General features: G+C 34.2%; 58 protein-coding genes, 1 tRNA gene and 3 pseudogenes. 28 read left to right on the forward strand and 34 right to left on the reverse strand.

Annotated elements, in window-relative coordinates; all coding sequences use genetic code 11:
• Together A9G44_RS13595 and A9G44_RS11265 are read left to right on the forward strand one after the other, a co-directional pair.
• Positions 1-635: hypothetical protein (locus A9G44_RS13595; protein WP_065611086.1), on the forward strand; the 635-nt coding region annotated here is incomplete at its 5' end.
• Between the two features lie 13 nt (positions 636-648).
• Positions 649-1,683: a glycosyltransferase family 2 protein gene (locus A9G44_RS11265; RefSeq protein WP_179854846.1), complete on the forward strand. Its 1,035-nt coding sequence runs from the start codon at positions 649-651 to the stop codon at positions 1,681-1,683.
• A 65-nt stretch (positions 1,684-1,748) separates the two neighbouring features.
• Here A9G44_RS11265 and A9G44_RS11270 read toward each other — a convergent pair whose 3' ends face one another.
• Genes A9G44_RS11270 through A9G44_RS11285 form a run of 4 tightly spaced genes read right to left on the reverse strand, consistent with a single transcriptional unit; the run spans position 1,749 to position 5,004 of the window.
• Complete coding sequence (locus A9G44_RS11270; protein WP_065611090.1) at positions 1,749-2,990, reverse strand: sigma 54-interacting transcriptional regulator; 1,242 nt, start codon at positions 2,988-2,990, stop codon at positions 1,749-1,751.
• Entirely contained in the window at positions 2,971-4,014 is a 1,044-nt protein-coding gene (gene nagZ / locus A9G44_RS11275) for a beta-N-acetylhexosaminidase (protein ID WP_065611092.1), read from the reverse strand. The genes A9G44_RS11270 and nagZ overlap by 20 nt, the downstream gene beginning before the upstream one ends.
• Positions 4,014-4,649 (reverse strand): hypothetical protein, encoded by a 636-nt coding sequence (locus tag A9G44_RS11280; protein ID WP_065611094.1) that lies wholly within the window; start codon positions 4,647-4,649, stop codon positions 4,014-4,016. Before A9G44_RS11280 ends, nagZ begins: the two co-directional genes overlap by 1 nt.
• 7 nt (positions 4,650-4,656) lie before the next feature.
• Entirely contained in the window at positions 4,657-5,004 is a 348-nt protein-coding gene (locus A9G44_RS11285; protein ID WP_065611096.1) for an HIT domain-containing protein, read from the reverse strand.
• Between the two features lie 483 nt (positions 5,005-5,487).
• On the opposite strand from A9G44_RS11285, the gene rpsF reads away from it, so the two are divergent.
• Genes rpsF through rplI form a run of 4 tightly spaced genes read left to right on the forward strand, consistent with a single transcriptional unit; the run spans position 5,488 to position 6,867 of the window.
• On the forward strand, positions 5,488-5,871 hold the full coding sequence (rpsF, locus tag A9G44_RS11290; protein ID WP_065611098.1) for a 30S ribosomal protein S6: 384 nt from the start codon (positions 5,488-5,490) through the stop codon (positions 5,869-5,871).
• A complete protein-coding gene (gene priB, locus A9G44_RS11295) occupies positions 5,855-6,163 on the forward strand; it encodes a primosomal replication protein N (protein ID WP_065607588.1) in 309 nt (102 codons plus the stop codon). Before rpsF ends, priB begins: the two co-directional genes overlap by 17 nt.
• Positions 6,164-6,167: 4 nt before the next feature.
• Positions 6,168-6,395 carry a 30S ribosomal protein S18 gene (rpsR, locus tag A9G44_RS11300; protein ID WP_065611100.1) on the forward strand — a complete coding sequence of 76 codons (228 nt, stop codon included), beginning with the start codon at positions 6,168-6,170 and terminating at the stop codon, positions 6,393-6,395.
• A gap of 22 nt (positions 6,396-6,417) precedes the next feature.
• Positions 6,418-6,867 (forward strand): 50S ribosomal protein L9, encoded by a 450-nt coding sequence (gene rplI / locus A9G44_RS11305; protein WP_065590871.1) that lies wholly within the window; start codon positions 6,418-6,420, stop codon positions 6,865-6,867.
• 53 nt (positions 6,868-6,920) lie between these two features.
• On the opposite strand, the gene ggt is transcribed toward rplI, so the two are convergent.
• The 16 genes from ggt to A9G44_RS11385 form a co-directional block, all read right to left on the reverse strand.
• Complete coding sequence (gene ggt / locus A9G44_RS11310; protein ID WP_442902939.1) at positions 6,921-8,582, reverse strand: gamma-glutamyltransferase; 1,662 nt, start codon at positions 8,580-8,582, stop codon at positions 6,921-6,923.
• Positions 8,583-9,224: 642 nt separating this feature from the next.
• Positions 9,225-10,574: a PTS cellobiose transporter subunit IIC gene (celB, locus tag A9G44_RS11315; RefSeq protein WP_065611102.1), complete on the reverse strand. Its 1,350-nt coding sequence runs from the start codon at positions 10,572-10,574 to the stop codon at positions 9,225-9,227.
• 14 nt (positions 10,575-10,588) lie between these two features.
• Positions 10,589-11,074, reverse strand: coding sequence for a hypothetical protein (locus A9G44_RS11320; protein WP_065611103.1), 486 nt, complete (start codon positions 11,072-11,074; stop codon positions 10,589-10,591).
• 15 nt (positions 11,075-11,089) lie between these two features.
• Positions 11,090-11,428 (reverse strand): PTS cellobiose transporter subunit IIA, encoded by a 339-nt coding sequence (locus A9G44_RS11325; protein ID WP_065611164.1) that lies wholly within the window; start codon positions 11,426-11,428, stop codon positions 11,090-11,092.
• A 14-nt stretch (positions 11,429-11,442) separates the two neighbouring features.
• Positions 11,443-13,452 carry a BglG family transcription antiterminator gene (locus tag A9G44_RS11330; RefSeq protein ID WP_065611166.1) on the reverse strand — a complete coding sequence of 670 codons (2,010 nt, stop codon included), beginning with the start codon at positions 13,450-13,452 and terminating at the stop codon, positions 11,443-11,445.
• Positions 13,453-13,616: 164 nt separating this feature from the next.
• Positions 13,617-13,934 (reverse strand): PTS cellobiose transporter subunit IIB, encoded by a 318-nt coding sequence (locus A9G44_RS11335; protein ID WP_065575474.1) that lies wholly within the window; start codon positions 13,932-13,934, stop codon positions 13,617-13,619.
• A 25-nt stretch (positions 13,935-13,959) separates the two neighbouring features.
• Entirely contained in the window at positions 13,960-15,396 is a 1,437-nt protein-coding gene (locus A9G44_RS11340; RefSeq protein ID WP_065611105.1) for a 6-phospho-beta-glucosidase, read from the reverse strand.
• A gap of 463 nt (positions 15,397-15,859) precedes the next feature.
• Positions 15,860-16,087 (reverse strand): ChaB family protein, encoded by a 228-nt coding sequence (locus A9G44_RS11345; protein WP_065611107.1) that lies wholly within the window; start codon positions 16,085-16,087, stop codon positions 15,860-15,862.
• A 736-nt stretch (positions 16,088-16,823) separates the two neighbouring features.
• Positions 16,824-17,729, reverse strand: a complete 906-nt coding sequence (gene era, locus A9G44_RS11350) for a GTPase Era (RefSeq protein ID WP_065611109.1) — start codon at positions 17,727-17,729, stop codon at positions 16,824-16,826.
• Positions 17,726-18,403 (reverse strand): ribonuclease III, encoded by a 678-nt coding sequence (gene rnc, locus A9G44_RS11355; protein WP_442902940.1) that lies wholly within the window; start codon positions 18,401-18,403, stop codon positions 17,726-17,728. The genes era and rnc overlap by 4 nt, the downstream gene beginning before the upstream one ends.
• Positions 18,404-18,411: 8 nt before the next feature.
• Positions 18,412-19,413, reverse strand: coding sequence for a signal peptidase I (gene lepB, locus A9G44_RS11360; protein WP_065611113.1), 1,002 nt, complete (start codon positions 19,411-19,413; stop codon positions 18,412-18,414).
• 48 nt (positions 19,414-19,461) lie between these two features.
• Positions 19,462-21,258, reverse strand: coding sequence for a translation elongation factor 4 (gene lepA, locus A9G44_RS11365; protein WP_034909972.1), 1,797 nt, complete (start codon positions 21,256-21,258; stop codon positions 19,462-19,464).
• Between the two features lie 155 nt (positions 21,259-21,413).
• On the reverse strand, positions 21,414-22,397 hold the full coding sequence (locus tag A9G44_RS11370; protein WP_081298330.1) for a MucB/RseB C-terminal domain-containing protein: 984 nt from the start codon (positions 22,395-22,397) through the stop codon (positions 21,414-21,416).
• 6 nt (positions 22,398-22,403) lie between these two features.
• Entirely contained in the window at positions 22,404-22,982 is a 579-nt protein-coding gene (locus tag A9G44_RS11375) for an RseA family anti-sigma factor (protein WP_065611117.1), read from the reverse strand.
• A 49-nt stretch (positions 22,983-23,031) separates the two neighbouring features.
• Positions 23,032-23,604 (reverse strand): RNA polymerase sigma factor RpoE, encoded by a 573-nt coding sequence (rpoE, locus tag A9G44_RS11380; protein ID WP_034909980.1) that lies wholly within the window; start codon positions 23,602-23,604, stop codon positions 23,032-23,034.
• Positions 23,605-23,823: 219 nt separating this feature from the next.
• Entirely contained in the window at positions 23,824-26,328 is a 2,505-nt protein-coding gene (locus A9G44_RS11385) for a class I adenylate cyclase (protein ID WP_143426402.1), read from the reverse strand.
• A gap of 92 nt (positions 26,329-26,420) precedes the next feature.
• Here A9G44_RS11385 and A9G44_RS11390 point away from each other — a divergent pair, with 92 nt between their 5' ends.
• The 12 genes from A9G44_RS11390 (at position 26,421) to A9G44_RS11445 (ending at position 36,181) form a co-directional block, all read left to right on the forward strand.
• A complete protein-coding gene (locus tag A9G44_RS11390) occupies positions 26,421-27,032 on the forward strand; it encodes an NUDIX hydrolase (protein ID WP_065611121.1) in 612 nt (203 codons plus the stop codon).
• Between the two features lie 357 nt (positions 27,033-27,389).
• Positions 27,390-28,190, forward strand: coding sequence for a YdgH/BhsA/McbA-like domain containing protein (locus A9G44_RS11395; RefSeq protein WP_065611123.1), 801 nt, complete (start codon positions 27,390-27,392; stop codon positions 28,188-28,190).
• A gap of 353 nt (positions 28,191-28,543) precedes the next feature.
• Entirely contained in the window at positions 28,544-28,918 is a 375-nt protein-coding gene (locus A9G44_RS11400) for a hypothetical protein (protein WP_065611125.1), read from the forward strand.
• Positions 28,919-29,005: 87 nt separating this feature from the next.
• Positions 29,006-29,323 carry a ribosome silencing factor gene (gene rsfS, locus A9G44_RS11405; protein ID WP_065611128.1) on the forward strand — a complete coding sequence of 106 codons (318 nt, stop codon included), beginning with the start codon at positions 29,006-29,008 and terminating at the stop codon, positions 29,321-29,323.
• A 4-nt stretch (positions 29,324-29,327) separates the two neighbouring features.
• Positions 29,328-29,798: a 23S rRNA (pseudouridine(1915)-N(3))-methyltransferase RlmH gene (gene rlmH / locus A9G44_RS11410; RefSeq protein ID WP_065611130.1), complete on the forward strand. Its 471-nt coding sequence runs from the start codon at positions 29,328-29,330 to the stop codon at positions 29,796-29,798.
• An 18-nt stretch (positions 29,799-29,816) separates the two neighbouring features.
• Positions 29,817-30,284, forward strand: a complete 468-nt coding sequence (gene ybeY / locus A9G44_RS11415) for an rRNA maturation RNase YbeY (protein ID WP_065611132.1) — start codon at positions 29,817-29,819, stop codon at positions 30,282-30,284.
• Positions 30,285-30,400: 116 nt separating this feature from the next.
• On the forward strand, positions 30,401-31,273 hold the full coding sequence (gene corC / locus A9G44_RS11420) for a CNNM family magnesium/cobalt transport protein CorC (RefSeq protein WP_065611134.1): 873 nt from the start codon (positions 30,401-30,403) through the stop codon (positions 31,271-31,273).
• Positions 31,266-32,807, forward strand: a complete 1,542-nt coding sequence (lnt, locus tag A9G44_RS11425; RefSeq protein ID WP_065611136.1) for an apolipoprotein N-acyltransferase — start codon at positions 31,266-31,268, stop codon at positions 32,805-32,807. The genes corC and lnt overlap by 8 nt, the downstream gene beginning before the upstream one ends.
• Before the next feature lie 226 nt (positions 32,808-33,033).
• Positions 33,034-33,942 (forward strand): glutamate/aspartate ABC transporter substrate-binding protein, encoded by a 909-nt coding sequence (locus A9G44_RS11430; RefSeq protein WP_065611138.1) that lies wholly within the window; start codon positions 33,034-33,036, stop codon positions 33,940-33,942.
• Positions 33,943-34,021: 79 nt separating this feature from the next.
• Positions 34,022-34,756, forward strand: a complete 735-nt coding sequence (locus tag A9G44_RS11435) for an amino acid ABC transporter permease (RefSeq protein WP_065611140.1) — start codon at positions 34,022-34,024, stop codon at positions 34,754-34,756.
• A gap of 1 nt (position 34,757) precedes the next feature.
• The gene (locus tag A9G44_RS11440; RefSeq protein WP_065608015.1) at positions 34,758-35,459 is read left to right on the forward strand and encodes an ABC transporter permease subunit; all 702 of its coding nucleotides are present in this window, start codon (positions 34,758-34,760) and stop codon (positions 35,457-35,459) included.
• Complete coding sequence (locus tag A9G44_RS11445; RefSeq protein ID WP_034910011.1) at positions 35,456-36,181, forward strand: amino acid ABC transporter ATP-binding protein; 726 nt, start codon at positions 35,456-35,458, stop codon at positions 36,179-36,181. Before A9G44_RS11440 ends, A9G44_RS11445 begins: the two co-directional genes overlap by 4 nt.
• A gap of 100 nt (positions 36,182-36,281) precedes the next feature.
• Here A9G44_RS11445 and recD read toward each other — a convergent pair whose 3' ends face one another.
• Together recD and A9G44_RS11455 are read right to left on the reverse strand one after the other, a co-directional pair.
• Positions 36,282-38,132, reverse strand: a complete 1,851-nt coding sequence (gene recD, locus A9G44_RS11450; RefSeq protein WP_065611142.1) for an exodeoxyribonuclease V subunit alpha — start codon at positions 38,130-38,132, stop codon at positions 36,282-36,284.
• A gap of 20 nt (positions 38,133-38,152) precedes the next feature.
• On the reverse strand, positions 38,153-39,739 hold the full coding sequence (locus A9G44_RS11455; RefSeq protein ID WP_065611144.1) for a DUF4139 domain-containing protein: 1,587 nt from the start codon (positions 39,737-39,739) through the stop codon (positions 38,153-38,155).
• A 236-nt stretch (positions 39,740-39,975) separates the two neighbouring features.
• Between A9G44_RS11455 and nadR the strand changes: the two genes are divergently transcribed.
• Together nadR and pnuC are read left to right on the forward strand one after the other, a co-directional pair.
• A complete protein-coding gene (gene nadR / locus A9G44_RS11460; protein ID WP_034910013.1) occupies positions 39,976-41,208 on the forward strand; it encodes a multifunctional transcriptional regulator/nicotinamide-nucleotide adenylyltransferase/ribosylnicotinamide kinase NadR in 1,233 nt (410 codons plus the stop codon).
• Between the two features lie 6 nt (positions 41,209-41,214).
• Positions 41,215-41,904: a nicotinamide riboside transporter PnuC gene (gene pnuC, locus A9G44_RS11465; RefSeq protein WP_034910015.1), complete on the forward strand. Its 690-nt coding sequence runs from the start codon at positions 41,215-41,217 to the stop codon at positions 41,902-41,904.
• Between the two features lie 102 nt (positions 41,905-42,006).
• Here pnuC and A9G44_RS11470 read toward each other — a convergent pair whose 3' ends face one another.
• From A9G44_RS11470 to A9G44_RS11495, 6 genes are read right to left on the reverse strand one after another with little or no spacing between them, the layout of a single operon-like run.
• Positions 42,007-42,633: a protein-L-isoaspartate(D-aspartate) O-methyltransferase gene (locus A9G44_RS11470; RefSeq protein ID WP_034910017.1), complete on the reverse strand. Its 627-nt coding sequence runs from the start codon at positions 42,631-42,633 to the stop codon at positions 42,007-42,009.
• A gap of 5 nt (positions 42,634-42,638) precedes the next feature.
• On the reverse strand, positions 42,639-43,664 hold the full coding sequence (truD, locus tag A9G44_RS11475; protein WP_065611146.1) for a tRNA pseudouridine(13) synthase TruD: 1,026 nt from the start codon (positions 43,662-43,664) through the stop codon (positions 42,639-42,641).
• A gap of 18 nt (positions 43,665-43,682) precedes the next feature.
• Positions 43,683-44,168, reverse strand: a complete 486-nt coding sequence (gene ispF / locus A9G44_RS11480; protein WP_065611148.1) for a 2-C-methyl-D-erythritol 2,4-cyclodiphosphate synthase — start codon at positions 44,166-44,168, stop codon at positions 43,683-43,685.
• Positions 44,169-44,172: 4 nt separating this feature from the next.
• Positions 44,173-44,886: a 2-C-methyl-D-erythritol 4-phosphate cytidylyltransferase gene (ispD, locus tag A9G44_RS11485; protein ID WP_065590840.1), complete on the reverse strand. Its 714-nt coding sequence runs from the start codon at positions 44,884-44,886 to the stop codon at positions 44,173-44,175.
• The gene (gene ftsB, locus A9G44_RS11490) at positions 44,886-45,182 is read right to left on the reverse strand and encodes a cell division protein FtsB (RefSeq protein ID WP_034910028.1); all 297 of its coding nucleotides are present in this window, start codon (positions 45,180-45,182) and stop codon (positions 44,886-44,888) included. The genes ispD and ftsB overlap by 1 nt, the downstream gene beginning before the upstream one ends.
• 21 nt (positions 45,183-45,203) lie before the next feature.
• Positions 45,204-45,521 (reverse strand): TusE/DsrC/DsvC family sulfur relay protein, encoded by a 318-nt coding sequence (locus A9G44_RS11495; RefSeq protein WP_065560941.1) that lies wholly within the window; start codon positions 45,519-45,521, stop codon positions 45,204-45,206.
• A 194-nt stretch (positions 45,522-45,715) separates the two neighbouring features.
• Here A9G44_RS11495 and A9G44_RS11500 point away from each other — a divergent pair.
• Together A9G44_RS11500 and A9G44_RS13175 are read left to right on the forward strand one after the other, a co-directional pair.
• A tRNA-Ser gene (locus tag A9G44_RS11500) sits at positions 45,716-45,803 on the forward strand.
• Between the two features lie 205 nt (positions 45,804-46,008).
• Positions 46,009-46,194: pseudogene (locus A9G44_RS13175) on the forward strand (transposase); the annotation flags it as partial.
• 42 nt (positions 46,195-46,236) lie between these two features.
• On the opposite strand, the pseudogene A9G44_RS11505 reads toward A9G44_RS13175, so the two are convergent.
• The 3 genes and pseudogenes from A9G44_RS11505 to A9G44_RS13360 all read right to left on the reverse strand — a co-directional run.
• Positions 46,237-46,896 (reverse strand): annotated as a pseudogene (locus tag A9G44_RS11505) (IS3 family transposase); the annotation flags it as partial.
• A gap of 60 nt (positions 46,897-46,956) precedes the next feature.
• The gene (locus A9G44_RS11510) at positions 46,957-47,997 is read right to left on the reverse strand and encodes a hypothetical protein (protein ID WP_065611152.1); all 1,041 of its coding nucleotides are present in this window, start codon (positions 47,995-47,997) and stop codon (positions 46,957-46,959) included.
• Positions 47,998-48,228: 231 nt separating this feature from the next.
• Positions 48,229-48,561 carry a hypothetical protein gene (locus A9G44_RS13360; RefSeq protein ID WP_143426405.1) on the reverse strand — a complete coding sequence of 111 codons (333 nt, stop codon included), beginning with the start codon at positions 48,559-48,561 and terminating at the stop codon, positions 48,229-48,231.
• 118 nt (positions 48,562-48,679) lie between these two features.
• On the opposite strand from A9G44_RS13360, the pseudogene A9G44_RS14140 reads away from it, so the two are divergent.
• The 4 genes and pseudogenes from A9G44_RS14140 to A9G44_RS13880 all read left to right on the forward strand — a co-directional run.
• Positions 48,680-48,844, forward strand: a pseudogene (locus A9G44_RS14140) (alpha/beta fold hydrolase); the annotation flags it as partial.
• A gap of 133 nt (positions 48,845-48,977) precedes the next feature.
• Positions 48,978-49,304, forward strand: a complete 327-nt coding sequence (locus tag A9G44_RS11515) for a hypothetical protein (RefSeq protein ID WP_034915218.1) — start codon at positions 48,978-48,980, stop codon at positions 49,302-49,304.
• 11 nt (positions 49,305-49,315) lie between these two features.
• The gene (locus A9G44_RS11520; RefSeq protein ID WP_065611154.1) at positions 49,316-50,152 is read left to right on the forward strand and encodes an MBL fold metallo-hydrolase; all 837 of its coding nucleotides are present in this window, start codon (positions 49,316-49,318) and stop codon (positions 50,150-50,152) included.
• A gap of 113 nt (positions 50,153-50,265) precedes the next feature.
• The gene (locus A9G44_RS13880; RefSeq protein ID WP_141671687.1) at positions 50,266-50,385 is read left to right on the forward strand and encodes a transposase; all 120 of its coding nucleotides are present in this window, start codon (positions 50,266-50,268) and stop codon (positions 50,383-50,385) included.
• 302 nt (positions 50,386-50,687) lie between these two features.
• Here the strand turns inward: A9G44_RS13880 and A9G44_RS11525 are convergent, their stop codons facing one another.
• Entirely contained in the window at positions 50,688-51,575 is an 888-nt protein-coding gene (locus A9G44_RS11525) for a LysR family transcriptional regulator (protein WP_034915225.1), read from the reverse strand.
• 379 nt (positions 51,576-51,954) lie between these two features.
• Here A9G44_RS11525 and A9G44_RS11530 point away from each other — a divergent pair, with 379 nt between their 5' ends.
• On the forward strand, positions 51,955-52,191 hold the full coding sequence (locus tag A9G44_RS11530; protein WP_065611156.1) for a hypothetical protein: 237 nt from the start codon (positions 51,955-51,957) through the stop codon (positions 52,189-52,191).
• 251 nt (positions 52,192-52,442) lie between these two features.
• A complete protein-coding gene (locus A9G44_RS11540) occupies positions 52,443-53,828 on the forward strand; it encodes an MFS transporter (protein WP_065611158.1) in 1,386 nt (461 codons plus the stop codon).
• A gap of 317 nt (positions 53,829-54,145) precedes the next feature.
• On the opposite strand, the gene A9G44_RS11545 is transcribed toward A9G44_RS11540, so the two are convergent.
• Positions 54,146-55,411, reverse strand: coding sequence for a Y-family DNA polymerase (locus A9G44_RS11545; RefSeq protein ID WP_065611160.1), 1,266 nt, complete (start codon positions 55,409-55,411; stop codon positions 54,146-54,148).
• A complete protein-coding gene (locus tag A9G44_RS11550) occupies positions 55,408-55,857 on the reverse strand; it encodes a LexA family protein (RefSeq protein WP_218837596.1) in 450 nt (149 codons plus the stop codon). The genes A9G44_RS11545 and A9G44_RS11550 overlap by 4 nt, the downstream gene beginning before the upstream one ends.
• Between the last annotated feature and the right edge of the window lie 827 nt (positions 55,858-56,684).

A 56,684-nucleotide genomic window follows, 5' to 3' on the forward strand; every position in this document is an offset into this window, starting at 1 on the left:
ATCAAGATTCTAATATTGATTTTTCTTTCTTCCAAAATATCTATCATAATAGTCAATATGCAATTATTTGCCCAGCAATTTTCCCTAAGCAAAAAATTGACAAGCAATGTTTTCCTTCTGATTTTGAACAAAGAGAGCAAGTTGTACCTTTGGGAGAATTCAGCCTAAGCAATACCAGAACCATCAATTCTGGTACAGCATTATCAAAAGATTTAATTGATAAATTACTAGATAATCATCATTATGTTTTTGATGAAAAATTTGCTTTCTATCATACAGATCATCGATTATTTGATTTAATTCATGCAACACCACAAACTGCATTGTTAAAAGGCTTATGTATAGGCAAAATGTATCATGATATGACTTGCGAGGTTTCCTATGATGTACTTAGCGAACGTGCAAGACTTGAAATCGCTTATGCAAAAATGTTAATGCGAATGTATCGAGCTCATAACCCTAAAATTGAACTACGCCGAAATTTATTTTATGCTTATAAAATGAAGAAAAAAGACAATTTAAGTTTTAGAAGCTTTTTAAAATTGTTGAAATGTGTAATAACAAAAAAGCATCCTCGTTCATACGCGTCCATAGATAAAGATGTCAAACCAACTAACAGCAATATTTTTTCTTAAAAGATATTTTACTATGGAAAATGAAAAATTAATACTTAACCTTTCTATCATTATTCCTTGCTATAATGTTGAAAATTACATTGAACAGTGTCTCAATTCTATTGTTCAACAAACTGTTCAACCTAAGGAAATTATATGTATAGACGATGGTGCTACTGACAACACTGCTAATGTTATTCAAGCCTTTGCTCAAAAATTTTCTTGTGTAAAATATATATATCAGACTAATCAAGGGGTTAGTCAAGCTCGAAATGTCGGAATTAATCAAGCAACAGGACAATATATTCAATTCGTCGATCCTGATGACATTTTACATCCTAATTTATTTGCAATATTTTTAAAAGTTTTAAACATTAGTAATGCTATTGAGTTGTTTTATTTTGAAAATCAAAACTTTGAAAAATTAGAGGATCTAGAATTTAATAATAATGACAATAGTTTAACCAGATTTGATACTGGTAATGAGTTATTTACACATATAATTAAAAATAAAAAATACCCAGGTGCATGTTGGAAATATATTTTTAAAAAGGAAACGCTCTATTTTCGATTTGAAGGAAGAAATCACGAAGATCACTTAATAACATTGGATGTACTATTATCTGCAAATTTAACTTATTACTCAAAAGCACCTTTATATTATTATAGAAAAAGAGCTAACTCATTAACTAACAATAAAAAGATAAGTAAACAATATGTTGAACTATATGCTCAAATCATCAATAAGTGCACAAAGTACGTACAAAAAACCAATCTATTACCAAAAACAAAAACACAATACATAAATTTTCTACGTTCTGATTACCTTTTTAATATCAATATCTATTATTTATATAAAGAAAAACCACCAATAATAGAAATTTACATGCATATATATACACGATTATTCATAAAAAATAATGCAAAAAAACTAAGCAATATATTTTATATGATACGTTATGGGATTAGAAAAAAAATACCTTTAAAACACATTATCATATTTATAAGAGCTTCATTGAATAAAGACATTAATTTTATAACTAACAAAATAAATGCCTTGCTAAATTAACATTAATAACAAACTCTTATCATAAAGTATAAAGCAAGCAAATATTCCTTGCTTGTTTTATAAACTCACCGCCCTATCCCATAATCCCGCAACTTATTTGCAATCGCTGTATGCGACACACCTAATCTTTTGGCCAGCTTTCTTGAGCTTGGGTATTGATCATATAATTTTAATAAGATCTCTTTTTCAAACTGTTTGGTTATTTCATCAAGAGTTTTATTTTCAATATTGTTGACCCACGATAGTTGCGATGTGATTGGAGTCGGTAACACAATGTCTTTGACCGTTAACCTAGGCGAGGTCAATTGCGCTAATGCCGAATAAAGTATGTTTTTAAGTTGTCTTACATTACCTGGCCATGAGTAACGGGTCAAATTATCAATAACATTATCGTCAATTGTTGGTGGTATGATGCCTTGTTTATTGGCATATTCATTTACAAAAATATGCGTAAGTGATTGAATATCGTCTTTACGCTGTTGTAAAGAAGGTAAATTAAGCGATAGTACGTTAAGTCGGTAATAAAGATCTTTTCTAAATTTACCTTGTTCAACCAAATCAGCTAAATCGACCTTTGTTGCACAAATAATTCTAACATCGACATAAACTTCATCATCATCACCCACTCGGCGGAAATAGCCATCATTGATAAAACGTAATAATTTAGTTTGCATTTGAAACGACATTTCATCAATGCCATCAAGCAATACTGAGCCACCGTTGGCTTGTTCAAAAAAGCCTTTTTTACCTTCAATAGCGCCAGGATAAGCACCAGCTGCATGCCCGTATAATTCACTTTCAACAACCTCATCAGGCATAGCTGCACAATTTAATGCTAGAAAAGCCTGATCGCCACGTGAACTGTATTGATGACTAGCATTAGCAAGTAAATCTTTACCTGTACCAGTTTCGCCAGAGATAAGCAATGGTTCTCTTTGCATTGAGAATGCTTTAGCTTGAGCGATAAGTTTTTGCATGACTAAACTTTGGCTGGCAAAAATATCAAAAGCTTGAGAACCAACAACCTTTATTTTTGATAACCTTTTTTTTAAATACTCAATTGGTTGTAAAATAAATATTGTTTTAGATGATTCCATCACTTTTTGCAATAAAACGTGCTGAGAATCTAACACAATAATCGTATCATCTTGTCCATCTATATTTATTGTATTATCAAGATTGAAGACCTTTTGATAATTAAAGGGTTGATTTAATACTAAATCGTTTTGAGCGAATAGTGCTCTAGCTACATGATTATAGGCAACCAAAAGTTGGTCATTATCCATTTCAATGATTGCTGCTTGCATATTCTGTCCACTTTTCATTAAGTTTTAATAAATTATCACGACGATATTGCCACTCAGAACTTTTTGTTAATTCTACATAGGTGATTTTTGTATTGGTTAATAAACATTTTGCTTTATCTGATGTTAAGGAATTAATCTTATCTAATGCTGCTAATTGGTCTAAAATAGCTAATGTCCCTTGCCTATTATTACAAGCTAAAAGCAGATCGCAACCTGCTGATAATGCCGTTTGGGCTCGCTCAGCATAATTACCCATTATTGAAGCACCTTCCATTGATAAATCATCAGAAAAGATTACACCATCAAAATGTAATTGCTCACGAAGCACTGTTTTAAGCCAATATGGCGAACCGCTAGCAGGTTTATTATTAAAAGCAGGATAGATAACATGAGCAGGCATGATTGCATCAAGTTTTTTATCCGCAATCAATTTGGCAAAAATTTGCATATCAAGTTCAATAAGCGACTTTTCGCGATAATCTACAGGCGTTTCCTTGTGTGAATCAGCAATCACATGACCATGCCCAGGAAAATGTTTGCCCGTAGTTTTCATACCTGCAGCATGCATACCATCAATCATAGCGGAAGCAACGTGATAAGCAACATTGACATCTTGATGAAAAGAACGTGTACCGATAGCAAGACAATCGTGACCTAAATCTAAAACGGGTGCATAGCTAAGATCGATATCAAAAGCAATAAGTTCCATAGCCAGAACCCAACCGGCATCAAAAGCTAATGATTTAGCTTGTTCAAGATCATTAAGAACCGCAAAAGATTGCGCTGGAGGTATAGAAGTAAAACCGTCTCTAAAACGCTGAACACGCCCTCCTTCATGATCGACCGAAATTAATAAACGCTGTGAAGAGGCAGCTCGAATCTGTTTTATCAATGTCATCAATTGAGTTTGATCTTGATAATTACGACTAAATAAAATCACCCCTGCAATCAACGGATTTTGCAACAGTTTTTTATCTTCTTCAGTTAATGCTAAACCTTCAACATCAATCAACAATGGTCCCATTATTTGTTGTCCTCAATAACTTTATTTGTTTCCTTATTGATATCAGACTGCTTAGGAAAATCTTTAGATGCAACTCTGGTTAGGATTTCTCCACTTTGTGTTGAAATTAATTCCATTGCCAGATCGACATCATTGCTTGCACTTGGTACTTTATATATTGTGGTGAAAAGAACATAACTAGCATTTATCGATTTAGCCAGTCCAATCATCTTACCTCGTGATACCAACTTATCATCAGCTGAAATCCCCAATGATTGTTTAGCTTGGCTTATTGTCTGTCTATCTACTACTGTAAACGTATTTTGCTTATGCATTAACTGATGTAATGCTTCATCTATTTGATTATTTGCAAGATAATCACCACTCCGGTTTTGAATATCACTAATAAAAATAAGTTTATTGTCTGAATTTGAAAGTGGCACATTAACTAATTTCTTGATAAATGGTGATAATACCGAATTCCAATCAGTCTGTTTAGCAATTTCAGGAGGCATTTCAATCACACCAGTATCATCAGGCTGAGTAACATCTACAGGTGGTTTCACCTCAACTTTTTGGGTATTACTAATAAGGTGGCACCCCGTTAAAGCAAAAACCAGTGAACTTGTAACAAATATACGCTTGATCTGTTTCATATCATGATTAACCTATTAATCTACCTAAATTTTTACCGCCTAATAAATGCATATGAAGATGAAAAACTTCTTGCCCTGCATCTTTATTACAATTCATGATTAAACGATATCCACTTTCATCAATACCTTCTTGTTTTGCAATTTTGGCAGCAACTACCATCATATGCCCAATGATGGTTTCATCTTCTTCCTTAATATCATTAACGGTTGGGATAAGTTTGTTAGGAATAATTAGAATATGTGTCGGCGCTTGAGGAGAGATATCTCGAAATGCTGTCACCTTATCGTCCTGAAAAACAATATCAGCTAGGATTTCTTTTCGAATGATTTTGCTAAAAATAGTTTCCTGAACCATCAAACACTCCTTTTATACATACGTCTATAAGTAAAAATGATAGGTACTCATAAGCATAGCATATTTTGATAACAAAAATGTATAGAAATCGTTACATTTTAAAATGCATTTTTATATTTATAAAAGCAGACTAGAAAACTAATTAATTTTTTTTAAACTTTTTATTTAATTAATTTAGATGCTTTGTAAAATAATCAAGATAGGGCGTAAAAAATGATCTTATAAAACATTGATTTTATTATGTTTTTTATTTTTAATGTGATATACTACAAATATCCTCTATTAAAAGCTGACATAAAAATAAAAATTTTTCTATAAAAAGAGTGATACAAACCCGCAATTAAACTTGGTATATTCATTTGTCAAAAATGATAGGTTGATATATAATGCCCCGTCGATTTCAACCGCCTATTTTCATGTTCCTTGCTTTCAATGGGTTGCGGTTGCCCCGACAGAAAGCTGATTAATCCGTAGGGAGCGATAATGCGTCATTACGAAATAGTATTTATGGTTCACCCAGATCAGAGTGAACAAGTACCTAGTATGATTGAACGTTATACTGGTACGTTAACCACTGATGGTGGTAAAATCCATCGTTTAGAAGATTGGGGTCGTCGTCAATTAGCCTATCCTATCGAAAAACTGCACAAAGCACATTACGTGTTAATGAATGTTGAAGCAACTCAAGAAGCTGTTAACGAACTTGAAGATAACTTCCGTTTCAATGATGCAGTAATTCGCAGTTTAATTATGCGCACAAAACACGCTGTAACTGAAGCTTCACCTATGTTAAAAGCCAAAGATGAACGTCGTAGTTCTGAAGAAGATTTTAACGAAGTAACCATGGACGATGATTCCGACGAATAATCGTTTAATGTTATCGGGTATTGTAAAAAAAACTCCGATACGAAAAATCAGTCCAAGTGGGATCTCGCATTGTCAATTTTATTTAGAACACGTTTCTAAACAAATCGAAGCAGAACTTACAAGACAAGCATGGTGCATAATACCTGTGATTGTTAGTGGACAACAAGAGCTAAGTTACATAAAAAAAGGCAGCAAAGTTTTAGTTAGTGGGTTTATAAGCACACATACTAAGCGCAACCAAACAAGCCAACTTGTTTTACATGCTGACCAAGTTAAACTATTAGGAGAATAGCCAAATGGCACGTTATTTCCGTCGTCGCAAATTCTGCCGTTTTACTGCAGAAGGCGTTAAAGAAATTGATTATAAAGATGTTTCTTTATTAAAAAGCTATATCACAGAAAGTGGTAAAATCGTACCAAGCCGTATCACTGGTACTAGCGCAAAATATCAACGTCAATTAGCTCGCGCAATCAAACGCGTTCGTTACTTGGCATTATTACCATATACTGATAATCATCAGTAATTAGCAACAGAGGGAACATATAATGCAAATTATTCTACTCGATAAAGTTGCTAATTTAGGCAGCTTAGGTGATCAAGTTAATGTTAAAGCAGGTTACGCACGTAACTTTTTAATTCCACAAGGTAAAGCTGTATCAGCAACTAAAAAGAATATCGAATTCTTTGAAGCTCGTCGTGCTGAATTAGAAGCTAAGCTAGCAGAAACATTGAAAGCAGCTGAAGAACGTGTTGCTCAAATCAATGCACTTGGTAAAGTAACTATTACTTCTAAGGCCGGTGATGAAGGCAAATTATTTGGTTCAATCGGTACTCGTGATATCGCTGATGCTGTTAAAGCTCGTGGTATTCAAGTATCAAAAAGCGAAGTTCGCTTACCAAATGGCGTACTGCGTACTACTGGTGAACATGAAGTGTTCTTCCAAGTACACAGCGAAGCATTTGCTAAACTTATTGTTGATATTATTCCTGAATAATTATCCAACAATAAACACAAAAAGACCCGTCATTATAGCGGGTCTTTTATTATCTATTTCACAATAATTGATTTACCTCGACCTCGAATATCTGATACGGCTTCGGGTTTATTGTCGGTAATTTTTATGGCTTGAATATCACCGCTAAAATCCTGCTGTTTAAAATGATAACCCATCTGTTTAAGTTTATCTTTTAACTTTTCTGGCACTTTATTTTGAAAACGCTCAATAAAGATAAGATTCGCTGGTAATAGTTGATGATGATAACGCGGAGCATCCATTGCCGCTTTTAATGACATATGATTATCAAAAACATTTGTCACAACTTGAAAGATTGAAGTGAAAATCCTTGAACCGCCTGGTGTACCAATGACCATTGCAACTTCGTTATCTTTAATAAAAATACTTGGTGTCATAGAAGATAAAGGACGTTTATTTGGTTCTATTGCATTAGCATCTTTGCTCACGACACCAAATTGATTAGCAACACCGGGTTTACTACTAAAATCATCCATTTCATTATTTAGAATGATACCAGTGCCTTCTATTACAACAGCAGAGCCAAACCAACCATTAAGTGTATAAGTATTCGATGCGGCATTGCCCCATTTATCTACAATCGAAAAATGTGTAGTCTGTAACTTTTCACGATTATTATCTAAACCTGGTTTAACTTTTTCAGTAATCGAAATCGCTTTTGGATTAACTTGTTTCGCTCTCTGCGCTAAATAATTAGTATCAATCAATTCAGTGACAGGTACAGAGATAAAATCAGGATCTCCCATATATTCGGCTCGATCAGCAAAAACACGTTTTTCTATTTCTGCTAACAAGTGAATATATTGTGCTGAATTTACTTTTACACCTTTGAAATCATTCTCCAAATATTGTTTCATTAATAATAATTGAATTAAACCAACACCTCCTGAGCTTGGCGGTGGAGCAGTAACAATCTGCATATCATGCCAGTTAGCAATTAAAGGATCTCGCCATTGAACCTTATAATTTGCTAAATCATTTTCCGTAATTAAACCTTCATTTTTCTTCATCTGTTGTGCAATTAATTTAGCCGTTTCACCTTTATAAAATCCATCGCTACCTTGCTGGGCAATACGATCTAAAACTTTACCAAGCTCAGGTTGTTTAAATATTTTCCCTTCTTGCATTGAACCAAAGTATTGCTTAAAGTGACCATTAGCAGGCGCAAGTTCTTGTGCCTCTTGATAACGTTTAACTAGTTGTTTGTCTACAACAAATCCTTCATTGGCAAATCGAATAGCTGGTGCTATAACCTCTTTCCAAGGTAATTTACCAAAACGCTGATGAACCGCCCACATACCAGCAACAGTTCCAGGCACTCCTGATGCTTTGTAAGAATATAAACTTAAATTAGGAATCACATTTTTATGATCATCAAGATACATATCTTTATCAGCTTTACTTGGTGCAACTTCACGATAATCAATGAAATAAGGCTTACCGTCCATCCAAAGGGTCATAAACCCCCCCCCACCAATGTTACCTGCTTCAGGATAAGTAACAGCAAGAGCAAATGCGGTAGCCACCGCAGCATCGGCTGCATTTCCACCTTTTTCGAGCACTTCTTCGGCTGCCTTTGCTCCATAATAATCGGGCGAAGCAACTGCGGCAGCTGTTAATTTTTGTGTTACATTTTCGACAGCTAGTACTTGTTGGCTTATCAGTAAAAATACCATAAAGTAGCAATACTTTATTAATTTACGTTTAAGAGAAAACATTTTGTACCTCCAAATTAAAGTATTATTTATCGTACCCACATAATCCCCAAATACATAAAGCGCATTAATAGATCATGCAACAATAAGTTAAGGGTAACCATCAATATAGCATAGAAAACAAAAATACTGATCGAATATTGATCAGTTATATAGTGCATATTTACTCTAATTTACCATTTTAATGGAGTAGCAATGATCATTAGAACTAAAAAATAATTAGAGCAATTATAATTTGCTCCATAAAAACTAATGATTTAATGCGAGATGCAATCGATGATAATTAAAATTTGTTGTAAAATTTCATCTAAAATTTTTAAACAATACTTTTTTCGTTTAGTGTGAAAATTTTTTACAGAATTAACTGCAAGTATCAACAATGATGTCTTTTCTTAGCACAGTAGCGATAAAATTATTCTTTGTATAAATAAAACTGATTTTTGTTAAAAACTTTCAGGAAACACTACGTTTAAGTATAAAACAGTAGTGAATTTAGTAGGAATGATTTCTTAAATCTCAGAGAAAATAAGCATAATTGATATTTATGATTTTAACTAAAAAAGAGCGTAATCTTTAATAAAATGTATACGCCCTTATATAAAATTAAGCTGTTTGAATTTGGTTTTCTGATTTACCTTGCTCATCTTTATACAATTTATTGTCATATAATTTGACAAAAGGAATATAGATTAGCAAAGCTAAAATAGCCGAAAATATGGCAACAATAGCCGCTTTATAATCACCGCCAGTACTGATAAATGCCCCTAATCCCATTGGGGATGGCCATGGAATTAATGCGATGATTGGATGAATAAAACCAGTATTAATAGCCAAATAACCTAATGTTCCGCAAGCCATAGGTGCTAAGAAAAAAGGGAGAGCTAAATAAGGATTGTATACAATCGGCATACCAAAAATAACTGGTTCGTTGATATTAAATATTGCAGGTACTGCAGAAGCTCGCCCTAAGATTTTTAGTTGGCTGGACTTAGCAAAAAACGCAATAAAAAATGTCATTAATAAAGTAGAACCTGATCCCCCTAAAATCACAAGTGAATTATTAAATTCACCAGCAAAAGGGATATGTGCTCCCGCTGTATTTTCAGTCATATTAGTTAACATAATAGGGGTAATAAATGCTCCAATAATACTGGCACCATGGATCCCAACCACCCATAGCGCATGGATTAAAAATAGGATAACCATAATACCCAACCAGCTTTTGGTAAGATTGGTTACAAAGGCAAACGGTACAGCTATAATATTGAAAATATCAGTACCAAAATAGATGAAAATACCATTAACAATGATCACAAAAAAGGCAATTACAAAAGTTGGGATCAGTGCGGTAAAGGATCGCGAAACGCCTAATGGCACTGTTTCAGGCATTTTTACAACCCAATTTCGTCTAACACATAAAAAATAGAGGTTAGTTGCCACAATGGCCATAACTATTGCAATAAATATACCTGATGTACCCAACCGAAAGATAAAGGGTTGTAAACGTAGCCCATTAAAGACTAAATTATTTTGATCATTAACTAAGGTAATAACTCCATTTTGTATGATCAGTTCAGGCAAAGTCATGAAAAAGGCAAAAACAGATAACATCGCACCATTAAGAGCATTAACTTTAAGGCCTGTTTCTTCTGCTTCGATTTTAGTTAGTTCATAACCAACAACAAAGTTAAAATAAAGGGCTAAAATACCGATTGTCGCGGTGTTAGCAATCATATAAAGATCACTCACTCTAAAAAAAGTATTTTCAAAAAAAACTTCTAATCCCGTAAATGTCATTGGCAATGTGTTAAATACTAAAAACATTGAACCTACAATAGAAAAAGGTACAGACGCCATCCCCGCAGCCATTACTGCTCGAACAATTTTAAATTGCGATATTTTAGCCATGGGCGTCATCAGATATTTCTGCAAAATAACAAATCCCGTATTCATTTTATTGTCCTCTTTTAATTAATAAATTTTTCGTAAGCTTGGATTCTTTTAAAATGCTGATCCCGATTATGTTGAATATTATTTATTTTTTTAAGCATTAAAAACGTAATAATTAAACTCACTACCTGTAATATCACCAATACATGTAATGTATCTTGCGTCTGTTTTAAAAATGGATAGAAAATTTGATACAAAGGGGTATAGAGAGTAAGAATGAGTGCCGTAAAGACTATTGCTAAAGTACGATAAAATAATCTTGCATAAGGCAATTTATTGCAATGATTACGATAAAGCTTAATTTGTTCCCATGTGGTAAGTATGCCCAAAACAAAAAGAGCAAGCGGTAAAATAGCGACTATTGACAATGAACCTATTAGAAAGGTTGCCCAATAAAGATTCAAAAATAAAAAAAATGCAGTGGTATAGCGAATCACTAAAAATCGATTAAAATAGAGATTAGTTAGGCTGATTTTTTTATGCATTGTTAGATTTTCTGTCATTATGCTACTCCCTATTTAGCTCTTTAGTTTTATTTCTAACTCATGATGTTTTTCATATAGATGTAACATTTCAATCGCCATTTCTCGAAAGCTCATGGTTGTCATTAAGTGATCTTGTGCATGTACCATAATAATTTCCATTGTGATTTTGGTACCATTAGCATAATTTTGCAGCAGCTCTGTTTGGGAATGGTGTGCTTGTAAGATTTCTTTATTCGCTTCTTCAAGAAGCTGATTTGCGCCAATAAAATTAGCTTGTCTCATCGCCTTAAAAGCCTCGTGGATTTTAGTTTTAGCATTACCACTATACAAAATAATATTAAAAGCAATAAGTTGAATATCCTCTGAGCTCATTTCTTTATTCATTGCTATACCTCTTTTTCAATAAGTTGGATAAAAAGTCGTTTAAATTGATCAAAGTTTTGTGTTTTCAACAGTTTTGTTTGCATTTCTAAATCGTCAATCAATTTGACAATAGCTTTTGTCATCATCGATAAAGTCGGGTTTTGATAAATAGATGGTGAAATCATAAAGATAAAGTGAATTTTTGGATAATTGTGATCCCAAAATAATCCATCAGGAATAATTGCAATACCAATTTTAGACAATTTTCCCACAGGCATTGCTGGATGTGGTACTACGATAGTTGGACTAAAGAAAATATCACCTAATAGCATACGATTTTCCATTTGTGCTATCATCTTTTGTTTATAATCTTTATCTTCATTTAGTACTAAAAGATCAAGCAAACCATCTAAAACTTGTTCTTTACTTTGGGTACCCCTGTATTGGTAGAAATAATCAGCGGATAGTTCATCTACCATTTGTCCAACATTACTAAGATGCTCTAAAGTATTTGATGATGCGAACGTTGATATTGGCTCTGTATGTGCCGAGATAAGCATAATTGGTGACGATAAATGACGACGAATTTTTTGTATATCATCTTCAGTAAAAAATACAGAGACGTGAAAAACAGGGACTTTGAATACTTTTGATGATAAATCAACTGACGAGATAATAAAATCAACCTTATCCAATACTTTTGGTTCAATTTCATAATAGCCTTGCGTTGCAACGATTTTGATTCTTTCATTAAACTCGCATTCAACGCGATTTTTTAATAGTTGAGCACTACCCTGCCCAGTTGCACAAATAATTAACACTTTTGCCTTTTGTTCATTTTTTAACTTTTCTATCGAAGCTAAAAAGTGCAAAGTCAAATAACCCCATTCATCATCAGGAATCGTAAATTTTTTAAGTTCAGGAAGCTGGTTAAGGTATTTTTTAACTAACTCAAACAATTCTGGAGAGTTTGTTTTAATTTCATCAAGCAATGGGTTTTTCAATTTTATATGCTGTTCTAAGCGGACAATCATCGGTTTTAGGTGCTGAATAATTCCGTTTTTCAATTGCTCATCGTTTAAAAATAAATATCCAGTTTCTTGCTGTATTCTAAATAATAAATTAGTCAAAGATAAATACAGCTCGGAGTTAAAATCATTCTGAATAAAATTTGATTTACTAATCAAATGCAATGTTAAATACATTTGTTCTTCTTTAGGAAAACAAAAACCAATCACTTTTTCTACTCTATTGATGATTTTTTTAGCGACTTGATATTCCAATTTCTTTTTAGTCGATTGTGGCATATCAAGATTTTGAATAGAAAGCCCTAACTGTAAACGTTTGATACTTAATGATAAATGTAAGACGATATTTTGTATCATTACATCAGATAATTTTATTTTTGCCTCACGACACTCATCTAAAATAATAATGGTTAACGTATCTAAGCCAATTGCATCATTGAACTTGTTTAAATAAGTTAGATGTTGCAGAAAATTAATCGATTCTTCATGAAAAAAATAGCTCAAAATAAAATGTCGTTTTGCTTTTTCCTCACCTTCAATATAAAACAGAGATTGACTTTTTTTAATAGTAAGCCCATAAGGTTGGAGTTGGTGTTTGATTTCTAAAATATCTTTATTTAGTTGAGAAGAACTAATAAATAATTGTTCAGCTAATGCTTCTATATCGATTTTTTGGCTTTCTAATAATAATAAATTAAGAATATGGTGTTTTCTCTGACATACTTCTCGACAATTTGCTTGTTCTACATTGCGATCTAATAAATGATGCTCAATTAAAAATAAATTGAAAGCTGTTCTATCTTTAATTTGTAATTTGTAACCATAACCTTGTTTACTAATAATAGATCCACCGTGACTTTCAATTAACGATTTCAAATCATTAAGATAAGTGCGAACAGTACGATCTGATAATGCTAACTCATTTGCTAGTAATGCACTACTTTTGAATATATCTTTAGAACGAACTAATAAACTAATAAGGTCACGCTGTTTATTTTTAATCACTATCATCCATACCTGTGTCAACTAAAACCATATTATTAATAATATAGTGAATACTTTTAACTATTACATAAGTACACCAACGTAAGATAGTAAGGCGCTGCTATTTAAATAATCTATTCACAACGCCAAATCATATCGCTAAAGCCGATATATATTGATTTAAATTAGTTTATATTCTCCTCTACTAACTTAGCCAATTGTTCAATGCCTGATTGAACGGGTATATAAGCCTGAAAAGGAATACTCACAACAGGCTTACCGACTTCTTCCCCCAATTTTTTAAATTTATCAAGCATCATCATAGTTTGCGGGCTAATTAAAAAGAGTGAAAAATCACTACTTTGAATCATATTTCCGCCTTCGGTTGCCGAGACAGCATCAACCAAAATTGTTTTATCTTTGCTAGCAAAATATTCTGTTACTTTTTTAGCCATTAATGATGATGACATACCTGCCGCACAAATGATTAATGCTTTTTTCATAAATTCCCCTAAAAATAGTTATGCTTTATAAGACTTCGCCATTAGACTCAATCACTCTTTTAAACCATGCGAATGAGTCTTTGCGGCTACGTTTTAGTGAACCGTTACCTTTGTTATCTTTATCAACATAGATAAATCCATAACGTTTTTCCATTTCACCTGTCCCAGCTGAAACAAGATCAATACATCCCCAAGGAGTGTATCCCATCAAATCAACCCCATCTTCTTCAACAGCAAGTTTCATTTGTTTAATATGTTCACGCAGATAATCAATACGGTAAGCATCGTGCACGCTACCATCAGCTTCGACTTTATCGTAGGCGCCAAAACCATTTTCAACTATGAAAAGCGGTAAACGATACATATCAGTTAACCAATTAAGTGTATAACGAAGTCCCTCAGGATCGATTTGCCAACCCCAATCTGATTTTTTAACATATTGATTGCCGATCAGATCGGTTTTTTCGTTATATTCATAGCTTTCATTATCTTCTTTTTTCCTAATTGCATTAGACATGTAATAGCTAAAGCCAATGTAATCAACTGTTCCATTTTTCAAGATCTCAAGATCTTGATTGGTGATATCAAGTTTAAAATCTTTACGTTGCCAATAATTTTTAATATGGTTTGGATACTCGCCATGGACATGAACATCACCAAAAAAATATTTACGCTCCATCGCCTTTTGTGCCATTAGAATATCACCTGGTTTACAAGTCTCTGGATAGATAGGGATCATCGCCAACATACAGCCTATTTCAAAATCAGGATTAATAGCATGACCAATTTGTACCGCTTTAGCACTAGCAACTAATTCATAATGTGCAGCTTGATACATAATCTGCTCGCGATCGTCGCTTTGTTTATAGAAAATACCTGAGTTAGTAAACGGTGCAAAATCTTCATTAAAGTTAGCTTGATTATTGATTTCGTTAAAAGTCATCCAATATTTGACTTTATTCTTATAACGATCAAAACATACCTCTGCAAAACGGACAAAAAAATCAATTAATTTACGATTACGGAATCCACCATATTCAGTAACAAGGTAATAAGGTAATTCAAAATGAGAAAGTGTAACAACTGGCTCAATATTGTATTTTAAGCATTCATCAAAAAGATCATCATAAAATTTTAACCCATCTTCATTTGGTGCAAGTTCATCACCTTTTGGAAAGATACGCGTCCAAGCAATAGAGGTACGAAAACATTTAAAACCCATTTCAGCAAATAACTTAATATCATCTTTATAATGATGATAAAAATCAATAGCTTCATGATTAGGGTAATATTCACCGTCAATAACACCTTCAGTAATTTTACGATAACTTTTTGGTGAACCAACAGTCATCACATCAGCGACACTTATTCCTTTTCCACCAACTTGCCAAGCACCTTCTAATTGGTGAGCAGCAACAGCACCACCCCACAAAAAATCTTTTGGTAAACCTTTATTTTTCATAATTAAGTACCTGTGTTTATTGATAATTCAAATTTAGTATAAAAGGAAAAAAATAGAATTACTAACCAACTTTTTCCGTATTGATCAGGAAAAATATAAGTATATTTGGGTAGGAAAGGTTATTAGTGAAATGTGCAGCTTTTTGTGATATTTACCGAAATGCGATAAATATCACAAAAATGAATGATAAACTTTAAATATTTGAAGTTAACTTTTAAATAAATTCTTCAAACCCATCGGCATATTTCGATGGCACAAACTCAATAATGTCATACTTGCCAATTTGCTGAATATAGAATGGATCTTTTTACAATATTGCTAACGCTTGCTCTTTATTCTCAGCACGACAAATAATCACACCACCTGTACGAGGGACTTTTGGATCTGATACAATAAAGTGTCCTGACTCATAATGTTTTTCAAAATGTTAAGCTGTGTTGCTCAACTTAAACCATTTAAATATCTATTTAGCTACCCATTTACCATCTTCACCTTTGTGATAAACCTTTTCGACAGCAGCCCAAGCTACTTTAAAAGCAATAGTTTCTGGTGCACTATTATCACGCCGTTTATGCGAATCTTGATATTCCTTAATTGCACTATTAAACGCTTCTTTAAAAATATCTTGCGCATGTTCAGGCAAGACATGGCGTACTGAATCAGGTAAATCTTCACGTGTTTTATATGGCATATCACATCCCCTCATAAATTAATTTTGATGGCTGAAAATTTAAAATGGTAATAGTAAGATAGCACATTCATCGAATATATTATCATCTATAAAATAATATAATTACTAATTGATTTAAAGATTCACTGATGTAAACTATTTATTATAAATTGTATTCAAAATATCCTTTGCTAAGAATAAAAAATAACATGTAAGAAAACGCTAAGTTGTTTACACTTCATGATTAGAATAATCCTCTAAAACTCATAAGACGTTTTCACTTAAATTACTTTATAAAATTCAACTATACTATAAACGATTAATAAATCGTTAAAGATTTTGCTCTTTATCTTTTTAATCACTAAATATTTGTTGATTCTTACACGTCATTTAAAGCCCGTCTCACTTTGTCATTCGTTTGTAGGCTAACTAGTTTCGGGTATTTTGATTAATACGATGGTTATTGCACATTTTAATAAATTGGTGTTTGCCTGTGCCTTGATATTCTCATCAATTACCAGAATAAATACATTCAATGCTATAAGGATATTAGGCTAACAAATCGTTTTGTAAAATTAGGATTGAGCCAAATTAGGGGCTATCTAGATAAATACCCGCATAAAGATCATATGAAAAGTTTTCAATGCGATAAATAAATATTCTTAAGTCTTTTGTTTACAACATCGAAAAGAAGGAAATAAAATAAAAAAATCAGGCATATTTATGCCTGATGAATAACTAAAATCAAATAGGATCTTTAATCATCACTATAACCCAAACTCCGCAATGCTCGTTCGTCATCTGCCCAGCCGGCTTTGACTTTTACCCAAAGCTCTAGATGGACTTTATTGTCGAAAAATGATTGCATGTCTTTGCGCGCTTCAATACCAATTTTTTTGATTTTTTCACCTTTGTTGCCGATGACCATTTTCTTTTGTCCATCGCGTTCAACTAAGATTAATCCATTAATTCGGTACATTCCGTTACGTTCATCAACTTTGAATTGTTCGATCTCAACTGTTACCGAATAAGGTAATTCATCACCTAAAAAGCGCATGAGTTTTTCGCGAATGATTTCCGATGCCATAAAACGTTGCGAGCGGTCAGTAATGTAATCTTCAGGGAAATGGTGTTCGCCTTCTGGTAAGTGTTTTTTGACGATATCTTTTATAATATCTACACCTTCTCCTTTTTCAGCGCTAATTGGCACAACATCAAGGAAGTTAATTTTTTGGCTTATCGCTTGAATATGCGGTAATAAATGTGTTTTGTCGGTGACGTTGTCAATTTTATTAATCACTAACAGAACTGGGCTTTTGCAATCTTTGAGTTTGTTGGCGACCATTTCGTCGTCGTCATTCCAATGTGTGCCTTCAACCACAAAAATAACGAGTTCAACATCCCCTATTGAGCTGCTTGCAGCACGATTCATTAAGCGGTTTATGGCTCTTTTTTCTTCAATATGAAGTCCGGGAGTATCGATATAGATAATTTGGTCATTATCCTGCGTGTCAATACCCACAATTCGGTGACGGGTCGTTTGCGCTTTGCGTGATGTAATCGAAATTTTTTGACCAAGCAATTGGTTTAGTAGCGTTGATTTACCTACATTTGGTCGCCCGACAATGGCGACAAATCCACAATGTTGTGTTGTTTCTGTCATTTTATACCTAATTGGTTAAGTGCTTCTTGTGCGGCAGCTTGTTCTGCTTTTCGGCGACTTAAGCCACGACCTAAATATTCATGGCTATCATTGTCAATTTTGCATTGAATTAAGAATTCTTGTTCGTGGTTATCGCCAGTTACTTCAAGAATTAAATAACATGGGCGCGGACGATGAATTCCTTGTAAGTATTCTTGTAATCTTGTTTTGGCATCTTTTTGTTTAATACCTGGTTGAATTTGAGTCAAGCGGCTTTGGTACCATGATAAGATTAGTGAACGAACTGTGTCGAGGTTGCTATCTAAATAAATGGCACCAATTATGGCTTCTACCGCATCAGAAATGATTGATTCGCGACGAAAACCACCACTTTTGAGTTCGCCTTGTCCTAAAATAAGGTGATCGCCCAATTTAAAATCTTTACCAATTTCGGCAAGTGTTTGCCCGCAAACAAGTGTTGCGCGCATTTGGCTCAGATCGCCTTCATCTTGTTTGACAAAACGGTGATAAAGTTCATCGGCTATGACAAGACTTAAAATAGAATCCCCTAAAAACTCTAAACGTTCGTTATGCAGTTTATTAGCACTTCGATGAGTAAGGGCTAATTCAAGTAGAGATTTATCTTGAAATATATAGCCGATTGATTGTTGAATTTGACTAAATTTTTTCATAATTATAGCTATTAGTGTATACCGCCAATACGACTAAAGCGGATTCCTGTTGGCCATTCGTTTGGTTGTTTTTCAAAGCTAATCCAAATTGCGGTTGCTTTACCAACAAAATTGGTTTCAGGAACAAAACCAAAGTATCGACTGTCACCACTGTTATCGCGGTTGTCACCCATCATAAAATAATGACCTTGTGGTACAACCCAAGTGGCTATCGGTTGTCCATCCTGATGATAAAAATAGCTAGGATTTTCTTGTGAACCTTGAGTGGTTAGAATATTATGCGGTGTGTCACCAAGAGTTTCTTGTTGAATATTCATATTTAATGTCATGATAGACTGAGAATCGACAATACCTTTATCCGCATATTGTTCTAGCGTGTAAAAATTAGGGTTTGGCTTGAACTGTTCATGCACCTCTTTCCAATTACTTGGCCTTGGTTCGCTGTAATGCAAATTGAGCGGCTGTGATTGTTGCCCTTCGCAATTTGCATCTGTTGCTTGGCAAGCAGGATAGATTAAAATTTGCTTTTCTTTTACCAGATAGACGATTTTGTCACCTGGTAAGCCGACAACACGCTTTATAAGATCCATTTGAGGAACATTTGGGTGTTTAAATACGGCAACATCACCACGTTGTGGTTGTCCTGTTGGAATGATGACGGTGTTAGTAATAGGATCTCGCATGCCATAAGAAAATTTTTCAACCGCAATAAAGTCGCCAATGAGTAATGTCTGCATCATTGATCCTGATGGAATTTGAAACGGTTCATAGATGAATGAACGAATAACAAACACAACAAACAATACCGGAAAAAACGATGCCAAATTTTCAATCCAAACTTTGGGTTTACCAACTTCGGCAAGTATCTTTCCATCAACTTCGCCATTGCTTTGAGTACGGATTTCTTCAACTTTACGTTGTCTTGCTGGTTTCCATTTGAATTTTTCTAAAAACCAAAAGATACCAGTAATAAGTGTTGCTAGCGTTAATATGATGGCAAATGTTCCAGCCATTTTTTTCCCTCTTTAAATAAATCTTTTTATTGATTTGTTTTTACTTGGTTAATCTTTTCCTACATGCAAAATGGCTAAAAAGGCTTCTTGCGGTAATTCGACATTACCTATTTGTTTCATGCGCTTTTTACCTTCTTTTTGCTTCTGTAAAAGTTTCTTTTTACGACTCACATCGCCACCATAGCATTTGGCTAATACATTTTTGCGTAGTTGTTTGACCGTTGATCTTGCTATGACATGATTGCCGATAGCAGCTTGTATGGCAATATCAAATAGTTGACGAGGAATAAGATCTTTCATTTTTTCAACTAATTCTCGTCCACGATATGGTGCATTGTCTTTGTGGGTAATTAAGGCTAATGCGTCAACACGTTCACCATTAATTAATACATCTAACCTTACCATGTCGGCAGCTTGGAATCGTTTAAAACTGTAATCTAATGATGCATACCCACGCGAAGTCGATTTTAGTTTGTCAAAAAAGTCTAATACAACTTCGGTCATTGGGATTTCGTACGTTAAAGCAACTTGATTGCCATGATAAACCATATTGGTTTGCACACCACGTTTTTCAACACAAAGTGTGATGACGTTGCCTAAATAAGTTTGCGGAACTAATATGTTACATTCTGCTATTGGTTCGCGTAATTCTTGAATGTTATTTACTGCTGGTAACTTGGCAGGGCTATCAACGTAGATAATGTCATTTGATGTAGTTAGTACTTCATAAACAACCGTTGGTGCTGTGGTTATCAAATCAAGGTTGTATTCACGCTCTAAGCGTTCTTGAATGATTTCCATATGTAATAAGCCAAGGAAACCACAACGGAATCCAAACCCTAAAGCTCCAGAATTTTCTGGCTCATAAAACAATGAGGCATCATTTAGGCTTAATTTGCCAAGGGCATCACGAAAAGCTTCGTAATCGTCAGAACTGGTTGGGAATAATCCAGCATAAACTTGTGGTTTGACCTTTTTGAAACCAGGTAATGGATTTTGTGCAGGTGCTTTTGCTAAAGTTAAGGTGTCGCCCACTGGCGCGCCTAGTATATCTTTGATCGCACAAACAACCCAACCCACTTCACCACAATGCAAGCACTGCTTGTCAATCTGCTTAGGGGTAAAAATACCAAGTCGATCAACGTTATAAGTCATACCTGTGCTCATTACTTTGATCTTATCACCTTTGTTTAATTCACCATTTTTAATGCGAATTAATGAAACTACACCTAAATAATTATCAAACCATGAATCGATAATAAGTGCTTGCAATGGTGCTGTCGAGTCACCTTCTGGTGGTGGAATATCGCTGACCAATTGCTCAAGTACATCAACAACGCCAACGCCAGTTTTTGCCGAGCAACGCACTGCATTGCTAGCATCAATACCTACAATATCTTCGATTTCGGCTGCAACGCGCTCAGGTTCAGCCGCAGGTAAGTCAATTTTGTTTAGAACAGGGACAACTTCAAGATCCATATCTAACGCGGTGTAGCAGTTTGCTAGCGTTTGTGCTTCAACACCTTGCCCCGCATCCACAACTAATAACGCACCTTCACAAGCAGCTAGCGAGCGCGACACTTCATAAGAAAAGTCAACATGACCTGGTGTGTCAATAAAATTGAGCTGATATGTTTCGCCATTTTTAGCATGATAATCAAGGGTTACACTTTGTGCTTTGATTGTGATGCCACGTTCACGCTCAAGATCCATTGAATCAAGTACTTGAGCTTCCATTTCACGATCTGAAAGCCCACCACAAATTTGTATTATGCGGTCTGAAAGCGTTGATTTACCATGGTCAATATGGGCAATAATTGAAAAATTGCGGATATTTTTATTCATATTAATAAATTATAATTAGTATCTTGGTTATTAACGGTTAACTATCTAAAATGCCTTTTGGTTATGACCAATATTGCTAATAATTACATAGTCAGAAAGAGAAACATTTTACACTTTTATCGCTACTAAGCATAGCGTTATCGAGAAGTTTGCGTTTATTTCTGAACAATATTTTGTGCAATACGTTCAACTGTAGTACGCGGCAAATTACCTATGATGACAATATTTTTATGACCTAAGTTGGTTGAATAAATTGTCCTTCCACCTTGTTGAATAATCTGATTAGATTGTTTAGCTTGTTCAGATGAGATATTGACCGTAAATGAAAATACACCATCTGAAAACAATTTAGTAGCAATATCAGAACTATAAAAATTCAAATTATAAGCAGCCACTTCTTTAAATCCTTTAGGTAACCAAGCTAGTCGCCATTGGTCAAAGGCATTATTTTGTTTTTCAATCGATAATAAGATTGGGTAAGTTCGGCTGTTGATATAATCTAGCTGTTCTTTCTTATCAAAATTTTTATCTAGTTGTATTACTTTAATCTGATTAATGATATCGCTATTTTGATCTAATAAATCGATCCTAATGGGTAAAAAGGTTTCATCATCAATCCAAATTACATAGCTATAACGGTCCTGTTCTTTCGCTATGATTTTGACTAGTTTTGCGCTTCGATTAGCTGTTCTTGCTTTTCCTAAAAAAATAAAGTCGTAAACATCCTTAAGGTCATTAAAATTATTATAAACAACGTCAGGGAAAGCTTCGATAATTCGTGAGCTAGTGATAGAAAATGATGAACTATTAGGCTGAAAGTAACTGGTTATCCCTTTATGTAAGATGATCTCTTTATCAGGACCTTCCAGATAGCGCAAGTAGGCATTAATATCTTCTTTTACAGGCGCACCCATATGGCTATATTCGAATGTGGTTACATATTGATTTTTATCTTGAGATACGAAGTAAATGCGGTAATCTTGCGTTTGTACAGCGTGATTCATTTTGTTTAATAACGCAAAGGCATCCTCTGTATCGTTGGCATAAATCGATACTGAAAAAAATGTAAAAAACAGAGCGAATATTATTTTTCGTCTCTGTTTTATAAAAAATTTGATGAAATAATTTAGCGATTTCATTTAAAATTAGTGTGCATTTAATCTTTTTTGCAATTCATAATCTTGTACAAGCAATCTAATTTTGTCGTATTGTCGTTTTTCAAGTAATTGCTGATCGTTTTGTTGATGAATGCCACCTACAGGAGCCACACTTACACCAACTGGTACTGTATTTAATGTAGGGCTTGCACTGGTACTATCTGTTTGTCCTTGATTATATTGTACACCTGCAATAATTCCAAGAGTTACACACGCTGCAAGTCCAACTTGGCTTACTTTGCCAATAAAGTCTTTAACGTGAATCCAAATTAGGTTTTCAGCTTTTGGTGGCGTAGTTGTGTCAATATTAGGTTGATCAATTGGTTGATTGTATAAATCTTCAGTTGCTATCGCTTGTGCAATTTGACTAGAGATATCTAAATTTAGTGAACTACTATGATTTAATAAACTACTATGTAATTCACCTCGCATTGTGTCTCTGATAATATGGTAACGATGCCAGCATGATTGCAAATTTTCATCATTTAATACTTCATCAACAATATGGTCGTTTGTAAACTCACCATCCATAAGTAATGAAAGTTGCTCTTTCTGTTCTATTTGCATAGTAAACACCTTAAATTTATGACTACTCTTTATTATTTGTTTGTAGCCATTAACTGAGTAATGGTTTAATTTTTTCATCAATTGCATCACGAGCTCTAAAAATACGTGATCTCACTGTGCCAACTGGTACATCCATGATTTGAGCGATTTCTTCGTAGCTTAACCCTTCGATTTCGCGCAATGTAATTGCGGTTTTTAAATCATCTGGTAATGCTTCGATCGTTGCAAATACTGTTTTTTTTACTTCGTCTGAAAGCGCTAAATTTTCAGGATTATCAAGATCTCTTAATGAATCTGCACCTTCATAACTTTCGGCTTCACTAGCATCTATATCTGATGATGGTGGCCGTCGTCCTTGAGACGTTAAGTAGTTTTTTGCTGTATTAACTGCAATTCGATACAGCCATGTGTAAAAAACACTTTCACCTTTAAAAAGACTTAATGATCGATATGCCTTAATAAAAGTCTCTTGCACAACATCAGGAACTTCGGACGCTAATACATAACGAGAAACCAAATGAGCCAGTTTGTTTTGATAACGAACAACAAGTAAATTAAATGCGTTTTTGTCTCCATTAAGAACGCGATCTACTAATACTTGGTCTGTTACTTGCTCCCCCATTAAAGGCCTTTCCTTATTTTGTTAATAACTGTCAATCGGCCCAAAGTTGCGCTGACATACAGTTAGATTCTTAAATTAGAAAAAAGTTCCCATTATTTTAATAGAAATTTAATTATTTTACTTATTAATTGTAAACTTTTATTATTTTTATACTAAAACACATAGTTACCTGAAACTTTTTGACATGATTACATCCAAGTTAGATCGTTGGCCGATCTTTTAATTAAGCGGGATAATCTGTCTTTCATCATGCTCATTATAAGTAATTTGATAAAATTGAGGTAGATTAAAATTAACTGAGCTACTGGTAGTAAATGAAAAACGATCGTCAGATAAGATATAAAATTCGTTAATATCTTTAACCATATTATCTATTGAACCGTTGCAATTACGGTATATTTCAACTTGGTTATGTTCATTTAGAATGTAAAGATCAAAACCTGAATCAGTATTTTCAAAAAAGAATTGTATGATCCCTGCATAAGCGACGCTATCAATTTCTTTTGGTAGTTCATTTGTTTCGTCTAAAATGTTTAGTGGCCTACCTTGTATTTTGTTATTTGATACTGCACCATAAAAATCAATCGCATTTTCAAATTGATGACATGATACCCCTAATCGCTCAAAAAATAGATACCATGAAGCTCCACCGATCCTTAATGGTTTTACTTGCGTTGAGTTATTTTGAGTGGTAGTTAAACGTAAATCAATACATTCATCCATTAACTTTTTCATTTGTTGTTTGATTTCATCACTCTGGTACTCGCTATAACAAAATATTTCTAGCGAATTGGGTAAATCAGCATCTTTATGCATTCGATTTAGTAACTCCTTAATCGCCTGCAGTACCGATAACGCACCGCTGAAATGGAGAACACGAATTTCGTTCCACGAATTACGATAAAGAAGATCAATTGATCCCACTAAGCTGAGTTCGTTTTTACCATAATTAAGTACACTATTGGTCACTTCATCGTCTAATTCAATATTAGCCGTCGGATCGTCTTCTAAATTTAAAATAATAGCTAAGTGACGAATTTCGCATGGTCCATATAACTGTTCTTCAGTTGCTGCTGGCACATCAGTAGGAAAGTAATTTTTTAGATCTGCGATCAATTTATTAATTTTCAAATTATTTCGGTTTTCACCATCATGATAATAAAAGTGAGTGCTATCAGCAATTAATCCGTTAAAATAACACCAGCCTACTAGTTTTACTAAGTATTTGCTATATTCAAGATATTGATGGCCAATAATTGAGTGCAACATGGGTTTTTGATTGTAAACATACCATCCTGCTCGATTGATGCGATCTTCTGCAACATGAATAAAAGTTAATGCTTCCTCTTGTAAATTATCAGATATATTGAGCTTTAACGTTGTGATCTTTCCTGGTAATACTTCAAAAGCAGCATAGAGCTTACGTGTTAATATCGCCAGATCTTGAGGACTAATTAATGAGTCTAAATTATTACGACGACCAAAATTGAGTAAATTTCGATAGCCGGACATCATAGTGTGTAATAAGATTTCGTGTATTTCTCGGACTTGCCCTATTTTCCAAGATTGACTCGCATCTAATTTTGCAATTTGTTGACCATCCCATCCCCAACTTTTAACTAACTCACTTAAAATAGAGCGTCGCCATGACGACAATTGTGTTGGGATAGAAAGTTTTTCGTTCACTTTCAAATAAAAGCAATTACGAATTAATTCAAGTCGTTCATAATCATTGATTTCAATGAGGTATTTACTAATTCTATCTAACAGCATGTAATAAGAATCTAGGTACATCCCTTTATGAATTTCGCCTTTTTGAATCAGTTCCCTCATTTGATAAGCAACTGGTTTATTTTGTGGGTAAATCCATGAATACGCTTCTAATAATAGGGTTTTAAGTACCGCTTTAAAAGGTGAATCAATACTTTTATAAAGTTGCCATAAACTTGCTCCAAAATACTCTTGAGCTGATAATCCAGTTAGTGGACCAAAATCAATCCATTGCTCTCGCTCGATTAAATTAAGATCAACCATCGCTTGAACGCACTTCTCATAAGTAGGGTAAGTAACGTTATTCACGGTGAAATTATAAGGTATTACAAACCACAGTAAATATTTGCCAGCCAACAAATTTGCAGAACGGTAAAACTCCTCAAGTAACAAAATATGCTGCGCAGTTCCGCAATTTTCGCCCATTAGACATTCATGATGTTTATTAATAAAACGATCAGCATCTACCACAAATAACGTTAATTTGACTTGCAAATTTGCCGCCCAACCTTCGAGCAAACGGCATTTTTGTTGTAAGGCTTCTTTTTGTTGATCTGTTAAATTGTTTTCAATGCATATCCAGATATCAAGATCAGATTGAATTGACTGTCCAATAGAACAGGTACTTCCCATTGTATATAAAGCGGATATGGCTGGGATGTTAATTATTTTATTTTCGTTAGTGGATGGAATAAAATCGAATTCAGTTTTAAGCCGTTTACTTACATCATCAGACAATTGATAGCAAGCAATACCTGAAGGTATATCCCCTTCCATATATCCTGGTAATTTAGGTGTGTGATAATGAAAAAGCGCAGGAAGTAATAAAAATACCTGCTGAAATTCAGGAGACATACCAATGATAGCACGCTCACGTTTCAATTTGGCAAGATCTTCAAGCTCTTTTTTTATGTTATTGATATAATATTGCATGGCTTCAATTAGATAAAACACGCGTATTAATTTAACGCTACTATTAAATCTAGCATGTTATTTGTGTAAGGTAAATAGAACAAAAATTTAAACCCTAAATAAAATGAATAATTATGATAACAATTGAAAATATTGCTAAACAGATTCAAAAAAAAGAAAACACAAAATTTATCGATAATAAAGCTGCAGTATTATTGCCGATTGTTGATATTGATCATCAATTGCATCTTTTATTTCAAATTAGATCTAGAAAATTAAAATGGCAACCTGGAGATATTTGCTTTCCTGGTGGGCGTGTGGAATTATCTGATACCAATCCCGAATACACAGCTAAACGTGAAACAGTTGAAGAATTGGGTATCCCCTTTAAGCACATAACAATTTTAGGAGCATTACCCAAGTTTATTGCAACATTAGGTATGGCTATTTATCCATTTGTTGGCACAATCAATTCACTTGATGATTTGCAACTAAATCATGATGAAGTCGAACAGATTTTTACCGTTCCTATTGAGTGGTTTATTCAAAATCCCCCTCAGCGTGCAACAATGTTTGTCGGGCATAAACCTTCTGATGATTTCCCTTTTGATATCATTTTAAACCGATCACCTAAATGGCAAAAAAGAGCTGAGTATTCTGTCTATTATTATCAGTATCACAATCGGGTTATTTGGGGATTAACTGCACAAATCCTTAAATTCTTTATTGAAAGAATTAGAGAATAATCTGTAGGAAAAATATAATTTAGAAAATATTAATATTCTTAATTAGCTCAAATTAACTCTTTTTTTGACAATTCATTTCATTTTAAACAATTAATGCTAGGCACCCTTCTATTTGATTAAAAGAACTTGAGGATTATTACTGAACGTCTTATAACAATAACAAGTTGTTTTACTATTTTTTCCTACCAAAACAACTATTAATGTCTTAACGCTTTTTACAAGTAGACAAGGACAACACATCAGGAGCTCTGCCAGTTCGAATATTTTCGAAGTAATATCAATAAATATATTTGCAAATAAAATAAGCGTTAAACAACGATTTTCTATTTTAATAATTCAAAAATGAAGGAATATATTATGAAACGTTTTACCAAATCCTCTATTGCGTTAGCCGTATTGTTATCATTACCTGTTGCTAGTCTTTATGCTGCTGAGCCATTAACTGCTAAAGAAAGTAGTCATTTAGTACCATTAAAAGAAATTTCAGTAACTGGAAGTTATTTACAAGCCGAAAATGCTGCTAAAGATATTTCTCGCGCTGCCGATGAAGCAGGTGCTAAATATTACTATATTACTGCAATGGAAAGTCCAGCTAATGGAACTTCTTCAGATCGTGCGATTGTTTATGCCAATATTTACAAATCTAACGCACCAATAGCCGTACAGAAAAATGAAACTATTTATAATGGCGTGGTTTCTTATGAACGTTCAAAAGCTCTTTACTATTTACCATTTGATGTTGTTAAATTTAAAGGTAATTACAATAACACTTCCGAAATTACCGAAGCTGCAAGTAAATTAGCCGCTGAAAAAAATGCCTATGCGTTTTATATCGATTCAATTTCATCTGATGATATCAAAAACCAAGCAGAAGATATCGAAGTTGCTTTATACAAACAAGACGCACCCGTTAGGGATTATATCGTAACAACAGCAATAGCAGGTCAAGATGCCTACGAAATTAGTAGCGAAGCATTTAAACACATGACGCCATTTAGTACTATTAGCTTCCATGGTGTATTCAACAATACAGCAGAAATCAGTGCCGCCGCACAAAAACATGCGGTTGCTAATGGTGCACACTTTTATTATGTAAAAGAAGTATCATCTAACCCTGCAAGCACAGCACAAACTGTTTTTATAAACCTATATAAATAAGCTTGTACGTAACTGAAATAAACCCACGTGAGCAATTTTACTTGCCCGTGGGTTTTGACTAAAACACCTCGGATTTAGAATTGATTTTATTAAAGTTTTTATTTGTTTACTCCTAGATTATTCCACATCTCAATTCAAATTTCGTATTATTATTTTCATTTTTTAATCTCAAGACGGTATAGAATCCTGAATATTTTTACAAAAATTGGATCAGCAACACTAATTTTTTGTTTGAAAATGTGTGCCATTGAAATATAAAACTTTGCTTTTTTATTGTTCAAATTTCCTTTAACATCTATATATATTTGTATAAGATAAAATACGTGGAATTATTCCATTAAATTGCATATATTATGAAAGCGATATTTTTCTTACTTTTTTTATTTAGTACCAATTTTGTAGAAGCAGCAACGGTTAGAATCCTTCCGCGCATGGGTCACGATTACAACCCAATATATCCATCTTTATTAGGTTTATTTTTAGGACTTTTATTCTTGTTGGGTATATCGTCGTTAACAGAGGTGCTAGAGGAATTTAGCATAAATAGAGAAAAAAAGCGAAAAGCAAAAGATACAATAAAAGATACTCTAAATAAAGAGGAACGTTTAGCTATAAATAATCAAAAAAAATTGAAAAGAGACCAAATAAAGAAAAACAGAAAAGAACAAATAAAAAAAATGCGTGAAGATAAACTAGCAAAAAAGAAAAGAAAAAAGCAATCCCAATAATCAATAAAAATATGTGTAAGTTATCATCACCGTTATTTTTAAAATATATGCTATAATGGCGCTTTATTTTTAATAAAAAGAGAGATTATTTTGCAGCAGTCGTTACAAGATTTTATTATTGATAAGATTGATGATCTAAAAGGAAAAAACATTGTTACCCTTGATGTTCGTGGCAAATCAAGTATTACCGATTATATGATTATTTGTACTGGCACTTCAAACCGTCATGTTTCCTCTATTGCTAACCATTTACTTGATGAAGCAAAAAAACAAGGTCATTTGGTGTTAGGTAGCGAAGGTAAAAGTGATGCCGATTGGGTCGTAGTTGATATGGATGCGGTCATTGTACATATAATGCAAGAAGAAAGCCGTCAGCTTTACGAACTTGAGAAGCTTTGGAGTTAATCACGTGAAGATACAGCTTATTGCTGTTGGCAATAAAATGGCAAACTGGGTTACCACTGCTTTTAATGATTATCAATCACGATTTCCTAAAGATATGCCTTTAGAGCTTATTGAAATTCCTGCTGGAAAACGTACAAAAAATGCAGATATTGTACGGATCTTAGATAAAGAAGGCGAAGCAATGTTAAGTGCCTGCGGTAAAGGCAATCGCATTGTGACTCTTGATATTCCAGGTAAACCTTACACAACGCATAATTTAGCTGAACAATTAGAACGTTGGAAAGTAGATGGCCGTGATGTGAGTTTATTAATTGGTGGACCTGAGGGGTTATCTCCTTCTTGCAAAGCGGCGGCGGAACAGAGTTGGTCACTGTCGCCACTTACCCTACCTCATCCTTTAGTGCGGGTTATTGTAGCTGAAAGCCTTTACCGTGCATGGAGTTTAACCACTAATCATCCTTATCATCGTGAATAATAAAGTAAGGTAAATATGATGAGCGCAATTATTTTAGATTTGCAAATTGCTACAGAAGATAACCAAAATTTGCCTACCGAAGCGCAAATTATGCAATGGTTAGAGGTTATTTTACCTCAGTTTATGGATAACGCCGAGCTCACTATCCGTATTGTCGATAAACAAGAAAGTCAGCAATTAAATTGTACCTATCGTCATAAAGATAAACCAACTAACGTTTTATCTTTTCCGTTTGAATCCCCAATCGAGATCGATGTTCCTTTATTGGGTGATCTAATTATTTGTAAGCAAGTGGTTGAAGCTGAAGCTGAGCAACAACATAAATCATTAACTTCGCACTGGGCACATATGATTGTGCATGGTTGTTTACATTTACTCGGTTATGATCATATTCTTGACGAAGAAGCTGAAGAAATGGAAAATATCGAAATTGATATTATGCAACAATTGGGATTTGAAGATCCTTATCAACCCATTGATGAATAGAAATGTACGATAGGCCGTTTAGTTATATGCTATTTTGCAAACTTTTTAGTAAGTAAATTAAGTAAACTAAGCCAAAAATAGTAAATTAATAATAAAGTAAGAAAGGAAAAGCACAAATGAGTGATGATAATCACCGGAGACCTAAAAAAGGGTTTGCATTATGGTTAAGTCAGTTATTTAATTCGGAACCCAAAGATAAAGAAGAATTGATCGAAGTAATTCGCGAAGCCGAAGAAAACGAACTTATCGATCCTGATACCTTGGATATGATTGAAGGGGTAATGGATATAGCAGAACAACGCGTTCGCGATATTATGATTCCTCGCTCTCAAATTGTTACCATAAAAGACAATTATTCACTTGATGAGTGTCTAGATATTATTTCTGAACATGGGCATTCTCGTTATCCTGTTATTAGTGAAGATAGAGATCACATAGAAGGCATTTTATTGGCTAAAGATCTTTTGATTTTTATTCGCCAAGGTATTGATAATTTTGATCTCAAAAAAATTCTCAGACCAACCGTTGTTGTTCCCGAAAGTAAACGTGTCGATCATATGTTAAAAGAGTTTCGTATGCAGCGCTATCATATGGCAATGGCTATTGATGAATTTGGTGGTGTTTCGGGGCTTGTGACTATTGAAGATATTTTAGAACTCATCGTGGGCGATATTGAAGATGAGTATGATGAAATTGAAGATCGCGATATTCGTCGCTTAACGCAATCGGTTTATACTGTGCGAGCCCTCACTCCAGTGGAAGATTTTAATGAAATATTTTCAACTGATTTTAGTGATGATGAGATGGATACCATTGGAGGGCTGGTAATGCAACATTTTGGACGCTTACCCTTACGCGGAGAAACCATTACCATTGACGGCTATCAATTTAAAGTTACCATTGCAGATCGAAGACGAATCATTCAATTGCATGTGACTATTCCTGATGGGGCTACCGCGCCTAATTTAGAGTTACCTGAAAATGCTTAAAAAGATATTATTAAGCCTAATTTTTGGTGGTATAGCAGTTTTTAGTTATGCTCCATTTCATATTTGGCCTCTAGCTTTTGTATCGTTTACTGGTCTTTTATGGCTTACTGCTGATAGATCTAAAAAACAAGCTATGTTATTAGGATTAAGTTGGGGCATTGGCTATTTTGCCGCAGGGATCCATTGGGTTTATATCAGTATTAAGCAGTATGGAGAGTTACCCGCTCTCATTGCTATTATCATTTTAGGTTTTTTAATCCTATATTTGTCGATCTATCCTATGCTATTTGCTTTTCTATTAAGGATAGCAAATCGTTTTGCTGGACAATTTTCATTTAAACAACTTGTACTTCTTGCTCCTGTGCTCTGGCAATTAACTGAATTCTTACGAGGGTATATTTTAACAGGATTTGCTTGGTTACAACTCGGTTATAGCCAACTTGATAGTCCGTTAAAAGGCTATTTTCCTGTATTGGGGATTGATGGTGTTAATTTACTGCTAACAATTTTGTGTGGATTATTTGTTTATTGCATAAAGACAATAAATAGCAAAACGCCAAAAACGCACACGCTTAGTGCATTTATTGCACTACTTGTGATCTTATTTGCACCAATTTTATTCAATAATATTAATTGGACTAAAGCTAATGATACTCGTTCAGCTAATTTTGTTTTAATTCAAGGAAATATTTCACAGTCAATACGTTGGACAAAAGAACAACTTAACAACACATTACAAACCTATACAAAATTGTCTAAACAAAACTTTGGTAAAGATAAAATTATCATTTGGTCAGAGGCCAGCATCACCGATTACGAAATAAATCAACAATCTTTTTTACAATATCTGGATAACGAAGCCCGAGCCCATGATTCTGAAATAGCTGTTGGTATTATTGATTATCGTTTTGGCGAAAATGGCTATCAATCTAATGGATATATCTACAATACTTTATTAGTATTAGGAGAAAAAGAGCCTTATCAATATCCAACTATCAACCGTTATAAAAAACACCATCTAGTGCCCTTTGGGGAGTTTACACCGTTAGAATCAGTACTTGAACCAATTGCTGAACTGCTCAATATTCCTATGTCCTCAATGAAATCTGGCGAAGCAAAACAACCTCAATTACAAATAAAAGGCTTTAAATTTACCCCAGCAATTTGTTATGAAGTGATTTTATCGAATTTAATGTGGCAAAATTTTACCCCAGATACTGATTTTTTACTTACTGTTTCAAACGATGCATGGTTTGGTGATAGTATTGGACCTAAACAGCATTTACAAATGGCGCAAGCTAGAGCGCTTGAATTTGGTAGACCTTTAATTCGTAGTACTAATACGGGAATTACTGCAATTATTGATCCACATGGTAATATTGTTAAAAAATTACCGCAATTTGAAACAGGCGCATTATCTGCATCTGTATCACCAACAACTGGACTAACGCCTTATGCTATATGGGGGAATTGGCCTTATTTAGTTGTGATGGCATTAATGTTTATCTCACTTTTTATAAAAAAACGTTTATAGTTCACGATACTGGCATAATTATTGCTTAAATATAATTGGGTTTTAATAAGTCTTGATGTAATCAATAATCTAATATTGCGTTAATTGCTGGTTACATCTAGCTCCAATGATAGATAAATAAACAGTAAAAAGTACTTTTATGCTAAAAAATAAGTTATAATATATGCCCTTTGTAAAAATGTTAAAATTATTTAATATGATACAAAATAAACTGTAGGAGATGAGTATGAACAAAAAGACAAAATTAACCAAACTAGTGTTATCATTTGCAATGTTAGGACTAATGACCGGTTCGGCTGTTGCAGAAGAACTGAGTGGTACATTAGCAAAAATTAAAGATAGTGGTGTTATTGTTGTTGGTCATCGAGAATCTTCTATTCCATTCTCCTATTATGGTGATAATCAAGAAGTAATTGGTTACTCACAAGATTATTCGAATTTAATCGTCGATGCGGTTAAAAAAGAATTAAACTTACCTGATCTTAAAGTAAAATATTTACCGATTACTTCTAAGACTCGCATTCAACTGCTTAACAACTATACCTATGATTTCGAATGTGGTTCGACAACTAACAATCTTGAACGCCAAAAAACAGTTGATTTTTCAAACAGTATTTTTATTGTTGGTACGCAATTCCTTGTTAAAGCGGATAGCAACATCAATAGTATTGAAGATCTAAAAGGTAAAAACGTGGTAACAACTGCAGGTACAACGTCTGAAATCCGTTTAAACCGAATCAACATGAAAAATAATTTAGGTATTCGTATCATTACACCAAAAGATCATGGTGATGCATTTAATGCATTAGAAACAGGACGAGCTGTAGCATTATTGATGGATGACGCACTACTTGCAGGTGAACGTTCTCGTGCTATTAATCCAGCTGAATGGAAAATTGTTGGTGAACCGCTTTCTTATGAAGCTTATGGTTGTATGTTGAGAAAAGGCGATACTCAATTTAAACAATTGATGGACAAGACTATTGCCGATACGCAAAAATCAGGAAAAGCTTTAGAATCATATAATAAATGGTTTACTCAACCCGTTCCACCAAAAGGTGCAAATATGAGTCTTGAAATTTCGCCTAAAATGGTTGAGCTATTTGCCAATCCTAATGATAAAGCATTAGATTAATACTTTTCTTATCTTTCTAATCCAATGTACTAAATCAATTGCATTTAGTACATTATCTAAATTAGTGAATTAATATATTATGAGTTTTAATTGGACCCTATTTTTTGAACATACTCCTTATGGTGATGGGATTTATTTAAATTGGCTATTAGATGGCATTTTTGTGACAGTTTCATTAGCAGCCACTGCTTGGATCATTGCTTTTGTGCTAGGGTCACTTGTGGGGATATGTAGAACTTTAGAAAATCAGTTTCTAAATAACTTTGCAGCGGGTTATATTCAGCTATTTCGTAATATACCATTGCTTGTTCAAATGTTTTTGTGGTATATGATACTACCGATAATATTAAGTGGTAGTCTACGAATTTGGTTTACTTCTTATTTATCGCCAAATATAAGCGCATTTATCACTGCTGCTATTGCTTTAGGACTATTTACATCTGCGCGTATAGCAGAACAAGTACGAACAGGTATTCAAACTTTACCTAAAGGCCAACGATATGCCGCTATTGCACTTGGTTTAACTAATCGACAAGCTTATATGTACGTTTTATTACCAAATGCATATCGACGAATTATTCCACCATTAACATCAGAGATGACCAATATTATTAAAAATTCATCGGTTGCATCAACAATAGGATTAATTGATTTAATTGGTGAAATTGATCGCATTAATGAGTCAACCAATAGCATTATCGAAATATTGTGTGGTGTCACGATTGCCTTTATGCTGATTAACTATGTGGTGATTACTGTCATGCGAATCGTTGAAAAACATACTCGTTTACCTAATATGAATCATGGAGGATAAGATGCAGTTATTTCATTGGATTGCCAATATACCTTCATTAGTATTAGATAACTATCACTTATTATTAAGTGGATTATGGTTAACAACCAAAATCACCTTTACTGCTGTGGTTTTCGGTATTATTTGGGGAACAGTATTGGCATTAATGCGTTTATCAAATAATAGAGTGCTTAACGTTTTTTCTAAATGCTATGTCAACTTATTCCGCTCTATTCCACTATTATTAGTGTTGTTGTGGTTCTATTTAGCACTCCCTCAAGTTATTAAATACCTATTTAACTTGCCACCTTATGCGGATGTGCGTATTGCTTCAGCGATGATTGCTTTTGCGCTGTTCGAAGCTGCGTATTATTCTGAAATCATTCGTGCGGGTATCAATGCTGTTGCCAAAGGTCAATATTATGCAGCCTATGCATTAGGTATGACTAAAAGCCAAGCAATGCGTTTAATTATTTTACCGCAAGCATTTAGATCTATGGTGCCATTGTTATTGACACAAGGTATTATCTTATTCCAAGATACCTCTCTAGTTTATGTCATGAGCTTAATTGATCTATTTGGCGCAAGTGTGTCGCAAATTGGTAATACACAAGGTGGTACCGTCAAGTATTCTATGATTATTTTTGCAGCTGCAAGTTATTTTATAATTTGTTTTACTGCTTCATGTTTGGTTAATTATTTCAAGAAAAGGATTACTCGATGATCTCCTTAGAAAATATTTCAAAATGGTATGGACAATTTCAGGTATTAAAAAACTGCACCACTCGAGTTGGTAAAGGCGAAGTTGTTGTTGTTTGTGGTCCTTCAGGTTCAGGAAAATCAACCCTGATAAAAACTGTAAATTGTTTAGAGCCTGTACAAAAAGGCAAAATTATTATTGATGGAACAGAAGTTACAAATAAAGCGACTAACTTAGCAAAATTACGCTCCAAAGTAGGTATGGTATTTCAACACTTTGAACTGTTTCCACATTTAACTATTTTAAAAAATCTAACACTTGCACAAATTAAAGTTTTAGGTCGAACAGACGAAGAAGCTCGAGAAAAAGCGCTTAATCTTTTAGAGCGTGTTGGTTTACTTGCCCATGCAGATAAATACCCTGCTCAGCTTTCTGGTGGTCAACAACAACGTGTAGCGATCGCTCGTGCGTTATGTATGGATCCTATTGTTATGTTGTTTGATGAACCAACCTCAGCACTAGATCCTGAAATGGTAAACGAGGTGCTAGATGTTATGGTTGAACTGGCTTATGAAGGTATGACTATGATGGTGGTTACTCATGAAATGGGCTTTGCGCGTAAGGTAGCCCACCGAGTTATCTTTATGGATGCTGGTGAAATTATTGAAGATACCTCAAAAGAGCAGTTCTTTACTAATCCACAATCAGATCGTGCTAAAGACTTCTTAGCTAAAATTATCCATTAATTTAATTATTACAGGGCTTTTAGCCCTGTTTTATTATTTCTTCCTCGAATTACACATCATCTTTCAAAAAATAAACTCAAATATGCTTATCAAAACAGAATCAGCTATTATTTTGCAATAAACTGACTAAACCACTATGCCTTTGCGTTTGTGATTTAATTGCTTGTAACAAGATAGCTTCAGTCGCATAAATTGAAACTGTTTTTTTAGCACGGGTAATAGCAGTATAAAGTAAAGAACGATTAAGTAACGGCGAATTATCAGTTGGTAAAATAATATTTACATCATCGAATTCTGAACCTTGTGATTTATGAATTGTCATGGCATAAGCCGTTTCATGTTCGGGTAATCGGAATGGAGAAAATCCTTTAATAGATCCATCAGCAAAAGGGAAATAAACACGCAATTTTGAACTATCATGCTCAGCTTTTAATGTAATGCCAATATCACCATTATATAGCCCTAATGAAGCACTATTACGTAATATCATGATGGGTCGGCCAACATACCATGCTTCTTTATTTTTCAAATAAATTAATTTGTTTTTGGCTAAAAGTAATTCAATTTGTTTATTTAAACCTTCGACACCAAAATGTCCTTCTCTGACAGCACAAAGTAAGCGATATTCAGCAAATTTAGATAAAACCAACGCTATATCATTAGTTCCATTCTGCTTAATCACATTTAAATAATGTTTATAATGATTAATACTATCGTGTAAAACATCTTCATAAGCTTGTTGTGAAGAAAGAGCATGATACCGAATATCACTCAGTGATTCATCTAATAACAATTTTTTAACAGAAGTTGAGCTCCCAGCTTTGACTGCATTAGCCAACAAGCCAATACCAGATGATTCGTTAAAACGATAACTTTTTTGTAATAAACAAATGCTATCAGTAATTTTTGCTGTTTGCTGGCAAGCTGGCACATCATAACCAGTCAATTGACTTAGCTCTTTTGCCCGTGCTTCGCTATAACCATGCGAAATAAAGGTACAAAGGTCACCAAACACGGCTCCGGCTTCAACTGATGAAAGTTGATCTTTATCACCTAACAAAATTAAACGAGCAGAATTAGGTAATGCTTCAATTACTCTTGCCATCATATTTAAATCAACCATAGATGCTTCATCAATGACTAACACATCGACATGCAATGGATTATTCTTATCATGCTTAAATGAACGATTATCTGCTTTTGCACCTAATAAACGATGTAAAGTGATTGCTTCTGCTTTTATATTTAGTGATGCAAAATCAAGTTGCTCGATTGTGCGACTCAGTGATTCGGTTAACCTTGATGCCGCTTTTCCTGTAGGTGCCGATGTAATAATTCGAGCATGCGGATTGGTTAACAAAATTCCGGCTAAAATTTTGGCAACAGTAGTTGTTTTACCCGTACCTGGTCCACCAGAAATAATAGCAACTTTGCGTGTTAACGCAGCAGCAACTGCTACTTTTTGCCAATCAATTTCGGTTTGATTCTGAATAAAAAGTTGATTAAGTACAGTGGTTAAATCAGTATTGTAGCTAAGTTCTTTATCTAAAGCTGTATGATTGAAATATTGAGCTACATTTTGTTCATCTAACCACATTCTTTGAAAATAAAGTTTATTTTCAATAAAAATAAGCGGAGACAAATTTGTTCCATCACTTACAACCTGACTATCATAAGCTTGTTCAAGAGCAATTTTCCAATCTTGCACATTTGGCGAATCTAATTGTAACCAAAGCTGTGATTCAATCGTTGATGCATCTAAATAAGCAAGATCTAGACAAACATGACCCGATCTAACCTCTTTACTTAGTGATAGAACCAAAAAACTAAAACGTTTGATAGTAATATCATCATTTAACATTGCTTTATTCGTCAAAAACGTTGCCAAATGAATATCAAGCAAACTACTTTGGCTATCTTGTTTAAATTGGTTTAACCACTCGTTTAACATATTCTATTTCTGTTATTAACTTATAAACCAATTATATCGTTAACTTTATCTTTTGGATAAGTCAGTTTAAAACTTAAGTTAAGATTTTTATTTTCACTTGGGTTTAACTTAAATTTCCATGCTAATTCGCCTGTTTCTTTATTGTAGCTTGCACCGTCATATTTTGCATCATCAAGTGAAACTGATTTATTGACTATCGTTGGTAGTTGATCATAAACAACAATATCAATAGGCAGTGTTTTGGCATTTTTTACATCAATGGTATAAGCATATTTTTGTGAAATATCATTACCAAATAACGAAGGTTTTGATGTTTCATTAACATTACGGTCACGTGAAATAAAAATATTTTTATCTTTTCCTAAAGATATATCGAGTGTCTCTTTTAGATCTTTAGTGGTAATAAAGCTTTCGCCAACATAATTACCATTAAAAAAGACTGTCGACCTTCCTGGTAAAAGATTAAGCTTATCCCAATCAATAATTTGTGCTTGTAAGTACACACTGTTATCTAATTTAGGAATAGCAATATAATGATATTCTGCTTGAACTTCTTTATTTTGTAATGTAAGGATATTATTCTTACTATTGGATTTAATGGTATAAGGTAATTTAACCTCAAAACGGGTATTAATACCCAATGTATTGGTTAATGCATTATCATCATTAGCGTAAACTGATCTTGACTTTCTTGCACTGATTTCATCGTAATCTTTCTCACTCTTAGTGAAAAAGAACCCACCTTTTTCAGTATACATGTCAATATACCAAGGAGCTAAATCTGGAGCAGTTATGCCTTCACTTGGCTTAGAAGTTGATAAACTGAAATCAATATTTTGCCAATCTAAACCACTATTTTGATAAATATCGGCTTTATATGTTAGTTGTAACGGAGCACTGACATCAGTAACACGTACATCATAAATCGGCGCCCAACCAGCTTTATTCGTAACATAGGACAAGGTAACTGGCAGTGTAACATCTTTATCAGAATAAATTTTCACGATAATTGCATTGGTTGTGTTTTTTATCAAAGCTTTCTGTTTATCGATCTTATCTTGGCATTGTGCTATTTGCTCTTCTATTTGATTGACTTCTTTTTGGAGTCTATTTTGTTCGTTTAATGTCGAAACTAAATTGCTCTTGACAAAATCCAAAGTATTTTTCATCTCATTAAAATTATCATTTGCATTTTTAACTAATTGCTCCAAACGATTGCCTTGTAAAAGGTTAACTTGTTCAGATACGGCTTTTAATTGCACTTCAGTGGTATCAAATTTTTCTTGTAACTGTTTTAACTCATTAAGTAAAGGCTTAATATCTTCACTTTCTTTATTATCACCTTCATAACTATCATCTAATGACGTTGACAATACTTTTACATTAGCATTATTACCAAATCCCACATTAATTGAATTAGTTTTGACACCATCAGCAATTCCTGTCAATAAAATTTCATTTTCCCCTTTGGTTAACGACACCGTTGATTGCCCTTGTAATTCTGCACCTTGCAAAAAAAGCGTGACTTTATTAAGTGTTACATTATTGTTTGCAAAAACACTGCTAGAAGCAAATGCAATTAAAAAAGCTAATTTCTGAATTTTCATATATTTCCTTTGAAGTAAAAACTAATTCATAACTATTTAAATATAATTATGTTATAAGTTAAACGGCACATAATTCTCTTTAACAATGGTAATAGAGTCGTTATTTTATCTGTTTAATTGCTATTAATTTTAACATAGTTGTAAAAAAAATAAATTATTTTACGTTTAATATATTGAACAAAAAATAAAAATGATTTATATTTTGTTTAAAATAAAAAACAAAATAAGGGGACTATATGAGTAACTTCAGTTATCTAAAAAAAGCAATCAAACGTAAGAATATATCTTTACAGACTGTAGCCGATGCTTGCCAAATGACTAAAGGTTATCTTAGTCAACTCATTAATGATAAAATTAAAAATCCAAGTGCACAAAAATTACAATCACTCCATCAATATTTACAAATTGAAGAACCAACCAAAAATAAAAAAGTGGGTGTGATTTTTGGCAAATTTTATCCTTTACATACTGGGCATATTTATCTTATTCAACGAGCAATTAGTCAGGTTGATGAGTTATATGTTATTCTTTGTTCTGATACTCAACGCGACGAAGCGCTTTTTAAACAAAGTGCTATGTCTCGCCAACCAACTATTAATGATAGAATTCGTTGGCTACTGCAAACTTTTAAATATCAAAAAAATATCCACATTGAATTATTAGAAGAAGACGGCATTCCAGCTTACCCAAATGGCTGGCATGAGTGGAGTGAACGAGTAAAGAAACTATTTCAAGAAAAAGGCATAAAGCCAGATTATGTTTACTCAAGTGAACCGCAAGATGTCGCTATGTATAAAGATTTGTTTGATCTAGAAACTGTCTTAATTGATCCAAAACGACAATTTATGCAAATAAGTGGTACTCAAATCCGTCAAGCACCGCTGAAAAACTGGCAATACATTCCAACCGAAGTTAGACCTTTTTTTGTTAGAACTATTGCCATTTTAGGGGGAGAATCTAGTGGTAAATCAACTTTAGTTAATAAACTAGCAAACGTATTTAACACAACCAGTGCATGGGAATATGGTCGGGATTATGTATTTTCTCAACTTGGCGGGGACGAACGCGCATTACAGTATGCTGACTACGATAAAATCGCATTAGGGCATGCACAATATATCGATTTTGCCATAAAACATGCCAATAAAGTTTCGTTTATTGATACCGATTTTGTGACAACTCAAGCTTTTTGTAAAAAATATGAAGGTAAAGAACATCCATTTTTACAAGCTATGATCAATAACTATCGTTTTGATTTAGTGATTTTACTCGGTAATAACACGCCATGGGTCGCTGATGGTTTACGTCATTTAGGCAGTCCAAAACAACGTAAAGATTTTCAAAAACTATTAATAACGTTATTAGAAAAAAATAATATCAAATATATAGAAATAGAATCTCCCGATTACGAAGAACGTTATTTACGCTGCATTGAACTAGTTAATCAACTTATTAATGATGAAGAGTAATAAATTATGAATAAATTAAGCAATCTTGCCATTTTAATTGGACGTAATAAATTCTATCCATTTTTTTGTATATTATGTGTAACACTAGCATTTTTATACACTGACCCATTTACTGAATTTGATTTACGCTATGCTACTTCTTACATAGGCGCTTTTTGCGGTCTGCTATGCGTTATCTTATTAGCAAAACGTAAAAACATGGGAAATGTATTAGGTATGTTTGCCGTTGTTGCAGAATGTTGTGCTAATATTCTTGGCGGCAATATTGGTGCAGGACTACCGCCAATCTACTATTTTTGTTCACACATCTATGGTTTATTCACTTGGCAAAAGAACCTTGATAATAATAAAAACGTTAAAGTTCGCTCACTCAATGAAACCACATTTTTATATACAATCATATTTCTTATTATTGCCGCTTTTATTAATATTTATTTAACGGATAAAATTGGTGCAACTAATACAACCTACCAACTAATAACTAACTGTTTTATATTTGGTCTAGGCATTGTTGCTCAATTATTATTGATGATGCGATATGCGTTTAACTGGTATTTATGGGTTATATTAAATGTACTGGTAATTGGTTTAAATATCTATACCGACAATATCATTATCGCAACACAATATTTAATCTATCTGTTTAATGCCATTTATGGAATTTGTGAATGGAAACGCTCTGAGCAGCCAGAGTAAATATTCCAATTTTGTTAAAAAGTTTCAGGAAAGACTGTGTTTAAGTATAAAAATAGAAAATAAGTGCTTTATTTTCTATTTTTTATTTGAGATGCAGTCTAATTATTCAACATCCCCTTTAACCAAAGGCACGAATATAACCTCGCCCATATTTTTAGCTACAAAATTATCTCCATCACGCTCAATTAATTGTAAAACCTGTTTATTTTCGCCAACAGGAATAACTAAACGTCCTTTATCGGCTAACTGTCCTAGTAAGCTTTGTGGCACTTCAGATGCGGCGGCTGTAACAATGATGCCATCAAATGGTCCACGTTCAGGCCAACCTAACCAACCATCACCATGGCGTGTTGCAATGTTATGAATATCAAGTTGCTTTAAACGGCGTTTGGTATTCCATTGTAGACTTTTTATTCGTTCTACCGAGCAGACATTTTCGACTAACTTTGCTAAAACAGCCGTTTGATATCCCGACCCTGTTCCAATTTCAAGTACTTTTGAATTAGGCTCTAATTTTAATAGTTCAGTCATCTTTGCTACGATATAAGGCTGAGAAATAGTTTGACCGTTTCCTATTGGCAATGGACGATTATCGTAAGCTTGATGCGAAAGCGCCTCATCAACAAAATGTTCACGAGGAATTGACGCAATAGCATCTAAAACGCGCTCGTCTTTTATTCCTTGTTGCCGTAAGAATTCAATTAGGGATTGCATTTTTAGATTTTGCATTTGGGCTACTCATTTTCTATTATTAGTTCACGTATCACACTTGTTGCATAACAACCTGATGGCAAATAAAAATTGAGTTCGAGACTATGCTCATCTAACCATTGCCAATTAAGCTGCTCTGCTCGTAACAATATTGACCGTCTTGCTGTTTCTACTCGCTCTTTTTTTAATAGATCATTAAATTCAGGCCAACTTTCTAAACATTTTTGCTCAAACTCCAGCGCATCAAATAATGTACCTAGTGGTGAATCCCCCACCATTGGTGCAGTAATATTGATCTCGCCTTGTTCTAAACGCATTTGTAACTGAACTAATTCGTCTGCTTGAGCAATAAACCAGCTACCACGATGCGCTAATTGTAATATATCGCCATTGAGCACGGTTTGATGCAAACTTTGGGTAATGCGTTGACTGACAATATTATTAAAAATCGCACTTCGCGCCGCAGAAAGATAAAAGCTACGTTTTTTTCGATCCTTAACCGAAATTTCGCCATTGGCCCATTTTATAGCCTGAGTAATATTATTTTCATCACGACCAAAACGCTGCTCACCAAAATAATTAGGCACACCATGCTGTTTGATTAATGCTAGTTTAGATTCAATTTCAGATTGACTATTTAACGATTTTAAAATAATTTTGAAATAATTACCTTTTAATGCGCCAATTTTTAATTTTTTATTATGCCGCGTGACTTTTAATATTTTACAACCCGCCAAATTAAATGCCGAAAAGTCTGGCGTTTGTTGACCTGGCATATGTAAACTGAACCACTGCTCAGTCACCGCTTGGCGATCTTTCAAACCAGCATAACTTACTAGCTTGGTTGAAATTCCCACATATTTAGCCAACTGCTCTGCCACGAAAATGGTATTACAATCACGTTTTTGCAAAAAAACTAAAACATGTTCGCCTTCACCAGTCAACTCAAAGCCAAGATCTTCTGTCACATTAAAATCTTCGTATTGTTGCTTGTATTGTCCTTTAGTGGTCGGTTTGCCATATAAATAATTAAGTTGTGCTAACACTATTATTGCCTATTGTATAATTTAAACTGTTTCGGATTTTTTACTTAATAACACTACCGCTTGGCAAGCAATGCCTTCTTTACGCCCAGTAAAGCCTAATTGTTCAGTTGTTGTTGCCTTTACACTAATTTGATCAAAATGAACTTTCAGATCTTCTGCTATATTAACTCGCATTTGATCAACATGCGGTCGCATTTTAGGTTCTTGGGCAATAATAGTAGTATCTAAATTAACTAATTCATAACCTTTAGCTTGAACAAGGGTATACACATCCTTCAATAATATTCGACTATCTATACCCTTATATTTAGGATCTGTATCAGGAAATAGCTTACCGATGTCACCTAATGCCAATGCGCCAATTAAAGCATCGGTTATTGCATGTAACACAACATCACCATCAGAGTGAGCAACAAGGCCATATTGATAAGGAATTTTTACCCCAGCAAGAGTTATAGGACCCTCTCCACCAAACTTATGAACATCAAATCCATGACCTATTCTCATACTTTTACCTATTTGGAATCTGCTTAGTTAAATAAAAAGTAGCCAATGCTAAATCTTCAGGACGGGTTATTTTTATATTATCCCCACGACACTCAATTAATAAAGGATGCCCACCACAATACTCAATGGCTGAAGCTTCGTCAGTGATGGCAACATGATCATTTAGAGCTTGTTGCAAACATGATTTTAGTTCGCCAGCATTAAACAGTTGAGGAGTAGCAGCGCCCCATAAATAAGTCCGATCTTCAGAATAATCAATAATGGTATCATTATTTTGACAAGCTCGCTTAATCGTATCACTAACACGAGTGGCTAATATACCGCCTTGTTTTTTAGTTGTTACTGTTTCAATCAGCCGAGTAATATCACAATGAGTCACACAAGGTCTTGCCGCATCATGAACTAAAGCCCACTGTTCATCATTTAGCAATTTTAATCCGGCTAAAACAGAATCAGCTCGAGTTTTGCCACCTAAAGCAACTTTAATCTTATCGTGCTGAGCAATTGAAAGGGTATTAAATATATTATCTTCTGAGCTAATCACAACAATAACTTGAGCGATTTGAGGATGCGTTAATAATTTATTTAGAGTATGTTCTAAAACGGTCTTCGAACCAACTTTTAGATATTGTTTAGGGATTTGACTATTCATACGGCAACCAACTCCTGCTGCCGGTACAATAGCAATGATATCATTAAGATTATTCAAGTTATGCATTATCGTTTTTTAGTATCCGAATCAATTATAATTCGATAAAAATATTCATCAGGTTTAACCATACCCAAATGACTACGAGCACGCTCTTCTATTGCCTCATAGCCACGTTGCAAATCGTTAATTTCAGCAAACATCTGTTCGTTACGAGTCTTTAACTTCTCATTATCGGCACGCAAACTGACTAACATTTCTACATTATCTTGATAATCGTACACATTATTTTTGCCATACCATAAAGAATATTGCAGATAACCCAATACAGCTAATAACAATAAAGGTAGCTTCCATCTTCTCATGAATTTAGTATTATCCTTTATCTATATACATTTAACTGGTTTTGGTAAGCCTGCAAGTTTAGTTGCTTGTTTAGCAGGACCGTCTGGAAATAATTTATACAAATAACGACTATTGCCCTTTTCTGCACCAAACTTTTTTTCCATTGCTTTGACTAAAGCTCGAATAGCTGGTGAGGTTTTATATTCTAAGTAAAAATCACGAACAAATAAAATAACCTCCCAATGGGCATCGGTTAATTCAATGGACTCTTTGGCTGCCAATTCTGGAACTAAATCAACAGTCCAATCCTGCCAATTTTTTAAATAGCCTTTCTCATCAGTTTCTATCTGCTCTAACATTTTTTCAAAGTACGTTATTTTATTTGCGTTGTATTATACTCAATTAATCAAAATCCAACACTAATTTTGCAGACGAATACGTTATTGTTTGTTTAATTTCTTCAAAATTTGATGAAATTTAAAGCAAACGATAAAAAAAATTAAAATAGCTATTTACAAATAAGCAAGTCTACTTTAATATTCACAGCCATTGCGGAAGTGTGGCTGAGCGGTTGAAAGCACCGGTCTTGAAAACCGGCGAGGGGCGACCCTCCCAGAGTTCGAATCTCTGCGCTTCCGCCATCTTCTTATTGTGGCAAATTCCACAGTTGTCCATAGAAGTCCACTTAAATCCACTATTTAAACGCCCACCGAAATATACTTGGATTATTTTGTATTTTTCATCAAATACTGTAACCATCCCCTAAAAAGAGTACAGCAAAAAAGTAGAAAATTCTCTATGATAAAAGTAAAGGGGATTAATTATGAAAAAAATGACTGAACTCAAATCGTGGCTATTTTAAAAGAAGCTGAAGCGGGTATTCCCGTTAAAGAACTGTGCCGTAAATATGGCATGGGTAATTCAACTTTCTATAAATGGCGGGAAAAATACGGCGGAATGGAAACTTCGGATATCAAACGCTTAAAGAAGCTGGAGGCTGAAAACCGCAAGCTTAAGCAGATGTTTGCCGAACTGAGTGGTATGTCCACACTTTTTAGTACCAAAAAGATAAGGTCATCGATTTCTTTTGTATTCAATCGGCGACTGGTAATTTAATGTTGAATGAAGTCGATTATAATTAAACCAATCCACATAGTGATTAAATTCCAATTTAAGTTGCGCCAGTGAATCAAAAATAGTATTTGACACAAATTCTGTTTTCACTGCTTTGAATGTGCTTTCTGCAATTGCATTATCATAGGGGCAGCCTTTGCGACTTAACGACCGTTTAATTCCAAATGCTGTTAAACATTCATCAATCAAATGATTATCAAACTCTTTTCCTCTATCAGAATGAAACAACTCAATCGTCTGTAAATTCATTGGAATTTGACTCATAGCTTGCATGACCAGTGCCGCTGTTTTATGCCGGCCAGCACTTCGCCCCACTATTTCTCGATTACTGATATCAACAATTACACAAAGGTAGTGCCAACGTTGTTTAACCCTTACATAGGTTAAATCGGTCACCAATATCTTTCGTGGTTGACCTATATCAAATTCTCGATTCAGTTCATTCCCTACCAGCGATTCATTGCTTTTTTCTGTATGAATACAATATTTTTTACAGGTGTATTTCGAAACCCAGCCATTTTTCGCCATGATTCGACCTATTCGGCGTCGAGATACGGTTATGCCTTGCTTTCTCAGCTCTGCTTGCAGACGCCTTGTACCATAAGCACGATAAAAAGTTACGGAGTCAAACTATTTACAGAACAGATAAAACAAATTTAACTAAGGCTTAACACAAGCAGCTCTATATAGGTTAAAAGTTAATTCATAACCTAAATCCCCATCCCCTAGATCGACTCGAATTGATTTTCCCTTGTATGTATCGATTGTCCAATACCAATCATAAGGATGCTTAGTTTCCCAGTCGTCAAGACCTAAATAGTGATTAGGATGATTAAACAAAGTTCCCCATTCATTAAATAGCCCACCAATCCACTTGCCATTACCGCCGCGATAGCTTAATTGTCGGCGATAACCATTGATATTTCTTCCAGGAATACCTCCTGTCCAAATATCATCATTATTTGCATTAGTATAATCTGCAACACTCGGCATCCGATAACCAATTTGATTGCAATAATCTTTTGTCTTACTAGCTGAAGCATTTATACCAACCCCTTGTGCTATATACCATCTTTCAATTTTAAAGCTATACAAGACGTTACTTTTGGCTCTATCAGAATAAAGCTTAAATGTAGATGGACTAAAGTTTTTATTAGCACTACTGTTTACTGGTCCTTTTAGTACTATCTTTAAAGCTACATCTCGTGAGCCTTTTCCCCAACCTGGTGTTATTGCAGATGATAAAGCTAAACTAACTCCACTCCCTGATTCCGGGAATACTCTAGCGCCATTAGCTGAGATAATCTCTTCGGGCGTTACGTTTGCTAATAATAAATAAAAATAAACATTATTTGTTCCTGTCGATGGGAAATTACGTTGTGGATTGTTTATATCTTGTGGTACAAATCCTTTTCCTTTTACCCAATCAGGACCATCTAAATCTTTATATTCAGTATTATTACTGGAATCGTTTGATAAATTAGGTTGAGCATAACAAACCAATGGCGCACTTGGCTCAAAATAATCAGGATTCGATATCCATATCCATAAATCAACTGAACCTGCATCTCCGTCTGTACCATATTTTAGACACGGGTTTTCGAACGACGGTAATATTATGGCATCACTACGATGATTTTTTACGCGACCATTTTTACTAGTTAATGCTTCTAAACTCCATGAATATGGCAATAATAACACGCCCAACACCAACAAGAGTTTTCGGGGTAATTTGAGAGATAATTTGGAAAATATAAATGAGTTTCGTGCAAAAACTCGGCGAATAGGATTATTTAATAAATTTAAATCGTAGGTTTGCCAGTGCTTGTGCCTTGTGCCTTGTGCCAGAAATGATAATGCATTATTGTTTACCTGTCAAGTAATATTTTGTTTTATTTAGATTTTTTATAATTATTTGCTTATTTAATAAGCTTATTTTCCTATAACCGTAAAAGTATAGCCGTTTAAAAAATAGTTGGCTAGTTTTTTGGTGGATTTTTGTAAAAAAAATACAAATGAAATAGTCCTGTTTGGCGGCGACACCCGTCTCTTTTCCTTGTAAGTGTAATGTATCATGCTTCCATCACTCAATAGATTCAAGCGCACAACAGCAATATCAACACAGTTAGAGTATCTTACATTATCTGCTTCTGATTTGTTAATACAAGAAAAAGAGAGAGTAAAGCGGCTAAACTGTTTATTAAAAAAGTCAGAAAAAATTAATTTGACAATACCACTGTAATTAATGAATTCTTTTTCGGTCATCAACCATTTCGATGCGGATATCGAAATTATCCATTAGCGTAAGAAAAGAAATTATTCTAATAATATTAACAATATGGAACCACATGATATAAGTAAAAATAATTATATGAAGGTATAAATGTTTATTAGACCACTGAAATTAACTCAGCATATCGATGATGTACAGGGTCCTGAAAATGCAACAACGCTGATTCTTCTACACTTTCTGGGAACGGATTTGCACCTATGGGATTTGCAAATGCCGCGATTAACCGAGCGTTATCGGGTAGTCAGGTTGGATATGTTGATCAACTAAGGAGTGGTGATGCCGAATTCGGAATGGTATCTAGATGTTATTAAAAGCATGCGTTTATTAATATCAAGGATAATATAATCACACAATTACTAAAATACTTACATATAGGAAAAGTTATTCAATGCCCAGTATTACTATTTATACAACATCAGATCATCACCTAGAAACTTGTGATTTTGCTGATTTTTCTACTTCTTTGACCAAACTTACCAAAGAGATTCTGAAAGCTAAAGATAATAATATCCATATAGCTTATCTAATTGCGGATGTAGGTTATGGGGAATCTGTATACTTTGAGGCTAAACTTAGACAAGAAGTTTTTCGTAGTGAGTCAGTCATGAATGAATTCTCACGTCAGGTTGATTTATTAATTAAAGAAAAGTTCGGCGTAATTGCGAGAATTCGTTGCTTTCTTTATGATTCCAATAATATTTTCGCAAAAAACTAAAAGGTAACTGTATGAATGATAAATTGGCAATGAAGGACCTCGGAGAGGTACTAGTAACTGCTGTTAGTGATGGCTACTTAAAAGTTGATTTTGGAATGCTGGCGAATATTAGTGAGACAGAGTGTTATTTCATTCAACAAAACGCCTGCCAAGATGAACCTAATTCAGTGCACATTAATGCCTTTTTAGTTCAACGCAAAGGTAAAAATATCTTAATTGATAGTGGCGCAGGTAGTTTTAAAGGATGGGGAGGAAGGATAGTAAATAATTTGGCTAAACTTGGGGTGAAACCAAATGATATTGATGCCGTATTACTCACACATGCTCATCCCGATCATATAGGTGGCTTGATCAACTCCTACGGAGAGGCTGTATTTCCAAATGCAGAATTAGTAATTAGTAAAGATGAGTATGATTATCTAAAAGATGACAAAAAGTTTTTTTCTTCCAGCGATCGTGTCAAAGGTAATTTTATTTTTGCTCGCAGTGTTTTCAAACAGTATCAAGAAAATCTGCGATTAGTTAATGAAGGTGAAGTACTTACTGGTATACATGCATTATCATTAAAAGGGCATACACCGGGACATACTGGTTATAAAGTCGAGGGAAAAAATAGTAGTTTATTGATTTGGGGTGATATCGTCCACTTTCCACATATCCAACTTTTAAAACCGAATGTCTCAATTGCTTTCGATTATGATCCTAAATTGGCAGCGGAAACCCGTATTCGCATCCTTGATATGGTGAGTTCTGAACACATTCTTGTTGGTGGGATTCATTTTGGATGTGAAGGTTTTGGTTATATTCAAAAGCTTAAAAGAGGATATGAAATTGTACTTACTGATTAATTAACTAATGTTTTTTCAAATCATATTTAATAATTTTGTAAGCTATCAATTGTAACTATCCCATAAAATAGTACATTAAAAAATTCTCTATGATAAAAGTAAAGGGGGATTTAATGATGAAAAAAATGACTGAACATCAAATCGTAGCTATTTTAAAAGAAGCTGAAGCTGATATTCCCGTTAAAGAGCTGTGCCGTAAATATGGCATGGGTAATTCAACTTTCTATAAATGACGAGAAAAATACGGCGGAATGGAAACTTCGGATATCAAACGCTTAAAGGAAATACTTTGAAGTCTCTCTGATGAAAATAATTTTGGCAAAGTTTCGAGAAAGAACCGTTGTCAATATACATACACCTTCTTGAAAACGAAATAAATTTTATATTCTGAATTTGGATAATAGTATTGTGAGAGAAAGGGATTGTGTCAATAAGATACTCTCCCATTCCTTTAATATCTGAGCAATGTGAAACAGTTTGCGTGTTAAAATATTTCAATAGCATAGTCTGAGCTAGCATCATGCGTACAGGTCAGTTAATAACCGATATCGTGCAACCGAGGATCTTGGAATATTGATATCATCATATCAATGAATTTATCAGTATCCAAATAGGGACAATCAACACGGTAGATAAGCTCAATTTTGAAATCATTAAACTCTCTAGCTAACTGATGAATTTTTATTTTGTTCTTAATTTCATTACTGATTGAGCAACGTAAGACCAGCGAGACCCCTTTGCCAGCGGCTATGTTTGAAAACAAAACAGGATAAGATCCACATTCAATTACTCGTTTAGGCGTAATGTTACCTTCATTAAACAGTACACTGAAATTGCGAGTTGATGTGGCACATTTTTTACTACTTAACAAAAAAACTTCCCCGTCTAGACTAGATATATTTGTGATTGGTAAATGATTTTTTTCTGTGACAATCACTAATTCGCTGGAAAGTAATGTGAAACATGTATGCCGTTTGTTAGAAAAACCTGCTCCAATGATGACTGCATCAAATTCGTTTTTATCAAAAGCGTTGAGCAAACTGATCGTGTTTCCTATTGAAATATCGATGTTCCAACCCAACTCTTCACCAAAATCAATCAAAGCAGTAATTATATAGGGGGGTAAACACTCAATTATTCCAATTCTTATGGTCAACTGACCATCTTTGGAGTAGGAAATGTTGTTTTTACAGTCATTCGCTAGGTTCAGCATTTTAAGTGCGTATTCATAAAGTATCTTACCCTGTGTAGTAGGTAGACATCCTTCGATTTTCCTATCTAATAATGTAACATCTAGCTTTTCTTCTAGACTTCGTATTCGATGAGAAATACTAGACTGCACTCGATTTAGGCGTTCTGCGGCTTGGGTTATATTCCCTGTGTCTACGACTGTTACGAACGCCAGAAGTTCATCTAGCTTCATTTTAACTCTCCTTCTAAGTGTTGAATAAATATGTCAACAATATTTTTAGTTATCAGAAGAGGGCTTTTGTAGGATAGTCGCAGCAAAGATAGTACTAGGCTAAAAATAAACCTTCATATCTAACAACTCTATTCCATGAGCTTGTCTCAACATAATATTATTATGGGTATCAATCTTTTCGATGTACATCACGATTTTATTCACTGGTTTTTTATTATTCTGAGAATTATGATTTTAGCATTAATATCGTTTGTCTATTCTATAACTTAATAGTGACACAATCAAATAGTTACATGATAAACCGAATACACTTTTATACGTTATCTAGTGTTAATTGCAGCTAATTATTGAAACTTTCTACTCGTAAATAGGATAAAATATGGTGCACACTAAGTTTGATAGAGTAATGAATGATCTGGTTGATTATGCCTACGAGCAAACAACTTCTGATAATGATGCGATCCGCATGGCACATTTTTGTTTGTTAGATTCGATAGGGTATGCGATAGCTGCCTCTTCTGATGCCGATTTTTTGAGATTGATGAATAGTGTGCAATTCAGCAAAAACAGTCAGGGCATTCCCATTATAGATAGATCTCTATGGTTAAGACCTTAGAAGGGATTACGGGTATGCTTCCGCTGATTAGTGAAAGTATGCACAATCGATTTTATGTCCTCACCGCTTACTGTTTTCTCAGAAGTATTCGTATCAACGGTAGCAAGCAGGAATGGAAAGCTCCTCGTAATCCAGTAATAGCTAGGCTAGAAGAAGTATTGATTCTTGGAATGATGACCTTTCTAGAAAGCAAAAGTTTAGAGACAAAAATTTTTTGCGCATAATTTCATTATAATAAAGGACCTGTAAATATGTCGTTGGTAAGTAATAGCAGTATTCTTGAGCAAGGTTTTGATGTACCAAGGCGCTATTTTGCAGCTGCGGCCATTTTGATAGGGGTGCTAATGTCAGCATTAGATGGTTCCATTGTTAATATTGCATTACCCTCCATTGCTTGTACGTTACAAATTGATTCTGCATCTAGTATCTGGATTATCAACGGCTATCAGGTTGCTAGCGCAGCCACGATGCTAATTTGTGCATCGCTTGGTTCGAGGATTGGTGAAAAGCGTTTTTATACAGCAGGTATGATTTTATTTACGCTCTCTTCCTTAGGTTGTAGCCTTTCTCCAACCTTTGGTGCTCTGGTCACTATGCGGATACTACAAGGAATTAGTTACGCTGTAATGATTAGCGTTGGGTTGGGGCTGTACAGAGTTATATTTCCACCTTATAAGTTGGGGACAATATTTGGGTTAAATGCGATGGTATTTGCGGTGGGTACGGCTGTCGGCCCAGCATTAGGAGGAATTATTATTTCTTATTTATCTTGGCCATGGCTTTTTTATATCAACATTCCACTTGGAGGGTTTGCTATAATCTTTTCGTTTATCTCATTAGGGAAAGATAATGAAAATGAAAAAGGCTTTGATTTAGCAGGAGCAATTAGCTCGGCAGGAGCATTAGGCTTGATGGTGATTACAGTTGATCAAATTGGTAGCTGGAAAAATCATTCGTTGATATTTTGCGCAGTGGTTTCAACGATCTTATTTATCCTATTTATTGCTGTCCAGACTCGTTCAAAGCATCCTTTATTACCGCTTGATATATTTTGTTCACGCCGATACACTTTTGCGGTGATCTCTTCCCTATCTATGTTTGTTGCTCAAGGAATTGCGTTGGTAAGCTTACCCTTTGTTTTACAACATACTTATAACTATTCTGTGCTAGAGTCTGCTTTTATCTTTTCAGCGTGGCCACTAGCTGTAGCTTGTTGTGCACCTATTGCAGGAAGACTGTCAAACCGTTTTAATCCTACCCATATATCTACTATTGGCGTGATGTTTTTTTGTATAGGTTTAGGTTCATTAGCTTTGTTATCGGAAGCAGCAACAGTGAGTGACTTCTTGTGGCGAGTGGTCATTTGTGGCGTTGGTTATGGTTTTTTTCTCCCGCCAAATAATAAGGAAATGTTTAGCAATGTTTCAAAAAATCGAACAGTCACAGCGTCTGGAGTATTATCTACAGCCAGAACGACTGGGCAGTCAATCGGTGCTGCATTGGTAGCTATGGTAATTGCGCTATTAAATGGATTAATGGAGAGTACCAACGCAGAATTTGGTGTATATATTTTTTCTATTGCTTGTGTGATTGCTGCAATATCATCAGTTGTTAGTACATTACGTCTACGTTGTTAAAAAAATTCAAGAGGTGATTAATTGTGTATATAAATTCCAAAGGTACTGTCAAATTAACTTTCTAATATGAGTTTAAATTTGATAACTAATTTTTTATTTATAATTTGGGGTGAAACTCGGGTAATAGAGACCATTTGGCAAATTGATATGTGACTAAAACTCGAAAGGTTTTAGCAGAGCACAAGCACCTTACACAATTGAAATGATCATAGATATTGCCAAATCGAGATAAGAATAATTGTGTTTGCTTTAATGACTTAAATTCAAACATTTATATCGATAATATCATAGTTTTACTAAATCAAACTAAAAAATAATCATTTAACGATTAACAACTCTTCCCACCGAGTAGTATAACGCGGAGTCAGTAATTCACGTTTAATCTGCCAAGGGGCTTGCTTTCTTACGCTACCTAATTGCACCGTATGTTTACCCATCTTCTGGTTGATGGCATCCAGTGCTTGCATCAACTTATCACTTTTTTGCTTTTGCTCTATATTATTGAACGTTTCAAATAACTCATACTGCGTATTGGTGTGCTTAACCTGTAAGTCAAGTAACACCACGCCGGCCTTCATAAACAAAAAACCTTGTTTATAAATAGCCTGCAATCCCTTTTGTGCGGCTTGAATAATGAGCCGTGAATCATCTGTAGGCGAATGCAGTGGAACCACGATAGAAGGATGATATTGCACGATATCCTCACGAAATCGATTAGTTTTTAAAAATACCTGTACGGCACTAGTCACAGAACTTTGCTTTCTGAGCTTTTCAGCTCCTCGACTAGCATGAACGCGAATCGCTTCTTGCACATCAAATAGCTCACCAGTTAACTGTCCAAAGCTACGTGAAGTCATTATATTCTGTTTAGGAATAGATAAATCATCCAATTCGATACAAGGCGTACCTAGTAGCTCTAACACCGTCCGTTCAAGCATCACGGAAAATTGCTGTCTAATTTGTTTAGTGTTTGCTTGCCGCAAATCCCATGCAGTCTGGATGCCTAATGATTGTAGTTTCTCTGAAATACGCCTTCCAACACCCCACACTTTACCCACAGGAAACTGCTGCAAGACTCGACTCAATAAAGGTTTATTATTCGGTAAATAACAAACTCCTTGGTAAGTGGGTTGTTTTTTAGCAACATAATTGGCTATTTTGGCTAAAGTTCGTGTCGACGCAATACCGATACTGACGGGAATACCTGTATCACGTTTGACTTTGGTTCTTATTGTTTGACAGTGCGAAATAACATCTAAGAACCCTGTTAAGGAAATAAAGGCTTCATCAATCGAATACAGTTCTACATCTGCTGTATAATCACGCACTGTATTAAAAACACGCTGACTCATATCACCGTATAGCTCATAATTAGAACTCAACAAGGTGATTTTTTTACGAACACTCGGGGAAATTTGATAAGCAGGCATACCCATCGGAACAAGTGGTTTCAACTCATTCGATCTCGCAATAACACAGCCGTCATTATTGGATAAAATACCAATCGGTTGTCCTTCAAGCTTAGGATTAAACACTCGCTCACAAGACGCATAAAAATTATTACAATCCACTAACCCAATCACGAATAGCCACGACCTCTGAAAGAGTGGATCGTATGAATCACTACTCCCCAAATATGCACTTCTTTACCAGCTAATGAGATCGGTGGATAAAGCGCATTACCAGCTAATAAATGATATTGACCATTAATTACGCCAAGGCATTTACAGGTTAACTCTCCATCAATGGCTGCAATGACCACATCACCGACTACTGGCTCTAAAGAGCGATCAACAATTAATAAATCTCCACTAAAAACACCATAATCCACCATTGAATCACCCATTGCCTTGATATAATAGGTCGCACTTGGGTGTTTGACTAAATGCTCAGTTAAATCGAGTTTCGCTTCTAAATAATCATCAGCAGGCGAAGGGAAACCAGCTCTAACTGGTATATCCACCAACGGTAGTTGATTAATAATAGATGTATCAACACAGCCAAGCACAATACAACTGAATTTGTACAAGAAAATACTCCTAAAAACTAAACGAAAGAACATCACCACTGTTTTTTAGTTATCGTGGCAAAAAAAGAATATGGATAAATATACAGTATACAATGCGAACTTCAACAGATTTTAGTGTAAAAAAATATAAAAGTGTAAATAAAGCACTATGTGAATAAGTTAGCTTGATAGTGTCAAATCAAGGAATAAAATTGGATATATCAAAGCGATTAATACAGAGTGTAATAACTTTTTTAGTTTAGACTACGTGCTACACTATCTACAAGAGCAACTTTTGAATCAATTAGTAAGTTCAACTGTACATGAAAAATAGACTATTTATTTTAATATTGTGTTTTAATTTTTCTATTATTATGACTGTAAGGGCTGAAATGATGAATCCTAATGTAAACATGAACCATTGAACAACATTTACAAGATGATAACCGTTTAGTGGAGTATAAGTTTTATAGCACTATTACAAAGAGAATTAGTTGATAAAAAAGATTTCTTCCAGCTAAAAGACCTAGAGAGTAATTAATCCTAACAATTGAGTTGCTCGAATTTTACTTTTCCTGCGCTTCCTCCATCTTTTTTAAATATAAATCAATAAACTACAATTTAAAAAAATATAAATTCAATTTTATCAAAAAATAACTGTCACTAATTTGACTAAAAATTATAGTTAACCTTACAACCATTTAAGCGCTGAAATGTGCTGTTAAATATTGAATACCACAACTTCTATAAAATATAAAACACTAAAACAAACAGCGTAAGCGTAATTTTCCAGATAAGCACTATAGGGTATTTACAAAATATTCACTTTTTAGATTATATTTTTGTAA

Origin of the sequence: Gilliamella sp. Occ4-3 (genome assembly GCF_001690675.1) — a bacterium.
GTDB classification, from domain to species: Bacteria; Pseudomonadota; Gammaproteobacteria; order Enterobacterales; family Orbaceae; genus Gilliamella; species Gilliamella bombi.

What these genes read in the sequence shown, in the direction of transcription:
- A9G44_RS11265 (WP_179854846.1), top strand. Translation starts at nt 649, where the DNA reads ATGGAAAATGAAAAATTAATACTTAACCTTTCTATCATTATTCCTTGC.
- A9G44_RS11270 (WP_065611090.1), bottom strand. Translation starts at nt 2,990, where the DNA reads ATGCAAGCAGCAATCATTGAAATGGATAATGACCAACTTTTGGTTGCC.
- nagZ (WP_065611092.1), bottom strand. Translation starts at nt 4,014, where the DNA reads ATGGGACCATTGTTGATTGATGTTGAAGGTTTAGCATTAACTGAAGAA.
- A9G44_RS11280 (WP_065611094.1), bottom strand. Translation starts at nt 4,649, where the DNA reads ATGAAACAGATCAAGCGTATATTTGTTACAAGTTCACTGGTTTTTGCT.
- A9G44_RS11285 (WP_065611096.1), bottom strand. Translation starts at nt 5,004, where the DNA reads ATGGTTCAGGAAACTATTTTTAGCAAAATCATTCGAAAAGAAATCCTA.
- rpsF (WP_065611098.1), top strand. Translation starts at nt 5,488, where the DNA reads ATGCGTCATTACGAAATAGTATTTATGGTTCACCCAGATCAGAGTGAA.
- priB (WP_065607588.1), top strand. Translation starts at nt 5,855, where the DNA reads ATGATTCCGACGAATAATCGTTTAATGTTATCGGGTATTGTAAAAAAA.
- rpsR (WP_065611100.1), top strand. Translation starts at nt 6,168, where the DNA reads ATGGCACGTTATTTCCGTCGTCGCAAATTCTGCCGTTTTACTGCAGAA.
- rplI (WP_065590871.1), top strand. Translation starts at nt 6,418, where the DNA reads ATGCAAATTATTCTACTCGATAAAGTTGCTAATTTAGGCAGCTTAGGT.
- ggt (WP_442902939.1), bottom strand. Translation starts at nt 8,582, where the DNA reads ATGGTATTTTTACTGATAAGCCAACAAGTACTAGCTGTCGAAAATGTA.
- celB (WP_065611102.1), bottom strand. Translation starts at nt 10,574, where the DNA reads ATGAATACGGGATTTGTTATTTTGCAGAAATATCTGATGACGCCCATG.
- A9G44_RS11320 (WP_065611103.1), bottom strand. Translation starts at nt 11,074, where the DNA reads ATGACAGAAAATCTAACAATGCATAAAAAAATCAGCCTAACTAATCTC.
- A9G44_RS11325 (WP_065611164.1), bottom strand. Translation starts at nt 11,428, where the DNA reads ATGAGCTCAGAGGATATTCAACTTATTGCTTTTAATATTATTTTGTAT.
- A9G44_RS11335 (WP_065575474.1), bottom strand. Translation starts at nt 13,934, where the DNA reads ATGAAAAAAGCATTAATCATTTGTGCGGCAGGTATGTCATCATCATTA.
- A9G44_RS11340 (WP_065611105.1), bottom strand. Translation starts at nt 15,396, where the DNA reads ATGAAAAATAAAGGTTTACCAAAAGATTTTTTGTGGGGTGGTGCTGTT.
- A9G44_RS11345 (WP_065611107.1), bottom strand. Translation starts at nt 16,087, where the DNA reads ATGCCATATAAAACACGTGAAGATTTACCTGATTCAGTACGCCATGTC.
- era (WP_065611109.1), bottom strand. Translation starts at nt 17,729, where the DNA reads ATGACAGAAACAACACAACATTGTGGATTTGTCGCCATTGTCGGGCGA.
- lepB (WP_065611113.1), bottom strand. Translation starts at nt 19,413, where the DNA reads ATGGCTGGAACATTTGCCATCATATTAACGCTAGCAACACTTATTACT.
- lepA (WP_034909972.1), bottom strand. Translation starts at nt 21,258, where the DNA reads ATGAATAAAAATATCCGCAATTTTTCAATTATTGCCCATATTGACCAT.
- A9G44_RS11370 (WP_081298330.1), bottom strand. Translation starts at nt 22,397, where the DNA reads ATGAAATCGCTAAATTATTTCATCAAATTTTTTATAAAACAGAGACGA.
- A9G44_RS11375 (WP_065611117.1), bottom strand. Translation starts at nt 22,982, where the DNA reads ATGCAAATAGAACAGAAAGAGCAACTTTCATTACTTATGGATGGTGAG.
- rpoE (WP_034909980.1), bottom strand. Translation starts at nt 23,604, where the DNA reads ATGGGGGAGCAAGTAACAGACCAAGTATTAGTAGATCGCGTTCTTAAT.
- A9G44_RS11390 (WP_065611121.1), top strand. Translation starts at nt 26,421, where the DNA reads ATGATAACAATTGAAAATATTGCTAAACAGATTCAAAAAAAAGAAAAC.
- A9G44_RS11395 (WP_065611123.1), top strand. Translation starts at nt 27,390, where the DNA reads ATGAAACGTTTTACCAAATCCTCTATTGCGTTAGCCGTATTGTTATCA.
- A9G44_RS11400 (WP_065611125.1), top strand. Translation starts at nt 28,544, where the DNA reads ATGAAAGCGATATTTTTCTTACTTTTTTTATTTAGTACCAATTTTGTA.
- ybeY (WP_065611132.1), top strand. Translation starts at nt 29,817, where the DNA reads ATGAGCGCAATTATTTTAGATTTGCAAATTGCTACAGAAGATAACCAA.
- corC (WP_065611134.1), top strand. Translation starts at nt 30,401, where the DNA reads ATGAGTGATGATAATCACCGGAGACCTAAAAAAGGGTTTGCATTATGG.
- lnt (WP_065611136.1), top strand. Translation starts at nt 31,266, where the DNA reads ATGCTTAAAAAGATATTATTAAGCCTAATTTTTGGTGGTATAGCAGTT.
- A9G44_RS11430 (WP_065611138.1), top strand. Translation starts at nt 33,034, where the DNA reads ATGAACAAAAAGACAAAATTAACCAAACTAGTGTTATCATTTGCAATG.
- A9G44_RS11435 (WP_065611140.1), top strand. Translation starts at nt 34,022, where the DNA reads ATGAGTTTTAATTGGACCCTATTTTTTGAACATACTCCTTATGGTGAT.
- A9G44_RS11440 (WP_065608015.1), top strand. Translation starts at nt 34,758, where the DNA reads ATGCAGTTATTTCATTGGATTGCCAATATACCTTCATTAGTATTAGAT.
- A9G44_RS11445 (WP_034910011.1), top strand. Translation starts at nt 35,456, where the DNA reads ATGATCTCCTTAGAAAATATTTCAAAATGGTATGGACAATTTCAGGTA.
- recD (WP_065611142.1), bottom strand. Translation starts at nt 38,132, where the DNA reads ATGTTAAACGAGTGGTTAAACCAATTTAAACAAGATAGCCAAAGTAGT.
- A9G44_RS11455 (WP_065611144.1), bottom strand. Translation starts at nt 39,739, where the DNA reads ATGAAAATTCAGAAATTAGCTTTTTTAATTGCATTTGCTTCTAGCAGT.
- nadR (WP_034910013.1), top strand. Translation starts at nt 39,976, where the DNA reads ATGAGTAACTTCAGTTATCTAAAAAAAGCAATCAAACGTAAGAATATA.
- pnuC (WP_034910015.1), top strand. Translation starts at nt 41,215, where the DNA reads ATGAATAAATTAAGCAATCTTGCCATTTTAATTGGACGTAATAAATTC.
- A9G44_RS11470 (WP_034910017.1), bottom strand. Translation starts at nt 42,633, where the DNA reads ATGCAAAATCTAAAAATGCAATCCCTAATTGAATTCTTACGGCAACAA.
- ispF (WP_065611148.1), bottom strand. Translation starts at nt 44,168, where the DNA reads ATGAGAATAGGTCATGGATTTGATGTTCATAAGTTTGGTGGAGAGGGT.
- ispD (WP_065590840.1), bottom strand. Translation starts at nt 44,886, where the DNA reads ATGCATAACTTGAATAATCTTAATGATATCATTGCTATTGTACCGGCA.
- ftsB (WP_034910028.1), bottom strand. Translation starts at nt 45,182, where the DNA reads ATGAGAAGATGGAAGCTACCTTTATTGTTATTAGCTGTATTGGGTTAT.
- A9G44_RS11495 (WP_065560941.1), bottom strand. Translation starts at nt 45,521, where the DNA reads ATGTTAGAGCAGATAGAAACTGATGAGAAAGGCTATTTAAAAAATTGG.
- A9G44_RS13360 (WP_143426405.1), bottom strand. Translation starts at nt 48,561, where the DNA reads ATGACCGAAAAAGAATTCATTAATTACAGTGGTATTGTCAAATTAATT.
- A9G44_RS11515 (WP_034915218.1), top strand. Translation starts at nt 48,978, where the DNA reads ATGCCCAGTATTACTATTTATACAACATCAGATCATCACCTAGAAACT.
- A9G44_RS11520 (WP_065611154.1), top strand. Translation starts at nt 49,316, where the DNA reads ATGAATGATAAATTGGCAATGAAGGACCTCGGAGAGGTACTAGTAACT.
- A9G44_RS13880 (WP_141671687.1), top strand. Translation starts at nt 50,266, where the DNA reads ATGATGAAAAAAATGACTGAACATCAAATCGTAGCTATTTTAAAAGAA.
- A9G44_RS11525 (WP_034915225.1), bottom strand. Translation starts at nt 51,575, where the DNA reads ATGAAGCTAGATGAACTTCTGGCGTTCGTAACAGTCGTAGACACAGGG.
- A9G44_RS11530 (WP_065611156.1), top strand. Translation starts at nt 51,955, where the DNA reads ATGGTGCACACTAAGTTTGATAGAGTAATGAATGATCTGGTTGATTAT.
- A9G44_RS11540 (WP_065611158.1), top strand. Translation starts at nt 52,443, where the DNA reads ATGTCGTTGGTAAGTAATAGCAGTATTCTTGAGCAAGGTTTTGATGTA.